This is a genomic window from Nocardia aurantiaca, from assembly GCF_009708175.1.
Classification (GTDB): Bacteria; Actinomycetota; Actinomycetes; order Mycobacteriales; family Mycobacteriaceae; genus Nocardia; species Nocardia aurantiaca.
On record NZ_WMBB01000014.1, the window covers coordinates 56357 to 111787 of the forward strand.

The 55431-nt window shown below is 68.2% G+C and carries 60 protein-coding genes and 1 riboswitch (2 of these 61 only partly in view); of the genes, 34 read left to right on the top strand and 26 right to left on the bottom strand.

Annotated elements, in window-relative coordinates; all coding sequences use genetic code 11:
• Positions 1-163 carry the 3' portion of a hypothetical protein gene (locus GLP40_RS26650; RefSeq protein WP_154790766.1) on the top strand. It extends 68 nt beyond the left edge of the window, so only the last 163 of its 231 coding nucleotides appear in the window; its start codon lies off the left edge, out of view; the stop codon is at positions 161-163.
• A gap of 45 nt (positions 164-208) precedes the next feature.
• On the opposite strand, the gene GLP40_RS26655 is transcribed toward GLP40_RS26650, so the two are convergent.
• On the bottom strand, positions 209-1426 hold the full coding sequence (locus tag GLP40_RS26655; protein WP_328290693.1) for an epoxide hydrolase family protein: 1218 nt from the start codon (positions 1424-1426) through the stop codon (positions 209-211).
• Positions 1427-1449: 23 nt separating this feature from the next.
• Between GLP40_RS26655 and GLP40_RS26660 the strand changes: the two genes are divergently transcribed.
• The gene (locus GLP40_RS26660; RefSeq protein WP_154790767.1) at positions 1450-2679 is read left to right on the top strand and encodes a site-specific integrase; all 1230 of its coding nucleotides are present in this window, start codon (positions 1450-1452) and stop codon (positions 2677-2679) included.
• Positions 2680-2706: 27 nt separating this feature from the next.
• On the opposite strand, the gene GLP40_RS26665 is transcribed toward GLP40_RS26660, so the two are convergent.
• The 3 genes from GLP40_RS26665 to GLP40_RS26675 form a co-directional block, all read right to left on the bottom strand.
• Positions 2707-3888, bottom strand: coding sequence for an NAD(P)/FAD-dependent oxidoreductase (locus tag GLP40_RS26665; RefSeq protein ID WP_154790768.1), 1182 nt, complete (start codon positions 3886-3888; stop codon positions 2707-2709).
• 87 nt (positions 3889-3975) lie between these two features.
• Positions 3976-4509 carry a hypothetical protein gene (locus GLP40_RS26670; RefSeq protein WP_154790769.1) on the bottom strand — a complete coding sequence of 178 codons (534 nt, stop codon included), beginning with the start codon at positions 4507-4509 and terminating at the stop codon, positions 3976-3978.
• A gap of 6 nt (positions 4510-4515) precedes the next feature.
• Positions 4516-4731, bottom strand: a complete 216-nt coding sequence (locus GLP40_RS26675) for a hypothetical protein (protein WP_154790770.1) — start codon at positions 4729-4731, stop codon at positions 4516-4518.
• Between the two features lie 135 nt (positions 4732-4866).
• On the opposite strand from GLP40_RS26675, the gene GLP40_RS26680 reads away from it, so the two are divergent.
• From GLP40_RS26680 to GLP40_RS26700, 5 genes are all read left to right on the top strand, one after another.
• Positions 4867-5484, top strand: a complete 618-nt coding sequence (locus GLP40_RS26680) for an ArsR/SmtB family transcription factor (protein ID WP_328290694.1) — start codon at positions 4867-4869, stop codon at positions 5482-5484.
• Positions 5485-5486: 2 nt separating this feature from the next.
• Complete coding sequence (locus GLP40_RS26685; RefSeq protein ID WP_154790771.1) at positions 5487-6221, top strand: SRPBCC family protein; 735 nt, start codon at positions 5487-5489, stop codon at positions 6219-6221.
• Between the two features lie 54 nt (positions 6222-6275).
• Positions 6276-6848 (top strand): dihydrofolate reductase family protein, encoded by a 573-nt coding sequence (locus tag GLP40_RS26690; RefSeq protein ID WP_154790772.1) that lies wholly within the window; start codon positions 6276-6278, stop codon positions 6846-6848.
• A gap of 74 nt (positions 6849-6922) precedes the next feature.
• Positions 6923-7360, top strand: coding sequence for a GlcG/HbpS family heme-binding protein (locus tag GLP40_RS26695; RefSeq protein WP_196054808.1), 438 nt, complete (start codon positions 6923-6925; stop codon positions 7358-7360).
• 211 nt (positions 7361-7571) lie between these two features.
• The gene (locus GLP40_RS26700; protein ID WP_328290695.1) at positions 7572-7781 is read left to right on the top strand and encodes a hypothetical protein; all 210 of its coding nucleotides are present in this window, start codon (positions 7572-7574) and stop codon (positions 7779-7781) included.
• Between the two features lie 44 nt (positions 7782-7825).
• Here GLP40_RS26700 and GLP40_RS26705 read toward each other — a convergent pair whose 3' ends face one another.
• Positions 7826-8689: a helix-turn-helix domain-containing protein gene (locus GLP40_RS26705; RefSeq protein WP_328290696.1), complete on the bottom strand. Its 864-nt coding sequence runs from the start codon at positions 8687-8689 to the stop codon at positions 7826-7828.
• Positions 8690-8806: 117 nt separating this feature from the next.
• On the opposite strand from GLP40_RS26705, the gene GLP40_RS26710 reads away from it, so the two are divergent.
• Positions 8807-9208 carry a GlcG/HbpS family heme-binding protein gene (locus tag GLP40_RS26710; protein WP_154790774.1) on the top strand — a complete coding sequence of 134 codons (402 nt, stop codon included), beginning with the start codon at positions 8807-8809 and terminating at the stop codon, positions 9206-9208.
• A gap of 132 nt (positions 9209-9340) precedes the next feature.
• Here GLP40_RS26710 and GLP40_RS26715 read toward each other — a convergent pair whose 3' ends face one another.
• From GLP40_RS26715 to GLP40_RS26750, 8 genes are all read right to left on the bottom strand, one after another.
• Positions 9341-9943, bottom strand: a complete 603-nt coding sequence (locus tag GLP40_RS26715) for a GNAT family N-acetyltransferase (protein WP_328290697.1) — start codon at positions 9941-9943, stop codon at positions 9341-9343.
• Positions 9910-10248 carry a DegT/DnrJ/EryC1/StrS family aminotransferase gene (locus GLP40_RS34600; RefSeq protein WP_154790775.1) on the bottom strand — a complete coding sequence of 113 codons (339 nt, stop codon included), beginning with the start codon at positions 10246-10248 and terminating at the stop codon, positions 9910-9912. Before GLP40_RS34600 ends, GLP40_RS26715 begins: the two co-directional genes overlap by 34 nt.
• Before the next feature lie 232 nt (positions 10249-10480).
• Positions 10481-11077: a GTP-binding protein gene (locus GLP40_RS26725; protein WP_154790776.1), complete on the bottom strand. Its 597-nt coding sequence runs from the start codon at positions 11075-11077 to the stop codon at positions 10481-10483.
• On the bottom strand, positions 11052-11399 hold the full coding sequence (locus tag GLP40_RS26730; RefSeq protein ID WP_154790777.1) for a DUF742 domain-containing protein: 348 nt from the start codon (positions 11397-11399) through the stop codon (positions 11052-11054). Before GLP40_RS26730 ends, GLP40_RS26725 begins: the two co-directional genes overlap by 26 nt.
• The gene (locus GLP40_RS26735) at positions 11396-11830 is read right to left on the bottom strand and encodes a roadblock/LC7 domain-containing protein (RefSeq protein ID WP_328290698.1); all 435 of its coding nucleotides are present in this window, start codon (positions 11828-11830) and stop codon (positions 11396-11398) included. The genes GLP40_RS26730 and GLP40_RS26735 overlap by 4 nt, the downstream gene beginning before the upstream one ends.
• Positions 11827-13356 carry a sensor histidine kinase gene (locus GLP40_RS33380; RefSeq protein WP_196054809.1) on the bottom strand — a complete coding sequence of 510 codons (1530 nt, stop codon included), beginning with the start codon at positions 13354-13356 and terminating at the stop codon, positions 11827-11829. The genes GLP40_RS26735 and GLP40_RS33380 overlap by 4 nt, the downstream gene beginning before the upstream one ends.
• A 596-nt stretch (positions 13357-13952) precedes the next feature.
• Positions 13953-14366, bottom strand: coding sequence for a helix-turn-helix domain-containing protein (locus GLP40_RS26745; RefSeq protein ID WP_328290725.1), 414 nt, complete (start codon positions 14364-14366; stop codon positions 13953-13955).
• A gap of 146 nt (positions 14367-14512) precedes the next feature.
• Positions 14513-15226 (bottom strand): RNA polymerase sigma factor, encoded by a 714-nt coding sequence (locus tag GLP40_RS26750; protein WP_154790780.1) that lies wholly within the window; start codon positions 15224-15226, stop codon positions 14513-14515.
• Positions 15227-15379: 153 nt separating this feature from the next.
• Between GLP40_RS26750 and GLP40_RS33385 the strand changes: the two genes are divergently transcribed.
• From GLP40_RS33385 to GLP40_RS26765, 3 genes are all read left to right on the top strand, one after another.
• Complete coding sequence (locus GLP40_RS33385; RefSeq protein WP_196054810.1) at positions 15380-15928, top strand: hypothetical protein; 549 nt, start codon at positions 15380-15382, stop codon at positions 15926-15928.
• A 448-nt stretch (positions 15929-16376) separates the two neighbouring features.
• Positions 16377-17702, top strand: a complete 1326-nt coding sequence (locus GLP40_RS26760) for a family 1 glycosylhydrolase (RefSeq protein WP_154790781.1) — start codon at positions 16377-16379, stop codon at positions 17700-17702.
• Positions 17703-18043: 341 nt separating this feature from the next.
• A complete protein-coding gene (locus GLP40_RS26765; protein WP_154790782.1) occupies positions 18044-19405 on the top strand; it encodes a family 1 glycosylhydrolase in 1362 nt (453 codons plus the stop codon).
• Positions 19406-19424: 19 nt separating this feature from the next.
• On the opposite strand, the gene GLP40_RS26770 is transcribed toward GLP40_RS26765, so the two are convergent.
• A complete protein-coding gene (locus GLP40_RS26770; RefSeq protein ID WP_328290699.1) occupies positions 19425-20102 on the bottom strand; it encodes a MerR family transcriptional regulator in 678 nt (225 codons plus the stop codon).
• Between the two features lie 95 nt (positions 20103-20197).
• Here GLP40_RS26770 and GLP40_RS26775 point away from each other — a divergent pair, with 95 nt between their 5' ends.
• Positions 20198-21928: a GMC oxidoreductase gene (locus GLP40_RS26775; RefSeq protein WP_154790784.1), complete on the top strand. Its 1731-nt coding sequence runs from the start codon at positions 20198-20200 to the stop codon at positions 21926-21928.
• Positions 21929-22315: 387 nt separating this feature from the next.
• Here the strand turns inward: GLP40_RS26775 and GLP40_RS26780 are convergent, their stop codons facing one another.
• Positions 22316-22774, bottom strand: a complete 459-nt coding sequence (locus GLP40_RS26780; protein WP_328290700.1) for a hypothetical protein — start codon at positions 22772-22774, stop codon at positions 22316-22318.
• Between the two features lie 239 nt (positions 22775-23013).
• Between GLP40_RS26780 and GLP40_RS26785 the strand changes: the two genes are divergently transcribed.
• From GLP40_RS26785 to GLP40_RS26805, 5 genes are all read left to right on the top strand, one after another.
• On the top strand, positions 23014-23556 hold the full coding sequence (locus GLP40_RS26785; RefSeq protein WP_230329978.1) for a DUF2599 domain-containing protein: 543 nt from the start codon (positions 23014-23016) through the stop codon (positions 23554-23556).
• Positions 23557-23684: 128 nt separating this feature from the next.
• Positions 23685-24962: an aminotransferase class V-fold PLP-dependent enzyme gene (locus GLP40_RS26790; RefSeq protein WP_328290701.1), complete on the top strand. Its 1278-nt coding sequence runs from the start codon at positions 23685-23687 to the stop codon at positions 24960-24962.
• Positions 24963-24964: 2 nt separating this feature from the next.
• Positions 24965-26221 (top strand): heavy-metal-associated domain-containing protein, encoded by a 1257-nt coding sequence (locus tag GLP40_RS26795; protein ID WP_154790786.1) that lies wholly within the window; start codon positions 24965-24967, stop codon positions 26219-26221.
• Positions 26218-27639, top strand: a complete 1422-nt coding sequence (locus GLP40_RS26800) for an alanine racemase (RefSeq protein WP_154790787.1) — start codon at positions 26218-26220, stop codon at positions 27637-27639. Before GLP40_RS26795 ends, GLP40_RS26800 begins: the two co-directional genes overlap by 4 nt.
• Positions 27639-28973: a pyridoxal-phosphate dependent enzyme gene (locus GLP40_RS26805; RefSeq protein WP_154790788.1), complete on the top strand. Its 1335-nt coding sequence runs from the start codon at positions 27639-27641 to the stop codon at positions 28971-28973. The genes GLP40_RS26800 and GLP40_RS26805 overlap by 1 nt, the downstream gene beginning before the upstream one ends.
• Before the next feature lie 317 nt (positions 28974-29290).
• Here the strand turns inward: GLP40_RS26805 and GLP40_RS26810 are convergent, their stop codons facing one another.
• Positions 29291-30400, bottom strand: coding sequence for an FAD-dependent oxidoreductase (locus tag GLP40_RS26810; protein WP_154790789.1), 1110 nt, complete (start codon positions 30398-30400; stop codon positions 29291-29293).
• Between the two features lie 107 nt (positions 30401-30507).
• Here GLP40_RS26810 and GLP40_RS26815 point away from each other — a divergent pair, with 107 nt between their 5' ends.
• The 3 genes from GLP40_RS26815 (at position 30508) to GLP40_RS26825 (ending at position 33709) form a co-directional block, all read left to right on the top strand.
• Positions 30508-31149, top strand: a complete 642-nt coding sequence (locus tag GLP40_RS26815) for a TetR/AcrR family transcriptional regulator (protein WP_328290702.1) — start codon at positions 30508-30510, stop codon at positions 31147-31149.
• A gap of 231 nt (positions 31150-31380) precedes the next feature.
• The gene (locus tag GLP40_RS26820) at positions 31381-31749 is read left to right on the top strand and encodes a hypothetical protein (protein WP_230329979.1); all 369 of its coding nucleotides are present in this window, start codon (positions 31381-31383) and stop codon (positions 31747-31749) included.
• Between the two features lie 91 nt (positions 31750-31840).
• Complete coding sequence (locus GLP40_RS26825) at positions 31841-33709, top strand: Na+/H+ antiporter (RefSeq protein WP_328290703.1); 1869 nt, start codon at positions 31841-31843, stop codon at positions 33707-33709.
• A 105-nt stretch (positions 33710-33814) separates the two neighbouring features.
• Here GLP40_RS26825 and GLP40_RS26830 read toward each other — a convergent pair whose 3' ends face one another.
• Positions 33815-34255 (bottom strand): hypothetical protein, encoded by a 441-nt coding sequence (locus tag GLP40_RS26830; RefSeq protein ID WP_154790792.1) that lies wholly within the window; start codon positions 34253-34255, stop codon positions 33815-33817.
• A gap of 130 nt (positions 34256-34385) precedes the next feature.
• Between GLP40_RS26830 and GLP40_RS26835 the strand changes: the two genes are divergently transcribed.
• Both GLP40_RS26835 and GLP40_RS26840 read left to right on the top strand, forming a co-directional pair.
• A complete protein-coding gene (locus GLP40_RS26835; RefSeq protein WP_154790793.1) occupies positions 34386-34619 on the top strand; it encodes a hypothetical protein in 234 nt (77 codons plus the stop codon).
• A gap of 84 nt (positions 34620-34703) precedes the next feature.
• The gene (locus GLP40_RS26840) at positions 34704-35330 is read left to right on the top strand and encodes a TetR/AcrR family transcriptional regulator (protein ID WP_328290704.1); all 627 of its coding nucleotides are present in this window, start codon (positions 34704-34706) and stop codon (positions 35328-35330) included.
• A gap of 6 nt (positions 35331-35336) precedes the next feature.
• Here GLP40_RS26840 and GLP40_RS26845 read toward each other — a convergent pair whose 3' ends face one another.
• Positions 35337-35678 carry an ArsR/SmtB family transcription factor gene (locus tag GLP40_RS26845; RefSeq protein ID WP_154790794.1) on the bottom strand — a complete coding sequence of 114 codons (342 nt, stop codon included), beginning with the start codon at positions 35676-35678 and terminating at the stop codon, positions 35337-35339.
• A gap of 86 nt (positions 35679-35764) precedes the next feature.
• On the opposite strand from GLP40_RS26845, the gene GLP40_RS26850 reads away from it, so the two are divergent.
• Together GLP40_RS26850 and GLP40_RS26855 are read left to right on the top strand one after the other, a co-directional pair.
• Positions 35765-36994 carry an MFS transporter gene (locus GLP40_RS26850; RefSeq protein ID WP_154790795.1) on the top strand — a complete coding sequence of 410 codons (1230 nt, stop codon included), beginning with the start codon at positions 35765-35767 and terminating at the stop codon, positions 36992-36994.
• 60 nt (positions 36995-37054) lie between these two features.
• Positions 37055-37230: riboswitch (M-box (ykoK) riboswitch) on the top strand.
• A 199-nt stretch (positions 37231-37429) separates the two neighbouring features.
• Positions 37430-38143 (top strand): MgtC/SapB family protein, encoded by a 714-nt coding sequence (locus tag GLP40_RS26855; protein ID WP_154790796.1) that lies wholly within the window; start codon positions 37430-37432, stop codon positions 38141-38143.
• A gap of 57 nt (positions 38144-38200) precedes the next feature.
• Here the strand turns inward: GLP40_RS26855 and GLP40_RS26860 are convergent, their stop codons facing one another.
• Together GLP40_RS26860 and GLP40_RS26865 are read right to left on the bottom strand one after the other, a co-directional pair.
• Positions 38201-38965 (bottom strand): glucose 1-dehydrogenase, encoded by a 765-nt coding sequence (locus GLP40_RS26860; RefSeq protein WP_154790797.1) that lies wholly within the window; start codon positions 38963-38965, stop codon positions 38201-38203.
• 69 nt (positions 38966-39034) lie between these two features.
• Entirely contained in the window at positions 39035-39874 is an 840-nt protein-coding gene (locus GLP40_RS26865) for a helix-turn-helix transcriptional regulator (RefSeq protein ID WP_154790798.1), read from the bottom strand.
• An 82-nt stretch (positions 39875-39956) separates the two neighbouring features.
• Here GLP40_RS26865 and mraY point away from each other — a divergent pair, with 82 nt between their 5' ends.
• A complete protein-coding gene (gene mraY / locus GLP40_RS26870; RefSeq protein WP_154790799.1) occupies positions 39957-41042 on the top strand; it encodes a phospho-N-acetylmuramoyl-pentapeptide-transferase in 1086 nt (361 codons plus the stop codon).
• A 72-nt stretch (positions 41043-41114) separates the two neighbouring features.
• Here the strand turns inward: mraY and GLP40_RS26875 are convergent, their stop codons facing one another.
• Complete coding sequence (locus tag GLP40_RS26875) at positions 41115-42692, bottom strand: DHA2 family efflux MFS transporter permease subunit (RefSeq protein WP_328290705.1); 1578 nt, start codon at positions 42690-42692, stop codon at positions 41115-41117.
• A gap of 410 nt (positions 42693-43102) precedes the next feature.
• On the opposite strand from GLP40_RS26875, the gene GLP40_RS26880 reads away from it, so the two are divergent.
• Genes GLP40_RS26880 through GLP40_RS26900 form a run of 5 tightly spaced genes read left to right on the top strand, consistent with a single transcriptional unit; the run spans position 43103 to position 47119 of the window.
• Positions 43103-43324, top strand: a complete 222-nt coding sequence (locus GLP40_RS26880) for a hypothetical protein (protein WP_154790800.1) — start codon at positions 43103-43105, stop codon at positions 43322-43324.
• Between the two features lie 39 nt (positions 43325-43363).
• Positions 43364-44467 carry an SPFH domain-containing protein gene (locus GLP40_RS26885; RefSeq protein WP_154790801.1) on the top strand — a complete coding sequence of 368 codons (1104 nt, stop codon included), beginning with the start codon at positions 43364-43366 and terminating at the stop codon, positions 44465-44467.
• Between the two features lie 43 nt (positions 44468-44510).
• Positions 44511-44906: a cold-shock protein gene (locus GLP40_RS26890; protein WP_407671674.1), complete on the top strand. Its 396-nt coding sequence runs from the start codon at positions 44511-44513 to the stop codon at positions 44904-44906.
• Between the two features lie 51 nt (positions 44907-44957).
• Complete coding sequence (locus GLP40_RS26895) at positions 44958-46058, top strand: ATP-dependent DNA ligase (RefSeq protein ID WP_328290706.1); 1101 nt, start codon at positions 44958-44960, stop codon at positions 46056-46058.
• Complete coding sequence (locus GLP40_RS26900) at positions 46055-47119, top strand: DNA polymerase domain-containing protein (RefSeq protein WP_328290707.1); 1065 nt, start codon at positions 46055-46057, stop codon at positions 47117-47119. Before GLP40_RS26895 ends, GLP40_RS26900 begins: the two co-directional genes overlap by 4 nt.
• A gap of 153 nt (positions 47120-47272) precedes the next feature.
• Here GLP40_RS26900 and GLP40_RS26905 read toward each other — a convergent pair whose 3' ends face one another.
• Positions 47273-48142 (bottom strand): LLM class F420-dependent oxidoreductase, encoded by an 870-nt coding sequence (locus tag GLP40_RS26905; protein WP_230329980.1) that lies wholly within the window; start codon positions 48140-48142, stop codon positions 47273-47275.
• A 319-nt stretch (positions 48143-48461) separates the two neighbouring features.
• Complete coding sequence (locus GLP40_RS26910; RefSeq protein ID WP_230329981.1) at positions 48462-49292, bottom strand: AraC family transcriptional regulator; 831 nt, start codon at positions 49290-49292, stop codon at positions 48462-48464.
• A 27-nt stretch (positions 49293-49319) separates the two neighbouring features.
• Between GLP40_RS26910 and GLP40_RS26915 the strand changes: the two genes are divergently transcribed.
• On the top strand, positions 49320-49850 hold the full coding sequence (locus GLP40_RS26915) for a saccharopine dehydrogenase family protein (RefSeq protein ID WP_154790804.1): 531 nt from the start codon (positions 49320-49322) through the stop codon (positions 49848-49850).
• 12 nt (positions 49851-49862) lie between these two features.
• On the opposite strand, the gene GLP40_RS26920 is transcribed toward GLP40_RS26915, so the two are convergent.
• From GLP40_RS26920 to GLP40_RS34605, 3 genes are all read right to left on the bottom strand, one after another.
• On the bottom strand, positions 49863-50477 hold the full coding sequence (locus GLP40_RS26920; RefSeq protein ID WP_328290708.1) for a TetR/AcrR family transcriptional regulator: 615 nt from the start codon (positions 50475-50477) through the stop codon (positions 49863-49865).
• 187 nt (positions 50478-50664) lie between these two features.
• On the bottom strand, positions 50665-51810 hold the full coding sequence (locus tag GLP40_RS26925) for an acyl-CoA dehydrogenase family protein (protein ID WP_154790805.1): 1146 nt from the start codon (positions 51808-51810) through the stop codon (positions 50665-50667).
• A gap of 87 nt (positions 51811-51897) precedes the next feature.
• Positions 51898-52590 carry a TetR/AcrR family transcriptional regulator gene (locus GLP40_RS34605; protein ID WP_328290709.1) on the bottom strand — a complete coding sequence of 231 codons (693 nt, stop codon included), beginning with the start codon at positions 52588-52590 and terminating at the stop codon, positions 51898-51900.
• 188 nt (positions 52591-52778) lie between these two features.
• Between GLP40_RS34605 and GLP40_RS26935 the strand changes: the two genes are divergently transcribed.
• The 3 genes from GLP40_RS26935 to GLP40_RS26945 form a co-directional block, all read left to right on the top strand.
• Complete coding sequence (locus GLP40_RS26935) at positions 52779-52994, top strand: hypothetical protein (protein WP_154790807.1); 216 nt, start codon at positions 52779-52781, stop codon at positions 52992-52994.
• Positions 52991-54523 (top strand): hypothetical protein, encoded by a 1533-nt coding sequence (locus tag GLP40_RS26940; RefSeq protein ID WP_154790808.1) that lies wholly within the window; start codon positions 52991-52993, stop codon positions 54521-54523. Before GLP40_RS26935 ends, GLP40_RS26940 begins: the two co-directional genes overlap by 4 nt.
• A gap of 115 nt (positions 54524-54638) precedes the next feature.
• Positions 54639-55431, top strand: the 5' portion of a protein-coding gene (locus GLP40_RS26945; protein WP_154790809.1) for an SDR family NAD(P)-dependent oxidoreductase. It continues 668 nt past the right edge of the window; 793 of the gene's 1461 nt are visible here — the first part of the coding sequence; its start codon is at positions 54639-54641; its stop codon lies off the right edge, out of view.

Sequence of the window (55431 nt, forward strand, 5' to 3'; positions counted from 1 at the left end):
CACGGTGGAATCCATGATCTGGATCCACCGCAACTGTGTCGAGGGTGACGGCGATACCGAGCAGTCGTGCGGGCGGCGGCAGCAGCTGCTGGAGCTGCGTGCCAGAAACGGCTGGACCTGGCCGCTTCCGAAGCCCGACGCGACGTGGCGGTTACAGCGCTGAGGCATTGCCCCGGGTCGATGACGGAATACTCAGCGCGGCAAATCGCTACCGTCGGCCTCGAAAGGTCCGGCGGAGATCATCGGTCCATTCGACCGGGATCTCCCAAGGGATGAAGTGGCCGCCGAAATCGTGGGCGGTCACATTGACGTGGTTGTACCACTGGCCGCGGTCGCTGTCGCGGAACTGTCGCGCGCGTTGGGCGGTGGTGACGCCGGGCGGATTCTCGTGGGCGACGAAGGTGAGGCCGGTGGGGGCCTCGATGACTGGCCAGCGGTCGTGGGACGGGGTCCACGGGTAGCGGTTGTGGTTGGCGTAGATGCGCATCGAGCTGCCGATGGAGTTGGTGGCCCAGTAGATGGTGGCGTGGGTGAGCAGATCGTCCTTGCTGAAGACGTTTTCGATGTCGCCGCCGCGGTGGTCGCTCCAGCGCATCCAACGCTCCAGGATCCAGGCCAGCATGCCGACGGGTGAATCCGACAAACCGTGTGCCAGGGTGGCGGGCGCGAGCATCTGGGCGGCCAGGTGGACGGCGAATCGCCTCTCCAGCTCGATGATTCGCGCGTACACGTCATCGGATAGGCCCGCCGGAATCGGGCGGCCGCCGGTGACATCCCAGGCGCGATCGCCATTGAACAGGTCCAGTCGCTGGCCGGAGCCGATGTGGATGCCGTACAGGGCATCGGCGTATTTGTGCCCGAGCTGGCCGGTGACCAGCGCGCCGACGTCGCATCCGGCCGCGGCGTATGTTCGGTGCCCCAGAACGTCGGTCATGAGCGTGTGCCAGAGGTCCGCGATCTTCCAGAAGTTCAGGTCCGGGCGTGTCGGAATCGGTGTGGAGAACCCGAAACCCGGCAGCGAGGGCACGATGACGTCGAAGGCGTCGGCCGGGTCGCCGCCGTGCGCCGCAGGGTCGGCGAGCGGGTCGATGACCTTGGACCAGTGCCAGAAGGTCCAGGGCCAGCCGTGTGTGAGCACGAGCGGGATCGGATTGTCGCCCACACCGGGTTTGTGCAGGAAGTGGATGGGGACGCCGTCCACCTCGACGCGGTAGTGCTCATAGGCGTTCATGGCCTTTTCCTTTGCGCGCCAATTGAAGTCGGTGCGCCAGTGGTCGACCAGCTCGCGCAGATACGCGGTGCGAACGCCGTAGCGGCCGTCGGCATTGCCGTCGTCATCGAACCAGCGGGTCAGGGCGAGCCGCTGCCGGAGGTCGTCGAGGATGGTGTCGGACACGTGAATCGGGGTCTGCTGCAAGGGAAGCACATGATCAATCTAGGGTCGAAGGCATGCCAGATCCCAGGGAGGTCAGCGAGCGGTCGCCGGGGCAACAGACCGCGGTGATCGCGGTGCCCGACGAGGTGCGCGGCGAATTGCGGCGCGGGGTGCGCAGTGTGCTGGTCGACGCGGCGGCGCTGCGGCTGGTGCGGGATCGTTTCGACGAGGTGCAGGCCGGATCGTTGCGGCGGTATCTGGAGGCGTCGCAGTCGGCGAATACGTTGCGCGCGTACCGGACCGACTGGATCGCGTGGGCTGCCTGGTGCGCGGCCGAATCCCGGCAGGCTTTGCCGGCGGATGCGCTCGATGTGGCGGTGTACCTGGCCGCCGCGGCGGACGCGCGGCGCGAGAACGGCGAATGGGCTTTCAGCGCGGCCACTTTGGAGCGCAAGGCCGCGGCGCTGGCCGCCGTGCACGCCGCCAACGGGTTGCCCTCCCCTACCCGCACCGATGTGGTGCGGTTGACCCTGCGAGGCATTCGCCGCACCCGGCGCAGCCGACCCGAGCGAAAACGCCCCGTGCTGCTGCACACCCTCGATCAGCTGCTGGCGGAGCTTCCGGCCGCGGAGTGGCCCACCGAACCGGCCCGCCGCCGCGACAGCCTGCTCCTGCTGGTCGGATTCGCGGGAGCCTTGCGGCGCAGCGAGATCGCGGCTCTGCGCATCACCGACGTCACTGTCGCCACCGACCACACCACCGGCGAGCCGCTGCTGCTGATCCAGCTGCCCAGCACCAAGACCGACGCGACCGGCGTCAACGAACAACGCGTGGCGCTGCCCCGTGGCCGGCGCCCCCATACCTGCCCCGTGTGCGCCTTCGCCGACTGGGCCAGGCTGTGCGAGGCCCATGCCACCGCCGACCTGCGCGCCTGGCTCGAGGACACCCCGGCGCCCGATCCCCGTATCCATCGCTGCCACGGCTTCACGGGCACCGCGCTCAGCGACCCGAGTCTCCCCCTGTTCCCGACGATTTCGCGCCATGGCAGCATCGCCGACACCGCTATGTCCGGCCGCGCGGTGGCCGAACTGGTCAAGCGCTACGCCGCCCGCGCCGGCCTCGATCCCAGCCTTTTCTCAGGGCACTCCCTGCGGGCCGGATTCGCCACCCAGGCCGCATTGGGCGGGGCCAGCGACCGCGAGATCATGCGCCAGGGCCGCTGGACCAACCCCCGGACCGTACATGGCTACATCCGCACCGCGAACCCCTTGGAAGACAATGCCGTAACCAAGCTCGGCCTGTGACCGCCGTGGCGGCAACCGAGCGCAGATCTACATCTGCGGAGCCGTCACCGCCGCGGCCGCGACACGCTGCTGACGCTTGCCGCCCTTGATCGCTGAGTACGAGCCGGGCTTGCGGGCCTCGCGGGCCAGCCCCCATACCGTGGACTTGCAGACGGCCTCCTTGACAGCGGCCGCGAGCCGGCCGCCGAGGTAGGCACGCCCGGCGGTGTCGTCGAAGTGGGCCAGCTGCACTGCCGCGCCTTTGCGGCCGAGGCTGATGCACTGACCCACGAAGGCGAAGTCGAGGACGCTCGGTTCAGTTTCGGCGATGCGGCTCAGCACCGTCTCTGCGGCGTGCGCGCCCAGCGGGATCGCGGCCTGACAGCTCATGCGCAAGGGCTGGTTCGAAGGTGAGGCCGCGTCGCCGGCCGCCACGATACGGGGATCGTCGATGCTGGTGAGGGTTTCATCGGTGAGCAGCCGACCCGCCGCATCGGTGCTGAGGCCGCTGCGGGCGGCCAGGTCGGGCACGCCGAATCCGGCCGTCCACACCGTGATCGTGCTGGGCAGTTCACGACCGTCGGCCAGCACCACGCTGTGCGGGTGGACGGTCACGACCTTGGCATCGGGGCCGTCGATCACGCGCACGCCCAGCCTGGCCAGCTGGCGCGCGACCGAGCGGCGGGCTCCCGACCGCAGATACGGGCCGAGGACACCACCGCACACCAGGGTGACCGGGCGGCCCGCCTCGGCCAGCTCTGCGGCGGTCTCGATGCCGGTGGGGCCGCCGCCGACCACGGTCACGGGCGCGGTCGGATCCGCGTCGGCCAGAGCGGTGCGCAGCCGCTCGGCGTGCTCGAATTCCGCTATGTCATACGCGTATTCGGCCGCGCCCGGAACGGTCGGGGCCGCGCTGCGGCTGCCCACCGCGTAGATGAGATAGTCGTAGGCCACGCTGCCTCCGCTCTGCAGCGCCACACTGCGCCGCATCCCATCAATGGCCGTCGCCTCGTCGACGACAAGCCGAATCCCCTCGCCGAGCACCGCGTCGTACTCGGCGACGGCGTTTCCGGAACCGGCGACCAACTGGTGCAACCGGATTCGCTCCACGAAATGCGGCCGCGGGTTGATCACCGTGATGGACACGTCGTCACGCATCCGCAGATGGTTGGCCGCGATGACTCCCGCGTATCCGCCGCCTATCACGACGACATCGGTCTTCCGGTCCATGTCCGCTCCTTCACCCTCGGTGGTGTCGGACATGAAGACACCGTTCGGGCCCGAAGTGTGACACGCTGGCGTACCGCGTGGCGCGGATCACCGTCGGCGTCTCGACTTGCGGGCAGCGAGCGCCTCACTCCACGTCAGGGCCGGCGGCCAAGACGGGCCGTCGATGACCGGGACCTGCGGCGCGTGCCGGGCGACCGCGGCCGACAAGCGCGCACGCGATACTCGCCAGCCGCTCATGCGCCGATAGGCCCAGCGGATGGTCCCGTCGGCGCCGGGAATCAGGTCGGGTCGGCCGGCGCCGCGCAGGATGCGGGCAGACGATTCGGGAATCGGACGTGCGGCGGGGCCGCCATGCGAAGGCTGGGTGGTGCCCCGCGCGCGTACGCCGATGCAGCGGTAGGTGGATTGGCTTCGCGGCGACGAGGTCGTCTCGGTGAACAACTCGACCGCGCAAATTCGCGACCAGGGCACGGTCTGGGCCGGACTGGCCGCGGCCGCGCCGAAGTAGATGCCCGCGCTGTGGACGGCGAACATGATCTCGCCGCGCAGCCCATGGCGGAACGGCCACAATCCGGCGCGTACGACGTAGGCATCCGCGCCGAATGTCTCGGAGGTCGCCATCGGCGCTCAGCCGATCAAGCCGGCGCCATGGTGGTCGCCCCTGTCGGGGTGGCCACCATGGCGCGACGGGATGCCCGAATGTGGAGTGCCGTAGGAGATTCCGACGTCATCGACCGAGTCGCGGCCGCGTGGCCGCGAGCCGGGGTGGACGACGGCGAGGACGATCGCGCAGCCGAGCAGCAGCGCGAAGAACCCCACCACGATGACCAAGAGAATCGTCACCGGCGCAGCGTGCGCGTAGCGACCGCGCGGTGTCAATACCGCGGACCCGCCCAGTCGATGACGCATCGCCGACACGCCGATACCGACAACTTCGACTTCCTTGACAAATTTTTTTGTCGGTGAGACTCTGGGGTCGTGCTGGACGTCGCAGTGATCGAAGAACCCGCCGCGGCCGAGGCATCCCTGGACCCGATCCGGTCCCGGATCCTCGCCGCGCTGGCCGAGCCGGGCTCGGCCGCGAAGCTGGCCGGGCGGCTGGGGCTACCGCGGCAGAAGATCAACTACCACCTCAAGGAGCTGGCGCGGCACGGGCTGGTCGAACTGGTGGAGGAACGCCGCAAGGGCAATGTCACCGAGCGGATATATCGCGCTACCGCAGCGTCTTACGTGATCTCCCCCAGCGCCATGGGTGCCGTCAGTCCGGATCCGGCGCGCTCGCCCGATCAATTGTCGGCGCGGTGGCTGCTGGCGCTGGGATCGCGCCTGGTGCAGGAGGTCGGGACGCTGTTGGCCGGGGCCGCCCGCGCGCAGCGGCGGGTCGCGAGCTTCGGTATCGACGCGCAGGTGCGGTTCGCCTCCGCGGCCGATCGTGCGGCGTTCGCCGACGAGCTGGCGCAGGCGGTGGCGACCCTCGTCGGCCACTACCACGACGAATCCGCGCCGGGCGGCCGCAATCATCGGGTGATCGTCGGCGTGCACCAGATTCCCGATCGGGCCACCGACACCGAATCCGAAGCAGGGCAGGAGCACTGATCATGGGGCATCCTTTCGAGATCGAGCTGGAGGCCACGCTGCCCGCCGATCCGGAACAGGTCTGGGAGGCGATCGCGACGGGACCGGGAGTCGATTCCTGGTTCATGGGGCGCAACGAGATCCAGCCGCGTGAGGGCGGCGTCGCCGCCATGGAGACCGGGGGGCGGCGGGAAGAGGCGGTGATCACCGCGTACGAGCAGGGCAAGCGCTTCGCCACGCGCACCGAGGCCGACGAGGACGGCCGATTCATGGCCTTCGAGTACCTGATCGAGGGACGGGAGGGCGGCAGCACCGTGCTGCGCGTGGTCCACAGCGGAGTGCTCGGCGACGACTGGCAGGACGAATACGATGCCCTGCGCCGCGGCTGGCCGTTCCACCTGAACACCTTGCGTGAGTACCTGACCTACTTTCCGGGCCGGATCGGTGCACCGGTATTCGCCGTTGCGACAGGGTCATCGGGCCAGGAAGTGCGGGCCCGGCTGACCCGAGCACTGGCGCTGCCGACACCGATTGCCGTGGGCACACGCGTGCATGCCGAGCCGGCCGGTCTTCCGCCGCTGGACGGCGAGGTCACGTGGGCCGACGGGGAACGCTTCGAGATCCGCACCGCCGAGGGGCTCTACACCTTCCACCACGCACCCACCGGGCTGTCGCTGATGCTCCATCACCTCTTCGGCCCCGATACCGCCGGGGCCGAAGAGTCCTGGCAGCGGTGGCTCACCGACCTGCTCGGATGATCCGGCCGAGTGTGTCGAATCATCCACCCACACAACAGATATCGAGGACACGACATGCGCACTCTGATCAGCACCGCCTTCATCTCCCTCGACGGGGTCGTGGAGGGCCCGGGCGGCGAGCCCGGCTATCGCAACTCCGGCTGGACCTTCAAGGACGTCGAGTTCGTTCCCGAGGCCTACGAGATCAAGGGCCGTGAGCAGGAGCAGTCCACAGCCCTCCTGCTGGGCCGGATCAGCTACGAGGCGTTCAGCCCGGTGTGGCCGGATATGGCGGACTTCGCCGGCTACAAGGCGATGCCGAAGTACGTCGTCTCCACCACCCTCACCGACGCCGACCTCGTGTCGAACTGGGGCGAGACCACCATCCTGCGCTCCATCGACGATGTCGCGGCGCTGAAGGAGACCGAGGGCGGCCCGATCATCATCCACGGCAGCGCCTCCCTGAACCGCGGCCTGTCGGATGCGGGCCTGATCGACCGCTACCACCTGCTGGTCTTCCCGCTGCTGCTGGGCGCGGGCAAGCGGCTGTTCTCCGACTCGGACAAGGACGCCCAGAAGTTGAAGCTGGTCGAGTCGGCGGTGTACTCGAACGGAATCCAGAAGAACGTCTTCGACGTCGTGCGCTGATATTTCGCGCTGTTGGGACGGGATGGTCTCTGCCGCATCGATTCTCGTGCCGGGCTCCGTACTACAGTGTCGGCATGGCTGAGACTCCCCGTCTACCCGGTTTGGCTCTGGCGGATGCCGACTGGCTGGTGACGGCCGCGCTGCGCGTGGGTGCCGACGAGGGCTTTCCGCCCCTTGCGGTGGCCGTTCTCGATGTCACCGGCTCGGTAATCGTCCTGCGGCGCGCCGATGGTGGCATGCCGATGACGAGCCGGATCGCTGTGGCCAAGGCGCGCACCGCCTTGCTGACGCTGCGACCGTCGGGTGCGGTCGAACTGCCCGCACCGATCACCAGCAGCATCCAGCATCTCTACGACGGCGACTTCGTTCCGTACGCCGGTGGTCTTCTCATCACCGAGAACGGGGTGATCCTCGGTGCGGCGGGCGCGTCCGGTGCGCATGCCAAGGAAGATGAGCGGGCAGTGCGGAGCGCCGTCGACCAGTGGCACGAATACCGTTCCGGTTCGGTCTGAGGACTACTCTTGCGCATCTGGCGCAATCCCGCCGCGGGTGTCCACCGCCACATGACCAATTGTTCGCGGCCGACCGAGGTATGCGCGATCTCGCGACGACTGCGGCCCAGTGCCCCGCTACTCGGACACGACTCCTCCTTCGTGCCGGGGCAGCCTACCGACCTCGGCCTGCCGCGACACGGGATCCACAGCCTTGGATTACTGTGGCAGCGTGGGCTTTACAGAATATGGGCCGGGCGACGTCGTCTACTTCCCCGAGGGGCCGTTCAGCGCAGTCTGCGCCGTCGTGCGCGCAGTGGACCCTCGCCGCGAAGAACTACGCATCGATTTCGGCGAGGACCTGGTCCACCGCGAGGGCAACGTCCTCCGCGAACGCCGCCACACCTTCACCGTCCAGTTCGACGAGGTTGAACTCGTCTAGGCAGAGCTCGAGCGAGCTCGATCACTGATTCGAACAAATCTGTACTACATGCCGTCGTGTTCGGCTTCGGGTGTCGGGCGAAGGACCGGCGCATCGGCGTTCCAGGAGCTCAGGATTCGCAGTGCCTCGTGGCTCGGAGACCCCTCGGGCGCGGTATAGGCAAGCATGGTCTGGTCCTGGGCCGTGAGCACTTGTAGCACTTGCCAATCCAACTCGAGCTCGCCGACCACCGGGTGCCGCAGATGTTTGCGCCCGCCCGCCAGCGTGCGCACCCCGTGTCCACCCCACCAGCGCCGGAAGTCGGCATCGTGCACCGACAACTCTCCCACCAATCGTGTGAGCCGAGGATCGCCGGGCGCGCGAGCGGCGGCCATGCGCAAACGGTCGACGGCTTCGGCGGCGACCTGATGCCAGTTCACGAAGAGCCCGCGAATCCGTGGTTCCAGGAAGACCATTCGCACCAATGCCCGCTGAGCCACGGGTATCTCGGCGAAATCCAGGAACAGCGCGGCCGCGCCGGCATTCCACGCCAGGACGTCGGTGCGCGGTCCAAGGACCAAGGCCGGAGCAGTCAGTGCCGCGAGCAGATCCCGCAGCGGCGCACCGACTTCCGGCTCGTCGTATCGCCCGCGCCGGGGCCGCGTCTGCACCAGCATGCGCAGATATTCGTGTTCCGCCGCCGTGAGCCGCAGCGCCCGCGCGATCCCCGCCAACAGATTCTCCGAGGCCGCTGACACCCGGCCCTGCTCCAAACGCGTGTAGTGATCGACACTCACCGAGGCCAGCAATGCTACCTCCTCGCGTCGCAGCCCGGGCACCCGGCGTGGATTCCCCACGGCGGGCAAACCGACCGCCTCGGGAGAAACGGCCGCCCGCTTGGCCTTCAGGAATTCGCCGAGCTCACTCACGCGCTTCAGTGTGGCACTGCCGCGTGTCCGGTTCCTGGTGGTGCCATCCCCAGGAATGGCGTCTCCCGCTACAACGCCTCCTGGTTGCGCCCGCTCGTCGTGCCGAGGCTGAATGCCATGACAACGCTTTCCATGGACACCGCGGCAAGGCTCGCCGATGCCGGTCACAAGGCCGCCGCCGCCCTCGATGTCCGCATGAACATCGCCATCGTCGATCAGGCCGGACACCTCTTGCACTTCAGCCGGAAAGAGGACGCTCTACTCGGCTGCATCGATCTGGCCCAGCGAAAAGCCAAGACCGCCATCCTTTTTCGCATGCCCACCGCGGCGCTCGGTGAGATTTCCCGCCCCGACGGCCCGATCTACGGCATCGAGTGGAGCAATGGCGGCCTGATCTCCTTCGGCGGCGGACTCCCGATCACCGACACCGAGGGTCGTGTCGTCGGCGCGGTCGGCGTCTCCGGCGGTACGGCTGATCAGGATGTCGAGATCGCCCGGGCCTGCCTGGCCGCCCTCTGATCCAACCGGAATATGCCCGAAAGGGGCAATGGCAGCCGACGCTCGGTCAGGTGACGCCCGGCAACCGTCGGGGGGCTTGTCGCCGGAGCCGGGCCCGGGAGGACCAGGGGCGGCATGGGTCCAGGGGTGCGGTCAGCGGGTTGTCGCGGTGAGTAGGTGGGGGCGGAGGGTGGGCCATTCGGGGGCGAGGATGGAGTAGTAGGCGGAGTCGCGGATGGTGGCGTCGGCGCCGGCGAAGTCGGCTCGCAGGATTCCGTCGAGGGTGGCGCCGAGGCGTTCGATTGCCTGGCGGGAGCGGACGTTGCGGACGTCGGTGCGGAAGCGGACTCGGTGGACCCGCCAGGTGATGAAGGCGTGGTCGAGCATCAGGAGTTTGGCTTCGCGGTTGGCGCCGGTGCGTTGGGCGGAGTATGCCAGCCAGGTGGAGCCGATTTCGACGGCGTCGGGGATTTCGGGGGCGGAGGCGCGGTGGGGCCAGGGCCACTGCTCGAGGTGGAAGCTGGTGGTGCCGATGACTGTGCCGGAGTCGGACCAGCGGATCACCAGTGGGAGTTGGCGGTTGGCGGTGGCGGCAGCGAGGGCTTGGTCGGCCCAGCGCCGCATGCCCTCGATGTCGCGGGGGACGTGGGCGTGGGTGTAGGAGATGCGCGATTCGGCGGCTGCGGCGGTCAGCGCGGCGACGTCATCCAGGCAGAGCTCGGTCAGCTCGACGATCTTCCCTGATAATGCGAACACCGCAATCCCCCCTGAGCCGCTGTCCCACAAGACTTCTCATCGCTGCCAGCGAGACTACAACCCCCGAGATCCGACGGGTCGAGCGCCCCCGCTGTGGGGAGGCCTCCGGTGGCGGGGTCGACATCGACCAGCACAGGAACCGCTCCCACGCGCAGCACCGCGGTCGCCGCGGCGGCCCAGGACATGGCGGGCACGATCAGCTCGTCCTGAGGGCCGATGCCCCAGTGCCTCGCGGGTGGCCTGCAACAGCGCCTGCGACGAGGAGTCGCCGGAACTGCCGGGAGCGCGAACATCTCCTCGTCCATGAACAGGCCATGCCCGCGCACCACCACCGGCCCCGGCCACCGGTGTCGACGTGGTGGACCTCGACCGATTCGCGGCCCGCGAACGGCATTCCGAAATCCCTTCGCTTCACCTTGCGGGGATCGCTCACCGTACAGCGATTCCGCGCCGGATGGATGGCGTTGCAAGAAGCGTCACGTGGTCGGTCAGCCCGGGTCTTCCACCACGAATTATGTTGTGCCTGTCGAAGTACGGCTAGACGCGCGGCTCCAGCAGATACTCGACCAGCGTGATGAGCGATTGCAGGCAGGGATTGCGATCGCGGGCGTCCAGGCGCATGAGCGGCGTGCCCTGATCGAGGTCGAGGGCATCGCGGACCTCGTCGAGCGGATACTTCGGCGCGCCCTCGAAATCATTGACGGCCACCGCATACGGGACGCCGCGCTCTTCCAGGATGGACAGCGATTCGTCGGCCTTCTCGAGCCGTCGCGTGTCGACCAGGACAAGCGCGCCCAGTGCGCCGACAGCCAGATCCTCCCATATGGGCACGAAGCGGCGTTGGCCGGGCGTGCCGAACAGGTACAGGGCCAGGCGGGGATTCAGGGTGATGCGGCCGAAGTCCATGGCGACCGTGGTGGTCGTCTTGCCCGGCAGGCCGGCCATATCGTCGACGCCGACGCTGGCCTCGGTGATCGTCTCCTCGGTGCGCAGCGGCCGGATCTCCGACACACTGCCCACGAACGTGGTCTTCCCGACGCCGAAATTCCCTGCCACCAGCAACTTCACGGTGCGGGTGACAGTATCCGGCACATAGTCGACGACGCGCTCATGCGGAGAGAGCGCGGAGTCCATCGAGTACCTCCTCCAAGAGGGCTTTACCCGGCAGCGCTTCCACCGGGGTCGGGACGGCCAGATGACCGCTGTCCAGCAGATCCGCCACCAGGATCTTCACGACCGAAGGTGGCAGGTCCAGATAGGCCGCCAACTCGGCCAGCGTCAGGACCCCGCGCCGGGCGAGCTGCAGTATGCGGCGGGCGTCCGCAGACGCGCCGGGGGCCGCATCGGCCACCGCGACAACCAGACTGACCAGATCCAGCGCCCGCGTGGGGCGCGATCGGCCGCCGGTGCGCACGTACGCCCGGACGAGATCGGGATCGCGCCGCGGCCGGCTCATGAGCGCGGCAGGTCCGCCCTGGTCCGCGACATACTGCCGAGCTCCCGCCCGACCCGCACGGCCAGTTCGTTCATGCGGTGCGCGACCAGGCTGACATCCACGTCCTGGGTGGTCGAGACACCCAGCAGCGCACCGGCCCCGGCGGCGGTGATGAAGATCATCCCCTCGGCGTACTCGGTCATGTTCTGGCGCACCGCGTTGTCGGCGGTGCCGCCGCAGAATTCGGCCAGCGCCTTGCCCAGGGCCCGCAGGCCCGAGGCGGCCGCGGCGAACCGCTCGGCGTCGTCGATGCTCACGCCACCGGTGTGCGCGATGCGCAGGCCGTCCTCGGATAGCAAGACCGCGAATCGGACCCCCGGCGCTTCGAGATCGTCGAGCAACCAGGCCAGCCGGTTGGTGTCACTGACGGCCGTCGCGGGCGTACCGGTCACGATGTCATCCCTTCGGAGTGCTCGAACGCGGCCGCTCGACCGCGTTGGGAGCCGCTGTACCAGGCAGCGGCGATATCGGGTCGCGCGGATGTCGGATCCACCGCGACCGGGCGCACGGGTGCCGCGACGGACACCGTCGCCGAACGGCGGCGGCGCTTGGGCAGGCCGCCGGCAGTGAGGTCTTGAGGCACCGAATCCATGGACACCACCGTGGGTTCCGGGTCGGGTGCCGGAATCCGGGCGGGCGCCGGCACGGGGGTCGGGGCGGCAACGGTCATCGGCGTCGGGGCGGGCGCGGCCAGCAGGGTCTCGGGGATGAAGACCATGGCTCGCATGCCGCCGTACATATTGGGGCCGTCGATGTAGACGGAGAACCCGTAGCGGCGCGACAGCGCGGCCACACCGGGGAAGCCGACGCGCGGCGTGGGGCCCAGGGCGTGGATGTCGACGACCTGATCGCCCGCGAGCACACGGCGGGTCTCCTCCAATTGTTCCGGGTTCATCCGGACACCCGCGTCGTCGATGATCACCGTGACGCCGTGGTGGCCCTCCTGGAAACCGATGTCCACGAACGAGGTCGGCGGCGAGTAGCGCAGCGCGTTGTCGAGCAGGGTCGCGATGGTGTGCACCAGCGGTTCGACCACGCGACTGACGACCGGGCGGTCCAGTTCGGTCGCGCGCACCCGGGTGTAGTCGCGCACGCGGCCGGTGGCGCCGCCCACCACGTCGGTGAGGGTCTGCTGCGGCCAGCGGCGACCGGGCAGCCCACCACAGACGATCACGTAGGACTGGGCCTGGCGGATCATCTGCTGGACGGAATGGTCGATGCGGGTAAGGGTTTCGAAGGTCTCGTCATTGCGATGCTGGCGCAGCGCGGCACTCAGCACCTGGCTGACGTCGGCGCCCAAGCTGACCACCGAGGCGCCGAAGGCGCGCACCGCGGCCGAGGTGGCCTCACGCGCGGAGTCCTCCACCTGCGCGCGGGCGCTGTCGGCGGCCTCGGCGACCGCGTTGCGCGAGGCCTCCGTGGCCTGCGCGATGGCCACGCGAGCGGCCTCCTCGGCCTGGGAGATGGCCAACTGGGCCATCTCCTCGGCCTGCGCCACGGCGGTCTCCCGCTCGGATTGGGCCTGCGCTATCGCGAGCTGGGTCTCGGTCTCGGCCTCGCGGCGGACCAGCTCGCGGGTCTCGGCGGCGACCTTCTGAAGCTCCTCGCCGCAACGGGCGGTCCACTGCCACACGAGGTCCGCGATGCGTGACTGCTCCAGCACGACCGGCAGGTCCACGGTGGGGTTGTCCGGGTCCGAGCGGCGCACGGCCGCGCCGATGGCGGGCACGACCTTCTCGGTCAGGTTCACGATCATGTCCTCGACCGCGACATCGCGTTGGGCCTGCTCCTCGCGCAGTGCGGCTATCCGCCTGCGTTCGGCGCGAACGGCCCGCCACAGAAACAGCAGCCCGGCCACGGTGAGTACGAGCGTGGCGGCGAGAACCCAGGAAAGCAGCACGGCGTTGTCTTGATTCATCAATTCTCTTGTCGTCCGGCCGATCCTGAAATCGGCGGAGCCACCATAGCAGAATCCTCTGTCTCCCCTAACCTTTCGGTATCTCCGAGCAAACCGCAACTCGGAGGTTCTGCTGCTCACCGCATCTCATCGCGCTTGCAGCCCGAACCCTCGCCGCGGACGAACGCGCTCGCCGGGTCGGCCCGAACCCGTGGTCCACACCCCGACAGTTGGTCAACCGACCACGAGTGTGGTTTGCCGTCGCGCGTGACCCCGGCCGCGTTTCCCCTGTGCTTGCCTCGCACTGCCCCGCCAGCAACTTCCCCGCTCCCGTGCTCGCGCCGCCTCCGACCTATCTTCGCGGCTGAGTCCCGCATTGGGAAAGGAGGCCAAAACCTCTAGGTGGATGATGTCGAATGGGTTCCCCTGTCCTGACTGCACCGGTTCTCAGCCTCTCCGGTACGGCAGATCATCAGGCTCGGCGGCCGGGCCGCACGAATGCCGGGACCGAAGCGGCCGCGATGCCGGTGAAGAAGTCGGAGAGCATGTGCTCCAGCGCTTTCGCGGACCACGTCATCGCAACATATTTCCTGTCTCCAGCGCGGCCGGGTGCGGATTCACTCGGTGCCGCCGGTGCCCACCTCGGGCAGTCCCTCGGCGATGCGGAGCCGATTTGCCATGGTGGTCAGCAGGTTCTGGGATTCCTCGCTGAGATCGAACGCCCGCGTGCACAGTTTGCGCAGGCCGTAGAACTGCAGGCGGGTGAGCAGGTCGAAGTCTTGGCCGGCGGTGTACGTCTCGTCGGCGAAATAGTCGGGGCGCACCCGGAAGTAGCGGGCCAGGGCGGCGATCGTCTCGCGGGAGGGGTCGGTGCGCAGTCCGGAGCGCAACTGGCTGAGATAGGGCTTGGAGATGGGGTGCCCCCAGGCGGTGAGCTGGGCGGCCACCTCGGAGTTGGTGTGCGCGCGTGCTCCGGGCGCGTTCCCGGTCTCGAAGAGCGCGTCGAGGCGCGTCGAGAAGGCGGACTGCACCGTGGGCGCCGGGGGTCGGGTGGCGTGGAGTTCGGCCGCCCGGTGCGGAGTACGGGCGTAGAGCCGTCGCAGCGCGGGCTCGTTCAGTGAGGACCGTTCGAGCAGCTCCGCAACGCGCGCCACCGGGTCGGGGGCGTCGTCGCGGCTCATTCGGCCACCTCCTTACCGTCGAGGCCGGTCATCCAGCCGTGATCGCCTTTCAATCGGGCCCAGCGCACTTCGACCGCCTGCACGGACGGGAAGTCGAACAGGTGCTGGATTTCGCGGTCGGTCAGGCCCACGGCCCTGCCCCACACCAGGCCGCGGTCGCGGTCGCTCAGGCCGGCGAGACGGCTGCGGAAGGCCAGCCGGTCCACCACCGAACCGGCGATATCAGCGGTGGAGGCCAAAACCTCCGTCTGGTCCGGGCCGTCCTCGCTCACGATGGTTACCGAGGACGCGGCCTGGAACTGGTAGAGGTCGCCGGTGCGTCGGCTGCGGCGGAAGCGCTCGACGAAGGCCAGTACGCACGCGCCGATGAAGTAGCTGCCGAGGCTCAGACCGCCGTCGGCGTTCCAGCCGTCGCCGTCGCGGGCATTGCGGCGGAAGCGTTCCAGCGCGCGGGTGATGGTCTCCTGCACGAAGTCCTCGGCGAAGCGGGCCTCCACCAGCAACCGCTCCTGCGGAGTCGGGCGCAGCGGCATGCGTTCGTGCTCGGCGACGGAGAAAATCCAGCCGCTGCGCACCCACGGCCCCAGTACCGCCAATGCGTGGCGAACCAGCTTGTCCGCCAGCAGTTTCCAGGTCGGCCCCTCGAATCCGGCCTTGCGGACCAGCTCGAACAGCTCATACTCGACCGCGCATCTCTCGGAATCGGTCATGTTGTCGGTGTCCTCACCCTGCACCTCCTGATCACTGATGAACACGTTATAGCGGCGGCAAACACACCGCCCCCCTTTCAGCTAATGACCAGTATCCGCGAGCGTGTAAATCGTTCCTTGACAAGGGGTTTGACGTAAAGGCAGCATTTACATATGAGCGATCCTCAGCCCAGAGACACCGCCGACGAACGTGCTGTTCTGGCAAAACTGTTGTCAACCAATGCCGAATTCGTCGCCGAGGTGCTGCGCCCTGGCGACGGTAGATCCGCTCCCGCGGTGATGGCGGCCCTGCGCGCGGCGCGCAGCCTCGACGGCGTCGTCGACGACGTGCTGCGCTCGCTGGTTCGCCAGGCCCGCGACGAGGGCCGCACCTGGGCCGAGATCGGCGAAATCTTCGGCACCTCACGCCAAGCCGCGTTCCAGCGCTTCGGCGGCGGCCCGGCGACCGGCATCCCGATTCCACCGATTCCACCCCTGCCGGAAATGCCACACCTGCCGGAAATGCCGCCGCTGCCCGAGATGCCGCCCATGCCGGAGGTGCCCGAGTGGATGAAATTCCCCGGCATGCCGAAGATTCCGGGCCCGCCCTTCGGCGGCCCCGACCACCCCGGCGGTCCGCACGGGCACCCGGGCGGGCCCGGTCCGCACGGCCCGGGCGGAGGCCCTGGTCCGGACCCCCGGTGCGACGAATCCGGCGCGTGAGAACGGAGGCCGGGCCGGACATCGAGCCCCTGCGCGTCCGCCCTGATCGCGCCCGCCGACGACTCCTCACCACCGCACGCCGGCGCTACGCCGAGGACCGGCTCGCCGACGCCGTGTCGGCGGGCGCTCGCCAGATCCCGCTGTTCGGCACGCCCTCGAGACCTTCCCGCCCACAATCCTTACCGCGAGGTCAACGTCTTCCGCGTCACACCGATGGTCCGCGAATCCGACGCACCCACAGCACATTCGGATCGATTGCGGGGCAACGCGCGATTTCATGGGGTGGGTGGTGTGGTGCCGGAGGAGGTGGACGGGGGCGGGTTGGCCTCGCGCTATTCGGTGACGCGCCCGGTTCGGCTGATTCGATGGAACCTCGACCGGCGTGGGCGCGCGTCGGCGATAATGCTGATCGCCTGCCCAATCCGCTGTCCGCCGGATGAGGAGCCCCATGCGCGCGTACACCCGCCGCCATGTCGTCGCCGCCGTGGCCTTCGCCACGGTCACCCTGCTGGCAAGCGCCGCCCCGACCACCGCGGGGCCCGCTCCGGCAAGCCTGCCCGACCTGGGCGCGGACTTCCACTGGGGCGTGGCCGCGGCGGGATTCCAGAACGAAGGCCATGCGCCCGACAGCAATTGGCGACGCTACGTGGGCACCCACCCCGACTACGACCGCTACGGCGATAGCGTCGACTTCTACGACCGCTACGCCTCCGATATCGCGCTGGCCGGAAATCTCGGGGTGAACACCTACCGGCTCAGTGTCGAGTGGGCACGGGTGCAACCCGAGCCCGGGGTGTGGGACGAGGACGGATTCGCGTTCTACGACAAAGTGATCGCGGCGATCCGGACAGCGGGGATGCGGCCGATGATCACCCTGGACCACTGGGTGTATCCGGGCTGGGAGGCCGATCGCGGCGGCTGGGCCAATCCGGGCATGGTGGAGGACTGGCTGACCGCCATGCGCACGGTGGTGGACCGGTACGCGGGCACGGACCCGATGTGGGTGACCATCAACGAGCCCTTCGCCTACATCATGAACGAGGTCCGCAACGGTGGCCTGCCGGCCACCGACGTGCCGACCATGCAGGCGCGGCTGGCGCAGGCGCACAACAGCATCTACGACTACATCCACGCCCGCCAGCCCGGCGCCATGGTGACCAGCAATGTCGCCTACGTGCCCGCCGCGGACCCGATCGCCAACGGCGGCATGCTCGACGCCATCGCCGCCAGGCTGGACTTCGTCGGCATCGATTACTACTACGGCCTGTCCCCGGGCACGGCCGCCGAGTACGCCAACTTCGCCTCCTCGGCGTTGTGGAAGCTGCCGTTGCAGGCCGAAGGCATCTACTACACGCTGCGCCACTTCGCCCAGCGGTTCCCCGGCAAGCCGCTCTACATCGTGGAGAACGGCCTACCCACCGAGAACGGCGCGCCCCGCGCGGACGGTTACTCCCGTGTCGACGACCTGCGCGACACCGTCTACTGGGTGCAGCGTGCCAAGGCCGACGGTATGAACATCGTCGGCTACAACTACTGGAGCCTCACCGACAATGACGAGTGGGGTTCCTACACACCACGTTTCGGCCTCTACACCGTCGATGTGCTCACCGACCCGAGCCTGACCCGCCGCCCCACCGACGCCGTGGACGCCTATCGCGCCATCACCCGCGACGCCGGTGTGCCCGCCGACTACCTTCCGACCCGTCCACCCGCGACCTGCTCGCTGGTGGACGCCGTCGACAGCTGCGTCGACCCGGTCACGCTGCCGCGCTAGACCGAGCCCGTCCGATCTCGAGGTCTGGACCTACCACCTTCTCTGGTTGTTTGCACCGGACTGTGACTCCTCCTCCTGGAACCGCTTGGGCCACACGCCGGAACGACTCGCACGGCAGGCGCGAGCCGACCCGGACCGACACCGGCCGATTCGCGCGAGCGGGCGAAGCCGCTGGTGAGCACCTCGACCCGGTTTTCCGGTCCGGGAAACCCGGTGCCGACCGGCAGGCCGGGAGATCTGTCGCAGACCGTGACACGCCCGCCGCTGCGCCGGATTTCAGCTAATGGGCAGCTACGCTCCGTTTCGGGACATTCCGACCCAGTCCCGGAGGAGGAGCCCCGATGCGCCGACGTCTGCACCGCCTCGTCCTGGCCGGGCTCGCCACCGCCGCGGCCTTGCTTCCGGTGGTGAGCGTCGCCCATGCCACCCCTGCCACGCCTCCGGCCTCGGGCGCACGCGGAAGCCTGGGCCCGGACTTCCTGTGGGGTGTGGCCGCCTCGGGATTCCAGTCCGAGGGCCATGCGCCCGACAGCAACTGGATGCGTTACATCGACGCCAATCCCGGCTGGGACCGTTACGGCAACGCCATCGATTTCCGCTCCCGCTACCCCGGTGACATCGCCCTGGCCGCGAGCCTGGGGTCGAAGGTGTTCCGCATCGGCATCGAGTGGGCGCGGCTGCAGCCCGAGCCCGGGGTGTGGGATGAGGACGGATTCGCCTTCTACGACCGGGTCATCGACGACATCGTGGCCAATGGCATGGAACCCATGCTGACACTGGACCATTGGGTGTATCCGGGCTGGGAGGCCGATCGCGGCGGCTGGCGCAATCCGGACATGGTGGAGGATTGGCTGGCCAATGCCCGCACGGTGGTCGACCGCTACGCCGCGCGAAATCCGGTATGGGTCACGGTGAACGAGCCGGTCGCCTACATCATGCACGAGGTGCGCCAGAACGACACCGACGCCGACGAGATGCTCGACCGGGTCGCCCAGGTGCACAACGAGATCTACGACTACATCCACCAGGTGCAGCCCAAGGCCCTGGTCACCAGCAATGTCGGATATGTGGCGGGGGCGGAGTCGCAGGTCAACGGGCCACTGATGGAGCGCATCGGCGACAAGCTGGACTTCATCGGCGTGGACTACTACTTCGGCTACGAGCCGCCCGAGTCGAATGCCGTCAACCTGCCCGGCGGTTCGTCCGCGCCGCCGACCGGGATGTGGGATCTGCCCATCCGACCCGAGGGCATCTACTATGCGCTGCAACACTATTCGCGCCAGTTCCCGGGCAAGCCGCTGTGGGTTGTGGAGAACGGCATGCCCACCGAGAACGGCAAGCCGCGCGCCGACGGGTATACGCGCTCGGATCATCTGCGCGATACCGTCTACTGGTTGCAGCGTGCCAAGGCCGACGGTATGAACATCGTCGGCTACAACTACTGGAGCCTCACCGACAATTACGAGTGGGGTTCCTACACACCACGTTTCGGCCTCTACACCGTCGATGTGCTCACCGACCCGAGCCTGACCCGCCGCCCCACCGACGCCGTGGACACCTACCGTCAGATCATCACCGCGAGCGGCGTCCCGTCGGGTTACGAGCCGGTGCGCCTACCATCGGACTGCCATCTGGTGGATCCGCCCGCCAGCTGCGACTCCCCCGTCACCGTCCCGAGCGCGGCCGCCGCCCCGGCACCCTGACGCGCCGCCGCGGCGGGGCTCAGCGGTCGAGTTCGCGCACCGCGCGTTCGATCTCCTCCACCAGGGTGGCCCCGCCGACCTCGCGGGCCGCGGCCCGGAACCGGTCGCGGAAGCGGTCGAGGTCCAGGTCCAGGCCCTCGCCGCTGTACTCCGCGCCTGACGCCTCGCGGATGACGCGGATCATCTCATCGGCCAGGACGGCGATATGGGTGCGGATCAGCTTGCGCAGCACGCCCGACAGGGCGATGTCGGTGCCGACGTCATAGAGGATGAGCGCACCGGTGAGCATGGCCGGTTCGGGCACCCGCCAGCGCTCGCCGACGGGTTCGAGGTATCCGGCGGCGCGCAGATCGTCGAGGATCTCGGGGCGGCGATCGCCCAACAATTCGGTCAGGGCGTCGTCGTCGAGGATCGTGCCGCTGTCGGGTTCGCCGCTGTAACGCGGATCGAAGACCTCGCGCCAGTCCCCGTCTCCGGGCACCTCCGCCTCGAACACCTCGCGGATCGCGTCCAGGCGCAGCCCACGCGCCTGCATGGCGGTGATGGCGCGCAGCCGTTCCAGGTGTTCGGGACTGTAGACCGCCTCCTTGCCGGCCCGGCCGGGCTTGGGCAGCACGCCGACCGAGTGGTAATAGCGGATGGTGCGGGCGGCCACACCGCTGAGTTCGGCCAGCTGCAGACGGCTGTAACGATCCACGCGAACAGCATAGAGACCGGCGGACGTTGACACCCACAACTGTCCGCGTTAGCGTAACCGGCGCCACACTGTCGACGACGACATAGGGAGAGTCCATGACCCAACGCGACACCGATTTCGACGTGCTCATCGTCGGGTCCGGATTCGGCGGCAGTGTGAGCGCACTGCGCCTGACCGAGAAGGGCTACCGTGTCGGCGTGCTCGAGGCCGGTCGGCGCTTCACCGACGACCAGCTCCCGGACACCAGCTGGGACCTGCGCAAGTTCCTGTGGGCGCCGAAGCTGGGCTGCTTCGGCATTCAGCGCATCCATCCGTTGCGCAATGTACTGATCCTCGCGGGCGCGGGCGTGGGCGGCGGCTCGCTCAACTACGCCAATACCCTCTACGTGCCACCGGCGCCGTTCTTCCAGGACCCGCAGTGGCGCGACATCACCGACTGGCACGACGAGCTCATGCCCCACTACGAGCAGGCCCGCAAGATGCTGGGCGTGGTCACCAACCCGCACATGACCCCGGCCGACGAGGTGTTCAAGCAGGTCGCCGAGGACATGGGCGTGGGCGACACCTTCGTGCAGACCCCGGTCGGCGTCTTCTTCGGGAAGCCGGGCAAGACCGTTCCCGACCCGTTCTTCGGCGGCGCGGGCCCGGAGCGCACCGGCTGCATCGAATGCGGCGAGTGCATGACCGGCTGCCGCCACAACGCCAAGAACACCCTGGTCAAGAACTACCTGTATCTGGCGGAAAAGGGTGGCGCGCAGGTCATCCCGATGACCACGGTCACCACTGTGCGCCCGCTGCCCGACGGCACCTGGGACGTGGAGACCGAACGCACGGGCGCGTGGCTGCGCAAGCAGCCCAAGACCTACACCGCCCGGCACGTGGTCCTGGCCGCCGGTACCCGCGGCACCCAGCAGCTGCTGTTCGCCATGCGCGACAAGGGTGTGCTGCCGCGGCTGTCGTCGCGGCTGGGCGTGCTCACCCGCACCAATTCCGAGTCCATCGTGGGCGCGGCCACTCGCACCGTGAACCCGGATATGGACTTCACCCGCGGCGTGGCCATCACCTCCTCGATCCACCCGACCCCCGACACCCATATCGAGCCGGTCCGCTACGGCAAGGGCTCCAACTCGATGGGTCTGCTGCAGACGCTGATGGTCGACGGCGGCGGCAAGATCCCGCGCTGGCTGCGGTTCCTGTGGACGGTGCTGCTGCACCCGTTGACGCTGCTGCAGTTCCTGTCGGTGAAGAACTGGAGCGAGCGGACCATCATCTCGCTGGTCATGCAGCACCTGGACAACTCGATCACGACCTATACCAAGCGTGGCCTGTTCGGCCGCAAGCTGACCTCCAAACAGGGCCACGGCGAACCGAATCCGACCTGGATCCCGGTCGGCAACCAGGTCACCCGCGCGGTCGCGGAGAAGATCGGCGGTGTCGCGGGCGGCTCCTGGGGTGAGGTGTTCAACATCCCGCTGACCGCGCATTTCCTGGGCGGCGCGGCGATCGGCGCGGACGCCGATCACGGCGTCATCGACCCCTACCACCGTGTTTACGGCTATCCGACGCTGAGCGTGGTCGACGGCGCGGCGGTCTCGGCGAATCTGGGCGTGAACCCGTCGCTGACCATCACCGCCCAGGCCGAGCGCGCGGCGGCGCTGTGGCCCAACAAGGGTGAGGCCGACACCCGCCCCTCTCAGGACGCCGGCTACAGCCGAATCGCACCCGTCGCACCGATGCGGCCGATGGTTCCCGCGACCGCCCCGGCCGCGCTGGTCCTGCCGATCGTCGAGATCCGCGGCAGCGGCACCGAATCCACGCCCGCCTGATCCTGACGGTACGACACAGGCCCGCCGGCCGATCACGACCGGCGGGCCTGTTCGCGTGGGGTCGGATCAGGTCGTGCTCATGGCTGTGGACGAAAGTGATGCCGCCATGGCGAAGTTGGGGGACATCGGCCGACCGGCCTGCCCTTCGGGGCCGGGCGGCACCGACTCGATATCGGCGCGGCTGTCGGCATGGAGGCCGACGACCAGGTAATGGGGCGGGGCCGGCGCTCTTCCCACACCCGATGGTCCACTTCGTCGGACCCGCCATCTCGAGCGCGATCGGAATGTGAGTGTTCCAGGGGTACTCGTCGAATGCGGCCGGACCCTGCGGGTCCCTGTAGAGGATCGCGGGTCGGTATATGGTCGCCGACAGTGCCGGTCGTGCGGTCAGCGGGCGTGGATGTGCGCCATCGGGGAGGTCGGGGGCGGGACGTCGCCGACGGGGGCGCGGAATTCCTGCAGCGCTGCAAGCACATCCACGTGGCGGGCGGCGTAGCAGCGCACCTGCGGCAGGGCGTGTGCGACCTCGCTGCGTTCGAGGGGTTCGGCATCGATGTAGCCGACCTGGTCCAGGCCCACGCCCAGGGTTTCGGCGATGCGGGTGATGGCCGCGGACTTGCGACCCCAGCCGACCTCGACGGCGGCGAAGCGCTCGGCCACCCCGTGTCGGCGCAATCGCTCTACCGTCCAGGCCCATTCGCCGCGGGAGGCGACAGCGTGCATCACGCCGCGCTCGTTGAGGATGCGCAGCGAGCGCGCGGCCTCGGCGCGCAGCGCTCCGGCGGTGGAATCGCACACCACCCCGTCCCACAGGGTGTTGTCGCACTCCCACACAAGCAATTTCACAGTTGCGGCGTTCATCGTTCCCCTGCCAGTCAGCAACCATCCGGTACCAAGGGTGCCGGACGGTCCCCTCTTTCACGAACCGCCCTGCGCGTGACATCGTAGGTGCTGTCTGGGCCAATGCACCAGCGCACGCTGATCCGGAACGCCGAAGTTCCTATCTACCCGCGAGTACGGTGTGCGCGTAATCGCCGCTGGTAGCGTCGGATCCGGGCGGGACGGGATCGGATGGAAAGGGGCGTATGCCCATGCGGCGGCGCTGGAAACTTGCGGGTGGCCCGCCCGTGCTCGCGCTGGCACTGGTACTGACCGGTTGTGGTGCGGCCGAGGATTCGCCACCGGTGGTGGTGAGTTCGCTGGGACCGGTGACGGCCACCGCGACACCCGCGCCCGCCAAACCCTTTCCGACCGCCGCCACCGCGCCGCTGAGCCCGCTGTCGAGCGCCGCGGCGGCGCCGAGCGTGGATCCGCTGGCCGATCAGGCGTTGATCGATCACACCGAATGGACCGACGATATCGACGGTCGCCGGTTGCGCATCTATCCGACCCAGGCCGGGCGCACCGATATATTCCCGGCGGCCGGCGAGCGCGCCTGGCAAGAGGTGCTGGCACTGGCGCCCGACGCCGACACCCCCGGCATGTACGACCAGTTCCGCTGTCACTGGGTGTGGGCGCGGGCGGTCGCACCGGACAAGACCAGCTGGAACATCGAGCCGTGGCGGCCCGCGGTGGGCTATGACGCGACGGTGGCGGCGATGTGCAATCCGGGCGGACCAGAACGCTGATCGATCCTTCGATGCGGTAACGAAGCCGTACCGACGAAACCGGTTGTCCGCGAGAATCTTCGAGCGAAACGGCAAATGTGCGTATCGTTGGTGGCGTCCAGCGCGAACTCCTGGGAGGGAGGGCACCGGTGCGCGCATCCGCACCCGCGACCTCTACGCCCACGCCGCCCGCCGCACGGGGACCGGCGCGCCCACCCGTGCGCAGGCTCTTTCCCGCGCTGAGCGAAACCTCCCACGTCTACCTGGATTCCGCATCCACCACCCAGAAGCCGCTGCCGGTGATCGGCGCGGTGCACCGCTATCACAGTGAGCGCACCGCCAACGCCGGCCGTGGCACCTACCCGTGGGCCTCCAGTCTGACCCGCCGGATCGAGGCGATCCGCGAGCGGACGGCCGAATTCCTCGGGGCCGCACCGGATGAGGTGGTGTTCACCGGCGGCTCGACGGCCGGTCTGAATGCGGTGGCGCTGTCGTGGGGGCTGACCAATCTGCGCGACGGCGACGAGATCCTCTACAGCCCACGCGATCACGCGTCGAACGTGTATCCGTGGCATCATCTGCGGCAACTGCTCGGTGGGTTCGGGCGCTCGATCCGGCTGGTGCCGTATCGGGTCACCGATCTGGGCGAGGCCGATGTCGAGGATGTGGCCGCGCGGATCACCCCGCGCACCCGGTTGATCACGGCGGGGCATCTGCACCACGTCTTCGGCGCGTTGACCACCCTGGAAGAGCTGCGCGGGCGCATCGATCCGTCGATCGCGCTGTGTTTCGACTGCAGTCAGTCCGGCGGGCATCTGCCGGTGAAGGTCGAGGAACTGGACGCGGATTTCGCGGTGTTGTCCGCGCACAAGATGTTCGGAGCCCCGGGGACGGGCGTTCTGTACTGCCGCCGCAGGCGTCACGGTGAACTGGCGCCGTTTCTGCCGGGCGGGAATTCCGCGGTGTCACTGGGTGATTCGAGACTTCTGGCCGGTCCCATGCCGCAACTGCTCGAGGGCGGCACCCAGAATATCCCCGGCATCCTCGCCCTCGGCGCGGCCCTCGATGTGCTCGACGAGCTGGGCCTGGACACCATCGCCGCCCACAATCGGGCGTTGACGCAGCGGCTGATCACGGGCCTGCGCCCTATTCCGGGGGTGGAGTTCCTGCCCGGTCCGGCGTACGCGCCGTGCGAAACCGGCTATGGGATCGTGTCTTTCACCCTGGCCGGGATCAGCGCCACCGATCTCGGGTTCGTGCTCAGTGAACTCGGGTTCCTGGTGCGCACCGGCGCGCACTGCGTGCCCGCCCACGTGGTGTCCATGGACGAGGATTCGGTACGGGTGAGCACGCACATCTACAACACCTTCGACGAGATCGACCGGTTCACCGAGTGTGTCGCCACGATTGCCGAGGAGGTCTGCTGACCATGACCGGCCCCGAACCCCGCTACGACCGGCGTGCCGCCTCCCGGGTGCTGGCCGCGCTGGCCCGGCCCGGACTGGGCGCTCCCCCGGTGCTGCCGCCGCCACGGCGTATCGAATATACCTGCGCGGCACTGCAATCGGAGCCCGGCTCCCATCTGACGCTGTCGCAGCGACTGTATCTGGAGCGGTTCATGCGCCCGTGCCGCGCCGATCAGGTGACCAGCGCGACGCATCGCATCGCCTGGACCGACAGCCACGGTATCCCCAACACCGGGCACTATCGCGCGGGTGGGCTGGGCCCGATCGTACCCATCGCCATGCGGGAGACAGTGCTCACGCTGTGGCACGCCCTGCGGGCCGATACCGCGCTGGCCCAGCGCATATCGGAGCTGAGCCCGCGCGACGAGGCGGTGCTCGAGGGCACCACCACCGATCACGAGCCACTCGAGATCTTCCGGGTGGGCATCGAGGCGGCGGGGCGGGCACTGGCACAGCACGCGTTGCTGGCACGATGGACGCCGTATCGGACCCCGGCCGAATTCGCGGTCGGGATGCGGGATTCGGGGATCTACTCCGCGGTGGCGACCCGCTGGTACTGGGAGTTGCAGGCCTCCAGCTACCGGCGCGGCATGATCGCGGTGACCCTGGCCACCCAACCCGATGGGACCGTGCGGTATTCGGCGGAGACGGTGGCGACGCTGCGCGCCATGAAGGACATGACCATCGAGGACGCACACCGCGTCATGCGCCGCGCCACCCATGCCGAGGGGTTGAGCGTGGCGGCGGCCATCGCCAAGTATCACGACGAGCTGGATCTGATCTCGCGCCAGTACGCGCTGCTGGCGCCCGGGACGCGTCCGGCCTGCCTGGCGGCCATGCCCCACCAGCTCGACGGGGAGCATTACAGCATTCTGCCGGTGGTCATCGACACGTTCACCGACCTGTTCACTCGCATCGCCGACCTGGTCACCATCGCGCGGGTGGCGGACGAAACCGGCTCGGAGAACGGGGAACTCGCCGCCGAAGACCGCGTGTTCTATGTGCCGGACATGAACTGTAAGCACTGCGTGCGCACCATCACCGGGGTGTTGGAGTCGATGAGCATCGGCGTGCAGGACATCGATTTGATCAGCAAGCGGGTGGTGGCCGAATTCCGCAGCCCCCGCAATCGGCACCGCGCCTTCGAGGCACTGCGCGACAGCGGCTACAACCCGACCCTGGTCACCCCCGCGCCCGCGACCAGCGAAACCGCGGTATGACGGCTGCCGCATCGCCGGGACTGCCGGCGAAGATGCATGCGCTGGTGCGGGAGTTCATAGCCGCGCCGGGTGCGGTGGAGGACGCGGTCACCGAGTTCGGGTCGCCCGCGCATCTGGTGTTTCCGCAGGTGTTCGCGGACAACCTGGAGCGATTGCGGGCGGTGCTGGGGGCGCGGGTGCCGGGCTTCCGGATCTGCTATGCGCACAAGGTGAATCAGTCACGGGCGTTCGTGGCGACGGCGCGGGCCGCGGGGATCGGGATCGACGTGGCCTCGGCGGCGGAGCTGGACAGTGCGCTGAAGGCGGGGTTCGGACCGGAGCGGATCGAGGTGACCGGACCCAAGGGCGAGGGATTCGTGCGGGAGCTGCTGGGCAGCGGGGTCACGATCAACGTGGACAATCTGTGGGAGCTGGAACGCATTGCGGCGCTGGCGCAGACGCGAGTGCCCGTACTGGTGCGGGTATGCGGGTTCTCGGGCACTCCGGTGAGCCGGTTCGGGGTGCCGTTGGCGCGCGTGGACGCGGTGCTCGAACTGCTGGCGGCACGGCGGGACCGGATCGACTTCCGCGGGTTCGCCTTTCATCTGGATTCGGGTGAACCGGCCGAACGTGTGCGGGCGGTGGAGACTTGCCTGGTGTTGACCGAACGTGCGTACGCGGCGGGGCTTTCGCCGTCGGTGATCGATATCGGTGGCGGGTTCCGGCAGGTGTTCACCGCGGACGCGGACGCGTTCGATGCGTACGTGCACGCGCTGCGGGAATCCCTGATGGGTCGCGGGGAGCCGATGACATGGGGCGGCAACACCTTCGGTTTCCATCTCGACGACGGCGCCGTGCACGGGACGCCAGTTTTTCACAAGTACGCCAACATTGTCAGCGCCGACCGGATGCTCGCGGACCTGCTGGATACGGGCCTGGATTCCCAGGGTGGCCGGACATTTGCACAGACGGTTGGGGAGAACCTGCTCGATGTCTGGCTGGAGCCGGGCAAGGCACTGGTCGACCATGCCGGAATCACCGTGGGGCGGGTGGAGTTCGTGAAGGAGACCGCCGATGGCAACACGCTGGTGAATCTGGACCTGAGCCGCGACGCCGTCACCCCGGCCGATCAGGAGGTGATGGTGGACCCGATCCTGGTGCCCGCCCGCGCCGCGACGGGCCCGAATTCCGGTGTGGTGGGGGTGTTCCTGGCCGGGCGGCTGTGCCTGGAGCGGGATCTGATCACCAACCACAAGGTGTGGCTGCCGCGGTTGCCCGCGCCCGGGGACCTCGTCGTGTTCCCCAATACCGCTGCCTACCACATGGATTTGTCGGCAGCGCGTGCCTCGATGCATCCGGTGCCGCCGAAACTGGCGGTGGCGCGGCGATCCGGGACGTTTTCGGTGTGCCGCGACGTTGACTGGCACGAGGTGCACTGATGCGCTACGACCACATCACCGAGCTGATCGGCAATACCCCGCTGCTGCGACTGGATCTGGCCGCGCACGGGATCGGGCACGTGGAGCTCTACGCCAAACTCGAGTTCTACAACCCGTTCGGGTCGGTGAAGGACAGGGTGGCCTGGGCCATGATCCGCGACGACCTGGACGACATCGTCGCGCGCGAGCAGACGCTGATCGAGGCGTCGAGCGGCAATACCGCCAAGGCGCTGCGCATTCTGGCGTCCGTGCACGGGATCGGGCTGCGCGCGGTCACCAATCGGATCAAGGTCGCCGAGGTGCGAGAACTGTTGCAGCTGTTGGGCACCGACATCGAAGAACTGCCCGGATTGTCGGAATGCCCGGATCCGACCGCGCCCAACGACGTGTACTCGGTCATCGAATCCACCATGGCCCGCACGCCGGGGGCCTGGTATCACCCGTCGCAGTACACCAGCGAGAAGAATATCGAGGCGCATCATCACGGGACGGGCCGTGAAATCCACGAGGATCTGGCGCGCGACGGCATCACCCGGGTCGACTATCTCATCGGCGGGCTGGGCACCACCGGGTCGACGCGTGGCACGGCGATGTTTCTGCGCAAACACAATCCGGAGTTGAAGACCATCGCGGTGGTGTCCGAGCGCGGCGATTTCATTCCCGGCATCCGGTCGGAGACCGAGATGTGGGACGTGGGCCTGTTCCAGCCCGATTTCTACGACCGCATCATGACCGTCGAGGCCGGGCGCGCGGTGGACGCCACACTCGAACTGGCCACCGCGCACGGTGTGCTCGCCGGACCGACCAGCGGTGCGACCTACGCCGCGGCCCTGGATTTCCTGAAGACCGTCGATGCGCCTGCCGCCCAGTCGGATCCGCTGGTCGCGGTGATCATCGTCTGCGACCGCCTGGAACCATACCTGTCCTATATCCGCAAGCGCCGCCCGGAACTGTTCGGCAAACCAGGCCGCGCACCCGCCCCCACCGCGGACGAACTCGCGGCGACGCCGACCCTGTCCCCCGACGGGCTCGAGGATCTGGATCGCACGGCCCGACCGACGATCGTCGACACCCGTGGTGCGATGGCCTATCGCATCGCGCACGTGCCCGGCGCTGTGAACATCCGCGATGACCACCTCGATGACATGCTCACCCAGGGCGTCCCGTTCTCCCGTTCCCGCCCCGTGGTTTTCGTGTGCCCGGTCGGCGAGGTGTCATTGCGCTTCGCGGCCCTGGCCCGCCGCGCCGGGTTCGACGCCTACAGCCTCGCCGGCGGTATCACGGCGTGGCGTGACGCGGGCAGGCCGATGGAGTCCACACCGCGCCCCGAATGAGCTGTGGGATGGCCACCTGCGGCTCGACCACGGCCGGACGGGAGCCTGCCTGCCTGGGCTGTGTATCTCGTCGTTGTCGGTGTCGCTGGATCGGTGGTGTCACGCTGCGAGGGATCCCGGTGGTAACCGCGCGGAGAACAGCGACCATGGGTTCGCGGAGGACCTCGAAGACCTCTAGGGAATGGCCGCGAGCGGGGCGGAGACGGTCGGGCGCGGTGTTGCGCTGAGCAATCGCCCTACAGAACACCACTGCGCCCGGTGACGTCGTTCGTACTGTGCACTCCATGGCAGCTTCGGGATCCGTGTTCGGTGACAGTTCAGCCAGGTTGGAAGAAGGCGAGCATTCTCCGGCTGGCGTCCGGCGAGGTCAGGATTTCCTGGATGCGTGTGGACATCCGGGCGGCAGCGCTGGTGCGTTCGAACATCTCGCGTTCGTATTCCTTGACGGCGGTGGGAAAGTCGTCCGGGTGCGCGGCCAGCGCGAGACCGAGCAAGGCGCCGTCGAGCAGTGCCATATTGGCGCCCTCTCCCACCGGTGGCATCAGGTGCGCGGCATCGCCGAGCAGCGTGACGTCTGGCGTCGACGGCCAGGTCAGGCCGACCGGGAGAGCGGTGATCGACCGCGGCACGATCGTGTCGTCGCAGGCCGCGATCAGCGCGGTGAACCGTGAGTCCCAGCCGGGGAGCAGCTCGATCAGCCGCGCCCGGGCGGCGGCCGGGTCGTCGAATGGGATCCCACTGGTAGCGAGCCAGTCCTCGGCGGTGTTGTAGAAGCTGAGGCCGATGCGAACGCGGCCGTCGCCGTTGCGCTGCGCCGCCAGGGATAGTCCATTGCCGAGCACCCAGTAGTTGCCGCGCCCGACCATCGCCGCGAGGTCGGGATGGGTGCGGTCGATGTCGGGAATGCCGACCTCGATGACGTTCTGGCCGATATGCGCCGGGCGGGCGTCGGTGAGCAGCGCGCGGACCCGGGACTGCGCGCCGTCCGCGCCGACCAGCAGGTCATACGTCGCACTGCTGCCGTCGGCGAAGTGCAGCAGGCCGTTGTCAGCGGATCTGAACGCGCGGCCCCAACGCACCATGTCTTCGGGGAGGGAGTCCAGCAGAAGGTTGCGCAGATCCGCGCGGTCGACCTCGGGGCGGTCGAACGGGGCGTCGTCGGGCGTGTCCTCCTGGAGCAGCAAGGTGCCATCCGGCTCCAGAAGGCGCATGTCCTGCCCTTCACCACGGGCGATCGCGTGGAACCGATCGATCAGGCCGGCCTCACGCAGCGCCCGCTGCCCGGAATGTATGTCGAGCATGCCGCCCTGACCACGCGCGTCGCGCGAGAGTTCGCGTTCGTACACGACGGCGTCGATGCCGTTCACGTGCAACAACCTGGCGAGGGTCAAGCCGCCCAGCCCGGCTCCGACGATGGTGATGGTCATGGTCGCCCCTTCGATACACTGAATTATCCAATACACTGTATCGAAGCATGCGATGTATCGTCAGGGTCATGTTGGTGTGGGAGAGGCCAGAGCCACCGGATCGACCGGTGCCGGCCCCACTGAGCCGGGAGCGGATCGTAGGAGCGGCGATCCGGCTGGCGGACGCGGACGGGCTGGCGGCGGTGTCGCTACGGAAAGTCGCCGCCGCACTGGACGTGGGGCCGATGCGGCTCTACGGCTACATCGCCACCAAGGAGGAGTTGCTCGACCTGATGGTCGATGCGGTCTACGCCGAGATCCGACCGGCCGGAGACGGTTGGCGAGAGGTGCTACGGTCCCTCGCCGAAACCACCCGGCAGGCGGTTCACCAGCACGAATGGCTTGCCGACCTGATCGGCGGGCGGCCCCAGCTCGGGCCGCACGCGCTGGCCAGAGGAGAGGCCGTGGTGGCCGCGATGGCCGGCGTCGATGTGGACACCGTCATGCCGGTGGTCGACGCGGTCAATGCGTACGTGATCGGCGCGGTGCGCCGGGAGATCACCGAGCAGCGCGCCGAGCGAGCCACCGGGATGGACCAGAGACAGTGGCAGGCCGCCTTCGGGCCCTATCTGGAACGGGCCTTCGCAACCGGCCGATTCCCCGCGCTGTCCGCGGTCATCCACGACGGCGCGCACCTGGACGCCGACCAGACCTTCCGCATGGGCCTCGACTTCCTCCTCGACGGCATCCACGCCCACATCTCGAGCTGACACACAGCCGAGGCACCGGACAGCGCCGCCCGTGGCACCGACTCGGCGTTGACGCGCCCGAACCTCAGCGACCCGCCAACCTGAGCAGGTCGGCGTCGTGCTCGCTGATCATCCCCCGCGTGTGCCGGTCCGCTCGACGACGACCAGCCGGCAGCGCGGCCTCGCTCGCCCGTATCAGCGGCCAATAGTGGTCGATGTCAACATGCATCGTTCCCCCGCCACCGAATCATGATGGACGACACCGCAATCGGAACGGGCACACCGCAGGCCGCGATGGTGCCGATCTCGCCGACTCTGCACTTCGCGCCAACTGGCGCTAAGGTGCCGAGGGTCGAATTCACCAGCGTTGCCAGGAGTTTCACCATCAGCATCGAGCGCGCCGCAGGACCGGCCACCACCGACCTGCGCATCACCCTGACCGTTTGTCATGCCGCCACCGTCGTGTGCTTTTCGGCCGGTGTCGTCTCCATCCTGATCGGCTCCTATACCGATGCCGGGTCGGTGTTCAACATGGTCGGTGTCGTGCTGTGGCTGGCCGCGCTGGCGGCCCGCATCGGGGTGTTCGCGATTACGCGGTCGCGGTCCGGGCACGCGAAGTAGCCCGGTTCGCCCGCGGCCGCAGCGGGCGGGGGTAGTGCGCTGGTAGCGAGCCGATGCCGGAATCGGGCATCGCGGCTGGCACGATGATCCCGTGGAGTGGGCGTTCGGACTCGTATTGCTGGTGTCGGTGGCGGTCGCGTTGGCGGCCGGTGCGCGTCGGCTGGGGTTGGGTGAGCCGTTCGTGCTCACCGTGGCCGGGGTGATCGGGTCGTATCTGCCGCTGGTGCCGGAATTCGATGTCGAACCCGAGCTGGTGTTGCTGGGGTTGCTGCCGCCGCTGTTGTACACGACGGCGATTCGCACATCGCTGGTGGACTTCCGGCCGAAGAAGACCTCCATCACGCTGCTGTCGGTGGGTTTGGTGCTGTTCACCGCGTTCGCGGTGGGCGCGGTGGTGTATCAGCTGCTGCCGGTGCCGTTCTCGGCGGCGGTGGCCATCGGCGCGATCGTGGCCCCGCCGGACGCGGTGGCGGCCACGGCGGTGGCGCGGCGGGTCGGGATGCCGCGGCGGATCGTGACCCTGCTCGAGGGCGAATCACTGTTCAACGACGCGACCGCGCTGGTGACCCTGCGGACCGCGGTGGCGGCGATGGCCGGCAGTGTGACGCTGTGGGAGGCGGGCGCGAGTTTCCTCGGCGCGGCCGGTGGCGGCGCGCTCATCGGCGGGGTGGCGGCGATGTTGCTGGTGGTCCTGCGTCGCCGCATCAGCGATCCGGTGCTGGACACGAGTGTGTCGCTGCTCGCGCCGTGGATCGCTTATCTCCCCGCCGAAGGAGTCCACGCCTCGGGCGTGATCGCGGTGGTGACGTGCGGTCTGATCCTGGGCCACGGCGCCCCGCAGTGGCAGAGCGCGGCCTCGCGCATCGCCGAGCACACGAATTGGCGCACCATCCAATTCCTGCTCGAGAGCGCGGTTTTCCTGCTGATCGGCCTGCAGGTGCGACATCTGGTGGAGGAGGCCTGGCACAGCGGGCTCTCGCATTCGACGCTGCTGTTGACGTGTGCGGCGGTCCTGGTGACCGTGATCGTGGTGCGCCCGGTGTGGGTGTTCCCGGCGACCTACGGGGCTTGGCGGATCGAGGGCCGGCGGCAGGGAAAACCCAAGCCGGAGTGGACCGGTCCGGCGGTGGTGTCGTGGGCGGGCATGCGTGGTGTGGTGACACTGGCCGCGGCGCTGCTGTTGCCGTCCGATACCCCGGAGCTGGCAACGCTGCGGCTGCTGGCGGTCGTGGTGGTGGGCGGAACCCTGCTACTGCAAGGCTTGTCGCTGCCGCGGCTGGTGCGGTTGCTGCGCCTGCGCGGACCCAGTCGGGCCGAGGACCTGTTGCAGGAGGCGAATCTGCTGCAGCAGGCCACCGCGGCGGGTCTCGCGGCCCTCGAGGAGAACATCGCTCCCGAGACCCCGCCGGATGTGGTCGACGCTCTGCGCAATCGGGTGGTGATGCGCGCGCGGTCGGCATGGGAGTTGCTGGGGCGCTCCGAGTCCCAGCGCGTGACGCCCAGTGGCGAGTACCGGCGCCTGCGGCTGGCCATGCTGGCCGCCGAACGCGAAACCGTACTGCGCATCCGGGATTCGGGTCAGGTGGATCAGGAAGTGCTGCAGGCGGTTATGGCGACCCTCGACATCGAGGAGTCCACCATCGACCGGGTCGCCCAGGCCGAGGGAGACGATGGCACACCGTTGCGCTCCCCCGTCACCGCCGGAGCCTGCGAGCACCTGCGCGAGGCCCCGTGCGTCCGCGTCCCCGATACTCCGGACGCCTGCGGTGAATGCCTCGACGAGGGCCTGGTCTGGGTGCACCTGCGCATGTGCCTGGACTGCGGTCACGTCGCCTGCTGCGACTCCTCACCGGGCAATCACGCGACCAAGCACTTCAACAACACCGGACACCCGGTCATGCGCAGTGTCGAGCCGGGTGAGTCCTGGCGCTGGTGCTACCTGGACGAGCTGCTCGGCTGACCCCGGCCGGGCATGAGGCGCTCGACGCGCACATCCGGCCCCGCGTGAGATCGTCGCCGATGCCGGTGCATCAGGCGTTCCCGGGCATTGGAGGCGATCATCCGGCTAGTCGGGGATTCTCCACTCGTTGCGGTCGGCCATGGCGCGGGCCGACCAGCGCACGGCGTAGCCGAGGACCAAGCACGGCAGCGACGCCGCCGTGAAAACCACTGCCGCCACCACGAATCCGCTGATCAGACCGAGGATCAGCGACTGCATGCCCGGGTCGCAGTGGCTGGTCAGACCGCTCACCGCCGCGCAGTTGCCGAAGCTGGCCTCGCCGTAGACCCGCGCCCACAGCCCGATCCCCGCCCACACCGACACGGCGAGCACGACATTGGCGATATACCAGCATCGCACCAGTTTCCGCACGAAGATCAGTGCCCCGAGCTGCCCGGAGTCGAGACCATCGGCGACCTCGTCACTGACGCCGAGATGACGCCCCCATCCGGCGGGCTCGGGGACTTCGGCAACGACGGGGCTACGGGCGTACCGGCTTGCGGTCATACTGCGCGATCCTTCTGCACCTCGAACAGTCCACGGGCACAGGTCGATTCACGCTGCCCACCCGAACTGAAGACAAACTGCGTCGATCATCGCAGCGCCGCCCGGATTCCGATGCCTTTGCGGCGGAATCGTGGTCGATCACAAGGTCAGGAGGCCATACGTATGGCTCTACGACAGCGGTGCCGCCGCCTTCAGCCCGCAGCAGTTCAGCCTGGGCAGCGGGGGCACCGCGACCTCGACCTGGACGCCCACCTCGACGAGCGTGCATTCTGTGCAGGCCTGGACCTACAACGGCTCCCAGTGGGCGGTCGTGACGGTCGGCACCGGCATCAATCTGGGCAGCGCCTGCGTGGTCACCGGCTAGCGGCGCCCCTGTCGCCGGGCGGAGTGGCAGTGCCCGGTGCCGGGTGTGCGATCCCGCCCGGCACCGGGCATTACTCTTGACCCGGTGCACACCGAGCAGCCTCCCTCCGACGCCGAGCCCCGCATCTGGGGTGGAACGACCCTGACCGAGCGCCGTGAGGCGCGCCGCGTCGCGCTGCTCGAGGCCGCACTGGACCTGATCGGTGAATCCGGGGCGGGTGCGGTCACCATGCGCGCGGTGTGCCGGCGCGCCAATCTGACCGACCGCTATTTCTACGAATCCTTCGCCAGCCGTGACGAACTGCTCGATGTGCTCTACCGGCAGATCGCCGAGGAGTTCCTGGATCCGATGACCGCCTTCGCGGTGGTCGATGATCCCGACCGGGATCGCGCGCTGTCGCAGGCATTGGTCGACAAGGTGCTCGAGGACCCGCGCAAGTCGCGGTTGTTCCTGGTGGAGCCGTATTCGTCAACAGGTCTGGGGCAGACGACGATCGCGGTGATGCCCGCCTTCACCCGTCTGATCCAGGATCATCTGTTCGCCCACATCGACGATCCGGTGCGACGGCGGCTGGCCGCGGTCACCATGGCCAGCGGCAATGCGGGCATGTTCTCGGCCTGGCTGAATGGCACGCTGCGCGCTACGCGTGAGCAGATCGTCGATCATCTGGTGGAGACCATCGACGCCTACCGCGGGATGTATCGCGGCTGATTCCGCTCAGGCGCCCGGGGTCGCGGTGCGGCCGTGGGTGATCACCAGGTCCAGTAGCCCGGGGAAGCGTGCCTCGAGATCTTCGGTGCGCAGCCGGTTCAGGCGGCGGGTTCCCTCGTCGCGCTGGCGGATGATGCCTGCTTCGCGCAGGGTTTTGAAGTGCCCGCTCTGGGTGGATTTGCTGATGGGCAGATCGAAGGTGGTGCAGGCCAGTTCGCCGTTCTCGGCGGCGGCCAGGCGGGTCACGATGGTGAGCCGGATGGGGTCGGCGAGCGCGGCCAGCACGGTGATGAACCGCAGCTCTGCGCGGTCGGGGTGTACCAGGTCGGTGGCGGTTCGGCTGGCCATGGCTCCAGACTATTCCACATGTTCACAAATTCCGAACATCCTGTTATGTTCGGGAACATCGAACATGTCTGCGTCAGGGGAACTTCATGACAGTCGGCCAATCCACCACACCGGATCACGGTGCCCTCCAACAGGATTCACCCTCCGCAAGCGGTCTGCGATTCTGGGGCACCGCCTACACTCTGTTGATCCTGTTGACGGGCACGAACGTGGCCACGCCGCTGTATCACGGCTATGCGCAGCGTTTCGGATTCTCGCCGCTGGTGATGACCTTGGTGTTCGCGGTCTACATGGGCGTGCTGATTCCTTCGCTGCTCATCGCCGGTCCGGCCTCGGATGCGGTGGGCCGCCGCCGAATTCTGCTGCCCGCCCTCGCGCTGGCGGCGCTGGGGTCCGCGGGTTTCGCCCTGGCGAGCAATGTCGTCTGGTTGTTCGCGGCCCGCATTCTGCAGGGACTGGCGGTGGGCGCCGCCTCGGGCGCGCTGACCGCCGCGTTGACCGAGCTGGAACCGCACGGCGATCGCCGCCGCGCCGCCCTGGTGTCGGCGGTGGCCTCCGCGGGCGGTATGGGCGTGGGGCCGCTGCTGGGAGCCGTTCTCGCCCAATATCTTCCGGCTCCATACGTGACGCCGTTCGCGGTGGAGCTGGCGCTATCGGTCCCGGCCGTGGTCGCGGTCGCGACGCTGCCGCAGACCCGCGTCGCCTCACGCTGGCGACCACGACACCCGAGTATCCCGGTGGGAATGGGCGCACTCTTCGCCGCCGCGGGTACCGGAGCCTTCCTCGGCTTCGCGGTGGTCGGTGTCTTCTTGACCTTGATACCCACCTATGCCGCCACGCTGTCCGGCAGCGCGAATCTCGTGATCGGCGGCGCCGCGGCCGCGCTGCTGCCTGCCGCGTGGGCGGTGGCGCAGTTGCTCGGCTACGGCAGATCCGAACGCGCGCTGGAGTTTACGGGCTTCCCTCTGCTGGCGATCGGATTGGCCGCGCTCGCGGTCGCGGGTTCGATCTCCTCGCTGCCGCTGTTGCTGTGCGCGACGGTGCTCGCCGGTGCCGGTCACGGTCTGGTGTTCCTGTCGGGCCTGACCGCGATCAACGCGGCAGCCCCGGTCGAGCGTCACGCCGATGTGCTGTCGACCTATTTCGTCATGGCCTATTGCGGCAGCGGCGGCCCGGTGATCGGGGTCGGCCTGCTGGCGGGTGCGACCGGTTTGCTCAGTGCCGTACAGATCTTTGCCACGGCGGTCGCGGTGTTGTGTGTGCTACGGCTGATAATCGGCGCGGTGGTGGCGCTGGGGCGCGAGTGGCGGCGGTGAGCGACGGCGCTCACATCGGGTTGCCGATTCCCCCGGCGCGGGTGTTTACTCATCCGCGTACGGTGCCGTCGTTAGCTGAGGCTCCTTCACGGATACAGGCCGGCGATCCCGAACGTCGAGAGACGCCCCGGATCAGGACAGGTTTCCCCGAGCTAAGGGGATGCCCCGACCGGCTCCCGCCACCTGTGGCGGGTTTACGCCGCGGAGTGCTGAAGGTCTTACGAGGGGTGGTACCCGTACCGGCGATTTCACGCCGGTCCCACCCCCGGCGTGCGTGCAGATTGCGCCGAGGAGGTGGTGGTCGTGCCCGATGGATCGGATCGAGTTCCGTTAGCCAATCGTTCACTCTGCGACACTCCCGCCATCGTCCGGGCGCTACCGAAACCCCTGTAGCGTCCGTTCCCGGAGTGCGCCGTCATCCGCTGGGAGATCGAGATGACCATGTGGGAAATACTGCTGCGACTCGGCACGGGTGTCGGGCTGGGCGCGGTGATCGGATTCGAGCGCCAGTTCCGGGCCCGGATGGCCGGACTGCGCACGAATTCACTGGTCGCGGCTGGCGCGACGCTGTTCGTGCTGTTGTCGGCGCACGGCTTCAACGGCGCGTCGGCGGACCCGACTCGTGTTGCGGCACAGATTGTCTCGGGTATCGGGTTCCTGGGTGCGGGTGTGATCCTGCGCGACGGGTTCAATATCCGCGGCCTGAACACCGCCGCGACGCTGTGGTGCGCGGCGGCGGTGGGTGCGCTCGCGGGTGCGGGCATGTATTCGACCGCGGCGGCGGGCACGGTGGCGGTGGTCGTGGTGAATACCGCGCTGCGCACGGTGGCGCGGTCGGTGGATCGGCCCCTCGCCGATGATGTCGAGGCCGAGGAGGCGTTGTACGCGTTCACCGCCGACACCGACGACGCGCATGAAGCGCATGTGCGGGCGTTGCTGGTGCAGTCGTTGACGCGCACCGATTTCCGGCTGGTGTCGATCTCGAGCCACGACACCTCGCCCGGGAAGGTGCAGGTGCGCGCGGAGTTGACCGGTGATCGCCGTGACGACCGGCAGATGGAGGCGGCGGTGTCGCGGTTGAGCTTGGAGCCGTCGGTGACCAGTGTCGGCTGGCGCACGGTGCCGCAGCGAGTGCAGGCGGAGCAGTGAACACCGCCCGCGGTCGCATCCGTCGCGGGGAGTGCGCTGACCGCCTCTCGACCCGGCTCACACCATGGCCGAGGCGATCACGGTGGTCAGGCCGCCGTCGACGAGCAGGTCCTGGCCGGTGATGTAGGAGGCATCGGGCGAGGCGAGGAAGGCGACGGCGGCGGCGACCTCCTCGGCCCGGCCGACCCGTCCGGCGGCCACGATCGCGGAGGCTGCGGCCTGGGCGTCGACGGAGGCCTCGGCCCGGTAAGCGGGGGTGTCGATATAGCCGGGGCTGACCGAATTGACCCGAATTCCCTGGGGCGCCAACTCCGCGGCCAGGGTCCGCGTCAGGTTCTGCACCGCGGCCTTGCTCGCCGAATACAACGCGGTCCCCGGCGCACCCCGGTACAGGGCGAAGGAGGCGTTGATGACGATCGCCCCACCCGCGCTCAGCAGTGGCAGTGTCTTCTGCACGGTGAAGAACGCCGCCTTGAAGTTGATTCCCACGACCCGATCGAACTCCGCGGGGTCCACCGCGGTCATCGGCTGGAACGCCCCGATCCCCGCGTTCACGAACACCACATCCAGCCGCCCGAACCGCTCGCTCACCTCCCGCGCCAGCGTGTCGAGGTCCTCGACGCTGCTGGCGTCCCCCGCGATCCCGACGGCCGGTTCCCCCAGTTCCGCGACCGCGGCGTCGAGGCGCGGTTCGTCGCGCCCGGTGACGATCACCCGCGCCCCTTCCTCGATGAGCCGGTGCGCGGTGGCCAGCCCCATCCCGCTGCTGCCGCCGGTGATCAGCGCGATCTTGTCCTCGAACCGAAACCCGTTGTGTGTCATGCCTTCACCCTGCCGCCGCGCGCCCGGGGCAAACAGTGCGTGGTGATGGTGGGTGTGCCACCACCACCTTCACGCGGGCGGGGCCAGGCGCAGGCGTCGGATCTGGTCGAGGCGGTCGGCGGTGCCGGTGTCGGGGCGCGGGTTGTAGAGGACCATGTGGCGGTCGGGTTGATCGGCGAGGAGGAGGGTGGTGGCGTCGAAGTGGAGGTCGCCGACCTCGGGGTGCCGCAGGGCGTTGACCGCCTGTCCGGCGGGGCCGACGTCGTGGCGCGACCACAGGCGCGCGAATTCGGGGCTGCGGGAGGCGAGTTCGGTGACGACCGAGCCGAAGCCGGGGTCGTCGGGGCAGGGGGCGGAGTCGGCGCGGTAGGCGGCGGCGACCGCGGGCGCGGCTTCGGCCCAGATGTCGGGCACGGCCAGGTAGCGGGGGTTGGTGAAGTAGGTGACCAGGCAGTTGTGGCCCGGGCCTTCGAAGCCGAAGACCGCGCGGGCGGTGTCGTTGTAGGCCAGCACGTTCCAGTAGCGGTCGCGCAGGACCGCGGGGCGGGTTCCCCACGCGTCCAGCAGATTCCGGGTCTCGGCGGCGATATCCGGGCCGCTGTCGCCGCCGCGGCAGGGCGGGTTGAGCCCGGCGAGGATGTAGAGATGGGCGCGTTCGGGGTCGGTGAGCAGCAGGGCGGCGGCGATGGCGTCGAGGACCTCGGCCGAGACGGTGATATCGCGGCCCTGTTCGAGCCAGGTGTACCAGGAGACGCCGACACCGGCGAGGACGGCGACCTCCTCGCGACGCAGCCCAGGGGTGCGGCGACGCCCGGCGACGGGAAGCCCGACCTGGTCGGGGGTGATGCGGGCGCGTCTGCCGCGCAGGAACTCTCGCAGGTGGTCGCGCCGTCCGGCCGCTGTGTCCATACCTCACGCTAACAACGACGCATGCACGTTTCGTTCGTGTGCCGGTTAGCATGTGACGCAATTCGGGTCTCGAGGGGGGCGGATGCGGCAGATCCTGGTGGCGGCGATGGTGGCGTTGGCGGTGTCGACCATGGCGACGCCATTGCTGATCCGGTTGTTCACGCGCCATCGCCTGGGGCAGGAGATCCGCGCGGACGGGCCGCAGACCCATCTCGCCAAGCGCGGGACGCCGACCATGGGCGGGATCGCGATCCTGATCGGACTGTGGGCCGGCTATCTGGCGGCGCATCTGGTGGGCGCCCGGGGCGGGACCGGGGCGACGGCGTCGGGGCTGCTGGTGCTGGGTTTGGCCACCGCACTGGGCGCGGTCGGCTTCCTCGACGACTACATCAAACTGTCCAAGCAGCGCAGTCTCGGGCTCACCGCATCGGGCAAATATGTCGGGCAGCTCGGTGCCGCGGTGATTTTCGGGGTGCTGGCGTTGCAGTTCCGCGGTGGCGGCGGGTCGACCCCGGGCAGTAAGCAGGTCTCGATCGTGCGTGATATCACCACCGTGTCGCTGGGGCTGATCGGGTTCCTGGTGGTGGCCTGTGTCCTGGTGGTGGCCTGGTCCAACGCGGTCAATATCACCGACGGCCTCGACGGATTGGCCGCGGGCTCCATGGGTCTGACGCTGGGCTCGTATGTGCTGATCACGTTCTGGCAGTACACGCACTCGTGTGCGGCCAAGGCGGTGCCGGGCTGCTACACGGTGCGCGATCCGCTGGATCTGTCGATCGTGTGCGCGGCAGGGGCGGCCGCGTGTGTGGGATTCCTGTGGTGGAACGCGGCTCCGGCGAAGATCTTCATGGGTGACACCGGGTCGCTGGCGCTGGGCGGGCTGCTGGCGGGGTTGTCGATCACCAGCCGCACCGAGCTGCTGATGGTGGCCGTCGGAGCGTTGTTCGTGGCCGAGATCCTATCGGTGCTGCTGCAGATCGTCATGTTCCGCACCACCCGTACCCGGCTGTTCAAAATGGCTCCCTTCCATCATCATTTCGAACTCACCGGCTGGCCGGAGACCACCGTCATCATCCGGTTCTGGCTGCTGGCGGCGATCGCGTCGGCCACCGGCCTGATCGCCTTCTACGGCGAGCACCTGACCACCACCGGCTCGCAGCTGCCCTGAAACGCCGTGTGGCCCACCCGGAGTCGAGATCCGGATGGGCCACAGGGGTTATCGCTCAGTGCGTCATTTCACTCAATGCACGACGGCGGGTGCGTCGGCCGCGGCGGGCACGACCGATTTGGCACGGGGCAGGAAGAACGCCGGAATCAAGGTGGCGACAAGGATGCACAGCGCCACCACGAACGTGTGGGCGAATGCGCGCGCGGCGAGGTCGAAGCCCTCGTCGAGCAGGTTCCGCGGCAGATGGGCGAGCTGGCCGTTGTAGCGCGATCCGATGGCCGCGTTGGCCAGGGAGGGGTCGGGGGCGCCCGGGGGCACCGGCACGCCCTTGCCGCCCAGGGTGGCGCCCCGGTTGAGCAGGGTGGTCAGCACCACGGAAATGGTTGCGGTGCCGATGGATCCGGCGGTCTGGTTGACGATGTTCATCAGCGTCGACCCGCGCGCGACCTCACTGTGGGTCAGCGTCTGGATGGCGGCGGTCATGGTCGGCATCATGGTGCAGCCCATGCCCAGACCCATCACCAACAGCACCCCGCACAGCAGCGCATACGGGGTGTCGGCCTTGACCTGGGTCAGGAACGCCATGCCCACCGACATGACGGTGATACCGGTGAGCACGATCTTGCCGGGCCCGATCTTGTCGACCAGCCGGCCCGCGATCGGCATGGTGAGCATGGCGCCCAGGCCCTGCGGGGCGATGAGCAGACCGGCTGCCAGGGTCGATTCCCCGCGCACCTGTTGCAGATATGACGGCAGCAGCAGACCGGAGCCGAAGAACGCCATGGCGAACAGGGTCATGGTCATCACCGCGAAGCGCAGCGACTTGTTCTTGAACAGCCGCAGTTCGATCAGCGGGTGTTCGGTACGCAGCGCGTGGAACACGAACCCGATCAGCAGCGCCAAACCGATGATCGCCGGGATGAGCACCTTGGCCGATTTGACGGTGCCCTCACCGGGAATCGACGATACGCCGTAGAGGAAGGCGGCCAGGCCGGGTGAGGCCAGCAGCATGCCCAGGAAGTCGAAGGTCTGCGAGGGCTCGGGGTTGTCGCGTGGAAAGACGATGAACGCCAGGATCAGCGCGATGACACCGATGGGCAGGTTGATCAGGAAGATCCAGTGCCAGCTGAAGGATTCGATGAGCCAGCCACCCAGGATCGGGCCCGCGATCGGACCCAGCAGCATCGGTATACCCAGCACCGCCATGACCCGGCCGATGCGGGTCGGTCCCGCGGCGTGGGTCATGATCGTCATGCCCAGCGGCATGAGCATGCCGCCGCCCAGGCCCTGGAGGACGCGGAAGCCGATGAGCGACTCGATGTTCCAGGCTGTCGAGCACAGTACCGAGCCCAGCACGAAGAATGTCAACGCCATCATGTAGAGGCGTTTGGTGCCGAAGCGGTCGGCGGCCCAGCCGGTGAGCGGGATGACCGTCGCCAGGGCGAGGGTGTAGCCGGTCATCGACCAGGCGGCGATGGCGTAGGTGGTGTCGAAGTCGTGCTGGAAGGTGGGGATCGCTACGGTCACGACGGTCACGTCGAGGATCGACATGATGGCGCCGAGCACCACGACACCGGCGATTTTGAAGACGCCGATGTCCAGCTTGTCGTCGGCGGAATCGACCGCCACGGTATCCGGAGGAGTGGTCACCGCTTCAGCCTGCCAGCCGGTTGGTGACGAAACCAGCACATTTTGTTATCGACGTGCGGCGGCACATGATCAGCGTCGCCATCGCCCCCATTCCGACGGCGGCGGCCAGCCGTCGTCATTGTCATAGAAGTTCCGCGTCCACGGCGGGCGTCGGAAGGCCTCGGCAGACGTCCCGAACTCGGAGGTCGCCCGGATCTGGTTGGCGCACATCGCTTTTGCCCTCGGAATCGGTGGATCGATGGCAATGTGATCGGCGCTGACGAGGAGGTCCTCGCTGCGGCGCGATAGTCGCTGGAGCCAGGCCCCCCAGCAATAGCGAATGTCCGGCAATTTTACGGTGTGTCGGGAGGACCCGGTCCCCGCGCGTACGCTGGCGGTCTCGAGCGATCCATCCGAGGAGTTCATTCGCGATGACCGACCCGGTAGTGGGCTTGACCGGTACGCTGACCTCGCCGATCCGGGGCAAGGGACTCCTCGGGGAGGTACTGGTCGCCATCCGAGGGGGAACCGAGCTCTACATCGCACGCGCCGAGGAGCCCCTCGATGCCGGCGCCACCGTCCTGGTCGTGGCCGCCCATCCGGGGCGCATCGTCGATGTTGTTGCGTGGATTCCCCTTCCGGGCGATCGATAGATCGACAACTTCTCACCACCACCTCAGAGGGAGACAGCGATGCTCGGATACCACGTTCCGGCTCCGGACCAGGCGATGCTGGTCAGCGGCGGCCGCGGCGGCAAGGACAGTGCCCCGTTCCGGGTGATCATCGGGCACGGTGCCTGGGTGGTGCCGTTGTTCCGCAAGGTGCGGTATCTGTCGCTGGCCATGTTCGAGGCCGAGATCGGCGAACGCTGTGTCACCAAGCAGGCCATCCAGCTCGATGTGCGCGCGGTGATCGCGTTCAAGGTCGCCAACGACACACAGTCGATAGTCAATGCGGCACAACGGTTCCTGTCCGAGCAGGAGCGCGAGATGAGCGTGCTGACCGGGCGCATCTTCTCCGGGCACCTGCGTTCGATCGTGGGCTCGATGACGGTGGAAGAGATCATCCGCGAGCGGCAGAAGCTCGCCGACGAGGTGCTGGTGGCCTCGAAGGTGGAGATGAGCAATATCGGGTTGTGGGTGGACTCGTTCCAGATCCAGCACATCGACGACGGCAATCTCGGCTATATCGCCGCGCTCGCGGCCCCGCACAACGCGGCGGTCAAGCGCGACGCCCAGATCGCCCAGGCGGCCGCGGCGCAGCTGGCGGCACAGGCCGAGCAGGAGTCGCAGCGCAAACAGGCGGAGTACCAGCGCGAGACGGCGATTCTCAAGGCGCAGTATCAACGCGATATCGACAAGGCCAATGCCGAGGCGGCGCAGGCGGGTCCGCTCGCGCAGGCGACCGCGTTGCAGGAGGTGCTTTCCGCGCAGGCCGAACAGGCGCGCAAGCAAGCCGAGCTGCGTGAGCAGCAGCTGCAGGCCGAGGTGGTGAAACCGGCTCTGGCCGAAGCGGATCGGGTGCGCATCCTGGCCGAGGCCGAGGCCGACCGCACCCGAATCCAGGCCGAGGCGGCGGCATCGAACAACCGGATCGCGCTGGATCAGCTGCTGATCGAGCAGTTGCCCGAGATCGTCAAGCAGGCCTCGGCGGGGTTGTCGAACGCGAATCTGACGGTGCTGAACGGCCCGGACGGTGTGTCGGAGATCGTGAACGGCATGGTGGGCCAGGGGTTGACGGTCTTCAATTCGTTGCAAAAGGCACTTTCTTCCAACAATGATCAACCCGCGGACTAGAGTGGCCGCCAGAGGGACGCGGCGACGAGGAGCGGGTGTTCAGGTGTCCATCGGGAAATTGGTGTCGTTCGACAGTTCTCGGGGTTTCGGGTTCATCCGTCCGGAAGACGGTGGTCCGGACGTGTTCGTCCACGTCAATGACATCGGGCTGGACGAGGACGAACTGCGCCAGGGGCGGGTTTTCGAATTCGATGTGACCGAGGGTGATCGGGGTCCCAAGGCGATCAACCTCGCGGTGGTGCCCGGGCAGTCGGCTCCGGCGCGGCACAGCAAGGGCAAGGATCATCGCGGGTCGGGGCAGTTGAGCGCGGCCGAGCATCGCCGGTTGATCACCGAGCTGCTGCTGGATGCCTCGCCGCAGCTGACGGCGGCGGAGATCATCACCATCCGCGACCGGCTCACGACCTTCGCCGATCAGCACGGCTGGATCGAAAACTGACAGGTTCGCACTACGATCGGTCTCGGGTCCACCGCGAACCGAGGAGGTCGTGTGCAACTGCCCGTCATGCCGCCGGTCAAACCGATGCTGGCCAAATCGGTCTCGGCGCTGCCCCGTGATCCGGGGTTGCTGTTCGAGCCCAAATGGGACGGCTTCCGCTGCATCGTCTTCCGCGACGGCGACGAGATCGAGCTGGGTTCCCGCAACGACCGGCCCCTGACCCGGTACTTCCCCGAACTGGTGGAACTACTGGGTCAGGCCTTGCCGCAGCGGTGCGTGGTGGATGGTGAGATCGTGGTCGTCACCGAGAACGGCCTCGATTTCGACACGCTGCAGAACCGCCTGCATCCGGCGGCGTCGCGGGTCAACAAGCTGGCGGTGGAGACACCGGCCAGTTTCGTGGGCTTCGACCTGCTGGCCCTCGGTGACAAGGATCTGACCGATCAGCCCTTCGCCGAGCGACGACGGATGCTGGAAACCGTGCTCGACGGCCAGTTCTCGCGCACCCATCTCACGCCGATGACCGATGACCCGGACGTCGCGGCGGACTGGTTCACCCGGTTCGAGGGCGCGGGATTCGACGGGGTGATGGCCAAGGCGGCGGATCTGCCGTATATGCAGGACAAGCGGGTGATGCTCAAAATCAAGCATGAGCGCACCGCCGACTGCGTGGTGGCCGGGTTCCGCTGGCACAAGGACGGGCAGGGGGTGGGGTCGCTGCTGCTGGGACTGTTCGACGACGAGGGCCACCTGCATCACGTCGGAGTGGCGTCGAGTTTCACCGCGGCACGGCGCAAGGAGCTGGTCACCGAGTTGGAGCCGTTGCGGGACAACGCGCTCGAGAATCATCCGTGGCGGTCGTGGGCCGATGCGGCCGCGCAGGCCAAGGCCGACGGGAAGATGCCCGGCGGGGTGAGTCGCTGGACCGGCGGCAAGGACCTGTCCTGGGAGGCATTGCGCCCGGACCTGGTGGCCGAGGTCCGCTACGAGCATGTGATGGCCGGGCGACTGCGCCACGGGGGGCGGCTGGTGCGTTTCCGCAGCGACCGCACGCCCGAATCGTGTACCTACGCCCAGCTCGATGAGGTGGCGCCCGCCGAGCTGGCCGATATCTTCGCCGAGGCCAGAAGCGCGAAAGGGACTGCGCGGTGAGCGATTCGGTGGAGCTCGAGGTGGCCGGGCACACGGTCACCATCTCCAATCCGGGCAAGGTGTACTTCTCCAAGCGCGGGGAAACCAAGCTGGATCTGGTGAATTACTATCTGGCCGTTGCCGATCCGATCATGCGTGCCATCGGCGATCGCCCGGTTCTGCTGGAACGCTATCCCGACGGAGCGTCCGGAAAATCCTGGTTCCAGAAGCGGGTGCCGAAGTCGGCGCCCGACTGGTTGCAGACCACGGTTGTCTCCACCCCCAACGGCACCACCAGCGACGCCCTGGTCGCCGTCGATATGGCCCACATTCTGTGGGCGGTCAACCTGGGCTGCTTGGGTTTTCACGTCTGGCCCACCCACGCCGGCGCCGAGGCCGCCTCCATTTTTCCGCCGGTGACGGATGCCGCCGGTAACGTTCTTCCTCCGACCGGTGTCACCGACGAGCTGCGCATCGACCTGGATCCCTCCCCCGGTATCGGTTTCGACGACTTGCGCGCCGCCGCCTTCGCCACCCGCGAGCTGTGCACCGAACTCGACATCGACGTCCGCGTGAAAACCTCCGGCTCCCGCGGCCTGCACCTGTACGCCATGCTGCAACCGAACTGGGACGGCTACCAGGTCCGCGCTGCCGCCGTCGCCCTGGCCCGCGAACTCGAACGCCGCCACCCCGACCGCATCACCGCCGCCTGGTGGAAAGAAGAACGCGGCTCCCGAGTCTTCGTCGACTTCAACCAGAACGCCCCCCACAAAACAGTCTTCGGCGCCTGGTGCGCCCGCCCCAAGGTCGGCGCCCAGGTCTCCACTCCGATCGCTTGGGAAGCCTTGGATTCGATCGTCCCCGATGACTTGACGATCGCCACCGTCCCGGCCCGAGTCGCCGAACTGGGCGACCCCTGGGCCGACCGCCTCCCCCAATCCCTCGACCCCCTGCTGGAAATGTCCGACAAGGACATGGCCGCGGGACTCATGGACGCCCCGTGGCCCCCCGTCTACCCCAAGATGCCCAACGAACCCCCACGCGTCCAACCCAGCAAGGCCCGCAAGGACACCACCGAATAGCCTTGCCCGGAACCGCTGCGCGCGAGAATTGTGAGAACACGGGCTTCGCGCCTCTCCAGAGCCGTCGAGGGCCTCGAATCACACTGAAACCGAACGATTCCAGGTGTCAGGACATCCCGGCACCCGGAACGCGTTCGGAGTGTGCGTGACCACTCAGTTCAGCCGTTCGGCCAGCAGCGGCGCGAGCGTGCGCAGCACCGGCAGGTACTCTCCGCCGACGACCTGCGCGGCGACATGGTCGGCTCCCGCGCGCACGTGTTCGGCCAGGCGGTCGGCGACCTGTTCGGCGCTGCCGTGCGCGACCACCGCGTCGACGAAGCGGTCACTGCCCGGCGCGGTCAGGTCGGCGTCGCTGAAATCGAAGCGGCGCAGGTTGTTCACGTAGTTCACCAGGCCCAGGTAGAACCCGGCCTTCTCACGGCCGACCGCGCGCGCCCGCGCGGCGTCCTCGTCGAGCACCACCTTGTGTTCGCTGACCAGCAACCTGTCGGGGCCGAGAATGCCGCGCAGCTCGGCGGTGTGCTCGGGCACGGTCAGGTACGGCAGCGCGCCGGCGCTGCGGTCGCGCGCCAGTCTCGCCACCCGCGGGCCCAGGGCCGCCAGTGCGCGGCCCTGCCGGGGGACGCCGCGGGCGTCCAGGATGTCGAGGTAGTTCACCAGGGCCTCATAGGGTTTGGTGTAGGTCTCGGTGTGCTCGCGATGGCCCACGCCGACGCCGAGCAGGAACCGCCCGGGGAATTTCTCCTCGAGCCGCAGGTAGGTGTCCGCGGCCGCCTCCGCCGGGGAAGCCCAGATGTTGACGATGCTGGTCGCCACCACGATCGACTCCGATCCGGCGAGCAACCGCTCGAAGCCGTCCCAGTCGGCAGGCGGCGACCCGCCCAGCCATACCGCGCCGTATCCGAGCTCTTCGAGCTCACGCACCGATTCGGGGCTGAACTGCGTGTAGAACTGCCATGCACCGAACTTGCCGAAGTGGTCGAATGCCATATCGTCGGCCAACACATCACGCTCGGGCGCCATTCCCGGCGGCGCTATCGAATTCCCTGCGGGCGGCCGACACCGCGTCCATGCGGCCTCGGCCCAGGCTTGTAGTCGGCTCAGGATGAGCGAGCAGGCTCTGTCCGGGCGGGGCCGGGCGGATAGTCCATGCGCACCAGCACTCGCACGGTCATGCGCCACGCCGCCAGCCCGTCGCGTCGGTGCAGCGGGCCCCCGGCGGCGGATTGGTCGAGGCGGGCCCGCTGGCAGTGCGCATCGAGGACACCTTGCGCTGTCCGAGGCCACCACCGCGCACGCCCGGTTCGGGAAGGGCGAACTGCGCGGCGGCCGGTGCCGCTCACTAGGCGGCTTCGGGCCGTCCCTGAGCGCGGAATCGCCCGGGCGCCACCCCGAATTCGCGTTTGAACGCCTTGGCGAACGCGTATTCGGAGGTGTAACCGGACTTCTCCGCGACCACCCGCAGCAGCACGTCGGTGTCGCGGAGCAGCCTTGCGGCGCAGGTCATGCGCCACCAGGTGAGATAGGTCAACGGGCCGGTGCCCAGAGTGGCGGTGAACCGCTGCGCGAACACCGACCTCGACAACCCGGCGCGGGCCGCGAGGGATTGCACCGTCCACGGCGCCGCCGGTTCGGCGTGAATGGCCTGCAGGGCGGTGTGCACGGCCGGATCTCGCAGCGCCGCAACCCATCCGGTGTCGCTGGGGTGGGCTTCGTGCCAGGTCCGCAGCATGAACAGCAGCAGCACCTCGAGCAGTGGGGCGACGGCACCGGACCCGTCCTGGGTGTCGAGTTCGTGGCCGAGCAGATCGATGGCGCTGCGCAGCGGGCTGTAGTGGCCGACGCGTGCGGGCAGATGGATCACATCGGGCAGTTCCGCCAGCGCCGGGTGCGCGCGGGAATAATCGAGATAGTAAGCGCCACACCGTAATACGGTCTCTGGACCGGTCTCGCTCCCAGGCCCACCGCCGGGGCTGTCGGCGATGGCATGGCCACGGCTACGCGGCATGAACGCCACGTCCCCGACCTGCAGGTGCACCGGTTCCCCGCCATCGGGCAGCAACCAGCACGAACCCTGCAGCACCACATGAAATCCCGCGCTGTTGCCCTGCGCCGGGAAGTGCGAGCGCCAGGGCGCGCGCTTGACGGTCCGATTGGAGTGCGGGGTGCCCATCCGCATTCCCGCGGCACCGCACGCTCGATGGCGGCCATCATGGTCGACGAGCAGATCGAATACCGTGACGGCAGCTGGCAATCGGTGCGGGAGCCGGCCTCCACCATGCTCGAACCGGGCGAGGCCGAACCGGTGCCCATGAGCCCCATCGCGCTGCCGGGTGTCTACACCATCCCCCGCCATGTCGAGACCCCGCGCGTGCGCGGGGTGATCCGCAGTGAGGTCGGGGACCTGTTCGCGGCCCTCAATTCCGAAGTCGCCGAGACCCTTCCGGCGATTCCCGACGCGGCCGTGCTCGACGCTTCCCGCTGGTTCATGCTCGCCGAAGTCACCGGCGTCGACGATCGCCGGGCCCGTGGCTGGGTAACCGGGTTCAACGCCTACGGTTCCACCACGGTCATCGCCGTAGAGGCCGCGCGCCGCCTGGTCGCCGTGGGTGCACCGGCCGGAACCCTCGCCCCGGCACAGGCATTCGACGCGGCGAGCTTCCTCGACCACCTGGCCACCACCGGGATGACCTGGCGGGTCGAGGAACTCGCCGCCGTCCGAACACGATGACCCGCTCCGAACTCAGCGCCCGGCGTCGACCTTGGGGAAGGTTTCGCCGACCAGGGTGAGCAGCGCGTCCGCGAGCAGGTGGTGAACCTGCTCGCGGGTCAGGCTGCCGCGCACGATCCACTCGCGTCCGGCCGCCTTCACCAGCCCGCCGTAACAGCGCACGAGCGCCCGCAATTCGGCACTGTGCAGCGATTCGCTCAACCCCATCATCTGGACCATGCGGTCGGCCGCGGCATAGTCGGCCTCGTCGAGGATGCGCTGCACCTCCGGGTCGTCGCCGACTCCTTCGTGCCCGGTCACCTTGACCCAGGTGCTGCCGTGCTCACTGATGGTGTCCAGCAGCCATGAGACGCTGGCATCCACCCGCTCCCGGGTCGACCCGGCGGGCACCACCATCTTCTCCGGCCGCGGCAGCGTCACCATGCGCCGCACCACCGCGAGATACAAATCCCGCTTGTTGCCGAAGTAATGGTTGATCAGCCCGCGCGCCACCCCGGCCCGCTGGGCCAGTTCGGCGGTGGACACCGCCGCATACGGGCGTTCTCCGAACATGTCGATCGCACAGGACAGGATCTGCGCGCGACGTTCGTCGGGTTCGAGCCGGCGGCGACGCGACGGCGCGTCCACGTGGTCATCGGACGCGGTCGGCTCGACGATGGCGGCGTCGGTGTCAGAGTTACCGCCGGGCCTTGGCGGCGCGGGGGTATCAGAGTTACCGCCGGGCCTTGGCGGCGCGGGGGTATCAGAGTTACCGCCGGGCCTTGGCGGCGCCGGGGTATCAGAGTTACCGCCGGGCCTTGGCGGCGCCGGGGTATCAGAGTGAGCGGGCAATGAGATCCTTCATTACCTCGTTGGCTCCCGCGAGGATCCGCAGGACCCGAGCGCCGGTGTACAGCTGGGAGATCGGGTATTCGGTCATGTATCCATAGCCTCCGAAGAACTGCAGACAGCGATCCACCACATTACCGAGTTGGTCAGTCAACCAGTATTTCGACATGGCCGCGGTGGGGATATCCAGCTCACCGCGCAGATGTTTCGAGATGCAGTCATCCAGAAAAACCCGCCCGACCTTGGCGATGGTCGCGCACTCCGCCAGCTCGAAACGGGTGTTCTGCATGGCGAACAGCGGCTTTCCGAACGCCTCGCGACCCTTGGTGTAGTCGACGGTCAGCTCGACCGCCTTCTCCGTCATCGCCACCGCCATGATCGCGGTGACCAGGCGTTCCTGGGCCAGCATCTGCATCATCTGATAGAAGCCCTGGCCCTCGGCCGGGCCCAGCAGGTTCGACACCGGCACCCGCAGGCCGTCGAAGAACAGCTCCGCGGTGTCCTGCGCCTTGCCACCGATCTTGTTCAGGATGCGCCCGCGCGTGAAACCCGGAGTGTCGTCGCCCACTTCGGCGAAGATCAGCGAGACGCCGGCCGCCCCCTGGGTCGGGTCGGTCTTGCAGGCGATGATGATGCCGTCGCACAGCCAGCCGTTCGAGATGAAGATCTTCGAGCCGGTGATGACGTACTCGTCGCCCTCGCGCACCGCGCGGGTCTTGATGTTCTGCAGATCCGAACCGGTGCCGGGCTCGGTCATGCCGATGGACAGCACCATCTCACCGCTGGCCGCCTTGGGCAGCACCCGCCGCTTGAGTTCCTCGGAGCCGAACTCGTGAAGGTACGGCGCGATGATCGAGGAGTGCACCGGCATGCCCAGTGAGCCGTCGCCGCAGTGCGCCTGCGCCTCGATGATGGCCGCCTCGTGGGCGAAAGTGCCACCGCCACCGCCATATTCGCTGGGAATGGCCGCGCACAGCAGGCCCAGTTCACCGGCGCGGTTGTAGAGGGCGCGATCCGGGTGGCCCTGGGCGATGAACTTCTCCTCATGTGGAATCACCTCCTTCTCGAAGAAGGTGGTCGCCAATTCTCGTACCGCCTCGACCTCGTCGTCGCTCCATGCGGGGCGTGCCATCGTCCGTTCCTCGCTTGCCTGAAATGGGTGCGCGTCAGCGCCTCGCCCATCAGGGTGCACGGCTATTGGCGGTGTGTCAACAATGCGTCAACAATCACCCGACCGGGACTGATTCACCTCGGCGAAGGTCGCGAAGATCGGAGTGTCCGCATCCACCTCGACCCCCTGACGCCGCAGGAAACCATCGATGAGGCCCCACACCAATTCCGTCGCCTGATCGATGAACTCCGCGGTCTGCTCACCGGTCGGCGCATCCGAATCCGACAGCCACAGATCAGTGATCGACACCACCGCCCCGACCAGCGCCCGCGACAGATAATCCACCCCCGCCGTATCGAGGGGCACGGCCTGGGCCACCGACCGCGCCAGCTTCTCCAGCCGCCGCGCCGCCTCCCGACCCAGATCCAGTTGCAGCACACCGGCCCCCGACTGCCGCAACACCGGCGCCTGCCCCAGATACCGGAAAACATTGGGGTGCTCCAGAATTCCGTGCGCGTACTCGGTGAAGACGCGCCGCAACGCCACCCGCGGCGGCTGCAGCATCAACGTCATGTCCGCGCCCGCGGCCGAAAACGCCCGCCGCGACATGCGCGCCGCGATCTCGGTGAACAAATCCCCCTTGTCCGCGAACTGCCGGTACAGCCGCGGCTTGGTGATCTGCGCCTCCCGCGCGATGTCATCCATGCTCGGACGCGGACCCGCCCGATCGATTACGCGGATCGCCGCATCCACGATGTCCTCACGGGTCACCACCCGCGATCGGGCACTGCTACGAACCACGGGCGAAGCATACACGTACCACCGGTACGCACGAGTCCCGCGACCGCACTCCGAAGAAGCACTAAAGTACCGGCAGTTCACGTGAGACAAGCCACAGCCTAGGTCACCCGACGCGGATTGATTTCAGACAGAACGTACTACCAGTATCGATTTCCGTACTGGCAGTATGAACAACCGGAAAGACGCCGATGTCAGACGCAGCACGCCAACTCAGCGACACCCTGCGAGCACCCCTGCCCGCAGCCTTCGACCAGCTCACCGACACCGACCTGGCCGAACTCGACCGCCACCTGAAAGCCGGCATGGCCCGCCGCCGCGAAGCCCTCGACGCCGCCATCGGCTCCTCCCTCGACATCGTCCCGCGCCTCATGCGCCCGGCCATCAAGAAGGCGCTCGGACTATGAGCGAACACCTCGTCGCCGTCGCCGAGATCACCAAACTCGCACGCCTGCTCGGCATCTCCGACGCCACCGAACTCGACTTCCTCGCCGACCTGCCACCGGCCGCCATCCGCGAATACCGCGAACGCGTCACCGACAGGCTCTTCGACCGGGACACCAAACGCCTCGAGGGCATCGCCACCGCCAGCAAGATCGTCCCCGTCGGCATCAGCGCCAAAATCGCCGAACGCGCCTTCGGACCCATCCTCTGCGCCGCCATCGCCAGCGCCGTCGAACCCCAGCGCGCCGTCGACATCGCCAAATCACTGCCCTCGAAATTCCTCGCCGAGTGCGCCGTCCAACTCGACCCCCGCCGCACCGCCGCCGTCATCGCCGCCGTGCCGCCCAGAATGGTCACCGACGTTGCGCGCGAACTACTTTCCCGAGGCGACCACATCACCATGGGGCGCTTCGTCCACGTCGTCCCCGAACCCACCCTGCGCGCCACCGCCCCGGTCATGAGCGATCCCGACCTGCTGCGCATCGGCTTCCTCCTCGAAGACAAGAACGCCATCGACGACGTCCTGCACGTCCTCGCCGACCGCGTCCCCGGCATCATCCGCTCCGCCTACGACCAGAGCATGTGGGCCGAAGGCATCGACCTGCTCGACTCCATCTCACCCCACAACCGCCCCTGGATCGGCGACATCACCGCGGGACTCGGCGGCGACGTCCTCGACGGCCTCATCACCGCCGCCACCGAACTGGACGCCTGGTCCACCCTGCTCCCCATCACCAGCGCCATGAGCCACAACAGCCTGCGCCTGTTCGCCGAACGACCCACGGTCCACACCGACGAGGTCCTCGCCGCGATCATGGACGCCGCCCTCGACGGTGGCCAATGGATCAACCTCCTGCCGCTGGCCTCCCACTTGCCCGCGCCCCAGCTAGCCTTCATCGCCGCCCGTGTCGGCGAACAGAGCGACGACCAACTCGGCGACCTCATCCGCGACGCCCACACCGCCGACCTATGGGCGGCCATGATTCCCGTCGCCCTCGCCCTCACCGACGACCACCGCCGCCGCATGGCCGGACTGCCCGTCATGACCGACCCCGAAGTCCTCACCGCCGTCATCACCGCCACCGCCGACAATGACCTCTGGTCCCAGGCCCTGCCGCTGGTCGACGCCCTGCCCGAGACCACTAAACCCACCCTGGCCTCCCTCATCGGTGGCCTCACCCGCGAACAAGTCCTCGTGGCCGTCCTCACCGCCTCCCGCAGCGACAACATCCACGCACTCGTCGACATCACCCTCGCCCAGGACCAGCAGGGCCGCATCCGCGTCCTCGAAATCATCGACAATATGGACGACATCGAGGAATTCCTCTCCGCCCTCACCCCCGAGACTCCGGAACCGGTGTGGCAGGCCCTCATTCAGGTCCGCGACGAAATCCCCGCCCGCCTGCGCACCCTCCTCACCGAACGCGCCCGCGAACTCGGACGCGACGACGACGCCGGCGAACTCGATACCGTCCCGGCAGCCACGAACTGACAGCCGCACGGTCCCGAACGCCCGGCCCCGCAACGGCCGGGCGTCTTCGCTATCCAGCCCTTTGAGAGAATGGCTCGTCCACCACCCCGCGCACGAAGGATCACCACAGCTTCCGATGGCCGAGCAGACCACACCGGCACCACCGACCGACGCACCGGCCATCGACCCCGACGAGCTGGCCATCTGCCTGCGCGTGCTCGAACAGGCAGGACAGCTCGACAAGGAACACCCCGACTCCGTCACCGTGCAGCGGGCCGTCGGCCACATGTTCAAGAAGTTCAAGCAGAACAAGCGCCTCGCCGCCCGCGACGCCATCTCCGTCGCCGACAAAGAAGTCGTGGCCGCTACCGCCACCGGCTCACCCCACCGGATCGACGACGAAACCGCCGGAATCCCGATCAGCTCCACCGCCACCGGCGCCAGTGCGGGCACACTGCTGCGACCGCGGCCCTGCTACATATGCAAACAGCGCTATACCCGCGTGGACGCGTTCTATCACCAGCTCTGCCCCGACTGCGCCGCCAAGAGCCACGCCAAGCGCGACGCCCGCACCGACCTCACCGGCAAGCGCGCCCTGCTCACCGGAGGACGCGCCAAGATCGGCATGTACATCGCGCTGCGACTCCTACGCGACGGCGCGCACACCACCATCACCACCCGCTTTCCCAATGACGCCATCCGCCGCTTCGCCGCCCAGCCCGACAGCCCCGACTGGCTCCACCGGCTGCGGATCGTCGGCATCGACCTCCGCGACCCGGCACAGGTGGTGGCACTCGCGGACGACGTTGCCGCACAAGGTCCGCTCGACATTCTCATCAACAACGCCGCCCAGACCGTCCGCCGAACCGCCGGCGCCTACAGCGCCCTCGTCGAAGCCGAGAACGGGCCGCTGCCCGCCGGCGAACTGC

Excerpts from the sequence above, each read along its gene's own strand:
- GLP40_RS26660 (WP_154790767.1), top strand. The coding sequence starts at position 1,450 with ATGCCAGATCCCAGGGAGGTCAGCGAGCGGTCGCCGGGGCAACAGACC.
- GLP40_RS26665 (WP_154790768.1), bottom strand. The coding sequence starts at position 3,888 with ATGGACCGGAAGACCGATGTCGTCGTGATAGGCGGCGGATACGCGGGA.
- GLP40_RS26670 (WP_154790769.1), bottom strand. The coding sequence starts at position 4,509 with ATGGCGACCTCCGAGACATTCGGCGCGGATGCCTACGTCGTACGCGCC.
- GLP40_RS26685 (WP_154790771.1), top strand. The coding sequence starts at position 5,487 with ATGGGGCATCCTTTCGAGATCGAGCTGGAGGCCACGCTGCCCGCCGAT.
- GLP40_RS26690 (WP_154790772.1), top strand. The coding sequence starts at position 6,276 with ATGCGCACTCTGATCAGCACCGCCTTCATCTCCCTCGACGGGGTCGTG.
- GLP40_RS26695 (WP_196054808.1), top strand. The coding sequence starts at position 6,923 with ATGGCTGAGACTCCCCGTCTACCCGGTTTGGCTCTGGCGGATGCCGAC.
- GLP40_RS26710 (WP_154790774.1), top strand. The coding sequence starts at position 8,807 with ATGACAACGCTTTCCATGGACACCGCGGCAAGGCTCGCCGATGCCGGT.
- GLP40_RS34600 (WP_154790775.1), bottom strand. The coding sequence starts at position 10,248 with ATGGACGAGGAGATGTTCGCGCTCCCGGCAGTTCCGGCGACTCCTCGT.
- GLP40_RS26725 (WP_154790776.1), bottom strand. The coding sequence starts at position 11,077 with ATGGACTCCGCGCTCTCTCCGCATGAGCGCGTCGTCGACTATGTGCCG.
- GLP40_RS26730 (WP_154790777.1), bottom strand. The coding sequence starts at position 11,399 with ATGAGCCGGCCGCGGCGCGATCCCGATCTCGTCCGGGCGTACGTGCGC.
- GLP40_RS33380 (WP_196054809.1), bottom strand. The coding sequence starts at position 13,356 with ATGAATCAAGACAACGCCGTGCTGCTTTCCTGGGTTCTCGCCGCCACG.
- GLP40_RS26750 (WP_154790780.1), bottom strand. The coding sequence starts at position 15,226 with ATGACCGATTCCGAGAGATGCGCGGTCGAGTATGAGCTGTTCGAGCTG.
- GLP40_RS33385 (WP_196054810.1), top strand. The coding sequence starts at position 15,380 with ATGAGCGATCCTCAGCCCAGAGACACCGCCGACGAACGTGCTGTTCTG.
- GLP40_RS26760 (WP_154790781.1), top strand. The coding sequence starts at position 16,377 with ATGCGCGCGTACACCCGCCGCCATGTCGTCGCCGCCGTGGCCTTCGCC.
- GLP40_RS26765 (WP_154790782.1), top strand. The coding sequence starts at position 18,044 with ATGCGCCGACGTCTGCACCGCCTCGTCCTGGCCGGGCTCGCCACCGCC.
- GLP40_RS26775 (WP_154790784.1), top strand. The coding sequence starts at position 20,198 with ATGACCCAACGCGACACCGATTTCGACGTGCTCATCGTCGGGTCCGGA.
- GLP40_RS26785 (WP_230329978.1), top strand. The coding sequence starts at position 23,014 with ATGCCCATGCGGCGGCGCTGGAAACTTGCGGGTGGCCCGCCCGTGCTC.
- GLP40_RS26795 (WP_154790786.1), top strand. The coding sequence starts at position 24,965 with ATGACCGGCCCCGAACCCCGCTACGACCGGCGTGCCGCCTCCCGGGTG.
- GLP40_RS26800 (WP_154790787.1), top strand. The coding sequence starts at position 26,218 with ATGACGGCTGCCGCATCGCCGGGACTGCCGGCGAAGATGCATGCGCTG.
- GLP40_RS26805 (WP_154790788.1), top strand. The coding sequence starts at position 27,639 with ATGCGCTACGACCACATCACCGAGCTGATCGGCAATACCCCGCTGCTG.
- GLP40_RS26810 (WP_154790789.1), bottom strand. The coding sequence starts at position 30,400 with ATGACCATCACCATCGTCGGAGCCGGGCTGGGCGGCTTGACCCTCGCC.
- GLP40_RS26820 (WP_230329979.1), top strand. The coding sequence starts at position 31,381 with ATGGACGACACCGCAATCGGAACGGGCACACCGCAGGCCGCGATGGTG.
- GLP40_RS26830 (WP_154790792.1), bottom strand. The coding sequence starts at position 34,255 with ATGACCGCAAGCCGGTACGCCCGTAGCCCCGTCGTTGCCGAAGTCCCC.
- GLP40_RS26845 (WP_154790794.1), bottom strand. The coding sequence starts at position 35,678 with ATGGCCAGCCGAACCGCCACCGACCTGGTACACCCCGACCGCGCAGAG.
- GLP40_RS26850 (WP_154790795.1), top strand. The coding sequence starts at position 35,765 with ATGACAGTCGGCCAATCCACCACACCGGATCACGGTGCCCTCCAACAG.
- GLP40_RS26855 (WP_154790796.1), top strand. The coding sequence starts at position 37,430 with ATGACCATGTGGGAAATACTGCTGCGACTCGGCACGGGTGTCGGGCTG.
- GLP40_RS26860 (WP_154790797.1), bottom strand. The coding sequence starts at position 38,965 with ATGACACACAACGGGTTTCGGTTCGAGGACAAGATCGCGCTGATCACC.
- GLP40_RS26865 (WP_154790798.1), bottom strand. The coding sequence starts at position 39,874 with ATGGACACAGCGGCCGGACGGCGCGACCACCTGCGAGAGTTCCTGCGC.
- mraY (WP_154790799.1), top strand. The coding sequence starts at position 39,957 with ATGCGGCAGATCCTGGTGGCGGCGATGGTGGCGTTGGCGGTGTCGACC.
- GLP40_RS26880 (WP_154790800.1), top strand. The coding sequence starts at position 43,103 with ATGACCGACCCGGTAGTGGGCTTGACCGGTACGCTGACCTCGCCGATC.
- GLP40_RS26885 (WP_154790801.1), top strand. The coding sequence starts at position 43,364 with ATGCTCGGATACCACGTTCCGGCTCCGGACCAGGCGATGCTGGTCAGC.
- GLP40_RS26905 (WP_230329980.1), bottom strand. The coding sequence starts at position 48,142 with ATGGCGCCCGAGCGTGATGTGTTGGCCGACGATATGGCATTCGACCAC.
- GLP40_RS26910 (WP_230329981.1), bottom strand. The coding sequence starts at position 49,292 with ATGGGCACCCCGCACTCCAATCGGACCGTCAAGCGCGCGCCCTGGCGC.
- GLP40_RS26915 (WP_154790804.1), top strand. The coding sequence starts at position 49,320 with ATGGCGGCCATCATGGTCGACGAGCAGATCGAATACCGTGACGGCAGC.
- GLP40_RS26925 (WP_154790805.1), bottom strand. The coding sequence starts at position 51,810 with ATGGCACGCCCCGCATGGAGCGACGACGAGGTCGAGGCGGTACGAGAA.
- GLP40_RS26935 (WP_154790807.1), top strand. The coding sequence starts at position 52,779 with ATGTCAGACGCAGCACGCCAACTCAGCGACACCCTGCGAGCACCCCTG.
- GLP40_RS26940 (WP_154790808.1), top strand. The coding sequence starts at position 52,991 with ATGAGCGAACACCTCGTCGCCGTCGCCGAGATCACCAAACTCGCACGC.